Raw genomic sequence first — 49,131 nt, 5'->3', positions numbered from 1 at the left:
TCAAACTTTTTGCGATGCTGAAAATTTTTCTCATGAGGTTGTTAATCTGAGTAAAGGTGGCAGAGTTAAAGGAGCTTTCCACCTCCAAAATGTCAATGCCTATCACAGCCGATTTAAAGGCTGGCTGCACCGATTCCACGGAGTTGCTACGAAATATTTACAAAATTATCTTGGATGGCGGCGTTCACTTGAGCAGCGCCCAGGTATATTGCCAGAATCTTTGCTGAGTATCTCATTGGAGCAATTTCAACTATTAAAGGGAACATAGCCTTTAAAAAAAATAAGGAAACAACCTAATGAAAAAAATTAAATTATCACTGACAGCGGCCATAGCCGCCGTATCCATTGCAATTTTTGCAATTTCCGCCCCCAGCGCATTTGCAACTACCACTTCGTGGGCTTTTTCGAGTTTTGATTATGACTCTTTTGACATTTCATTTAATGGCGGGGCCGTCTCTTCAAACCTTACCCTTACTGCCAATGCTGAAGCGAATGGGCTGACAAATGCGGGCACAGAAGCTCTCGTTGAAACGGGTGTTGCATACGCCTATGGCGAGGTTGACCGTGTTGAGGATTCAGAACTTTATAGTGAAGCAGCCATTGACGCAGTTGCCAATGATGAATACGCATATGCTGCCACCATGGTCAGTGGGACATATACAGCGACCGCTGCAGGCACCTTGACATTTTCCGTTGATTATCAGCTCGGTATAGGCGGTGATGCAGACGGAACCGATATCACCGATGTCTGGGCGGGCGTATCTTTGTTGATTGATGATGAAGTGACGTTAATGGATGACCTTGAGTTTTCCTGGTATGGCGATCTTGCAGACCTCTACAATGGAGAAATAACACCCTGGAGAGAACTGACCATGAGCCTTGAGCTTGATGCAAATGAGACCATCTCTTTTGCCCTGGTCGGCGAAAGCTATGCTGACGTCAATCCCGTGCCGGTTCCAGGTGCCGGCCTTCTGATGACCACCGGACTGATTGGCCTGGCCGCAATCAGAAGAAAAAAATAACCTGCTGAAAATCAAGTTCAAATAAAGCCGGAGGGTGCAAGCAAAGGCACTCTCCGGCTTTTTGCAGGGTGATCAATTAATGTTTGAGAAAAATTTTGCTTGACGCAGCTTTGGTTGTTCTGTTAACCACTATCTATTATGAAGGTTAACAAGACGTTGCCGGATAAGAGGCAAATAATTCTTAAAGCTTTATACCGGTCGGAGGGTGAACCTGTTTCCGGGGTCAAAATCAGTGAAGATGCCGGAATCTCCCGGGTGGCGGTCTGGAAACACATCAAGGCCTTGAAGCAGGCCGGCGTGGAGATTAAGTCTTTGCCTAAGGGGTATAAACTTCAGAACGCCGATAACCTGCTGTATCCTTTTTGCTTCCCACCACATCTTCAGGACAAAATTTTTTATTTTCCAGAACTTGACTCAACCATGGACCAGGCCCGAAAGATAGCCCGGCAAGGCGTCCCGCATGCCAGCTGCGTCATTGCCGAAATCCAGACAGCCTCCAGGGGCCGGCTAAACAGGCCATGGGCCTCTGACCGGGGCGGACTCTGGTTTACCCTGATCCTTAAACCGGATTTGCCGCCTCCCCTGGGGTGGACCATGAATTTTGCCGCGTCTGCCTGCATGTCCGAAGTGCTGGCCGGTTTATTTGACCTGGATGTCCGGGTTAAATGGCCCAATGACCTGCTGCTCAATGGCCGTAAACTGTCCGGGATGCTGGCGGAAATAGAAACCCGGGCGGATATGGTTAATTTCCTGTTTCTGGGCATTGGTCTTAATGTGAACAATGAACCGGAATCGGATCAATATCAGGCCATTTCCCTGAAAACAGCCCTGGGAAAATCTGTTTCCAGAAAACAGATCCTGATCCGGTTTTTGGATCTGTTTGAATCCCGTATTAAGTCTGTTGATCCGGCCCGGATCATCAACCAGTGGAAAGACAGAACCGCCACTATCGGCACCGAAGTCCGGGTTCAGACCCATAACCAGGTGTATGAGGGCAAGGCTTTAGATGTGGATGACACCGGTGCCCTTATTGTCAAAAGCCGGGACGGCATCACCCGAAAAATTATTTATGGTGATTGTTTTCACTCCTGAACCCCTCCTTGGAAAGAATGCTAAAACTATGGATACTTCTGTAAAACCAATTGTGTATTCAGCCCTTTTTATCGCCCTGATCAGCGTTGGCGCAATGATTGCCATACCTGTGGGCCCTGTTCCCATTGTACTTCAAAACATGTTTGTGCTTCTGGCGGGTTTGATTCTGCCGCCGGCCTGGGCTGCCGGGTGCGTCGCCGTTTATCTGCTCATGGGATTTGCCGGACTGCCGGTATTTGCCGGCGGCACCTCGGGTATTGGAAAGGTGTTCGGGCCCACCGGCGGTTATCTGCTGTCTTATCTGCCTGCCGTGTTCCTTACCTCAGTAATATCCGGCCACGCTGAAAAGAGACTGGTGCGAGATTGTGCAGCCACCATTGCGGGAATGGCGATAATTTATATGTTCGGGGTGCCCTGGTTGAAATGTGTGTTGGCTGTATCCTGGGGCAAGGCCATGGCTGTGGGCATGTATCCCTTTCTTGTCGGCGCGGTACTGAAAATGGCTGCAGCGGTTATCATCGCCCGAAAGCTTCGTCCCCTGATCCGATTTTAGGTTTTAGGCGTTTTATGGATACAGAGTTGCTGAAAATAGAGCATCTGACCCATGCCTTTGGTTCCGGGGAGGCAGGCATCTTTGACATCTGTCTGACCGTGTCCCGAAATGATTTCATCTTACTTGCCGGAAAAAACGGATGCGGAAAAACCACCCTGATCCGTCATTTTAACGGCTTATTGATGCCGGACACCGGCCGGATTCTGCTTAACGGGCAAGATATAAAAAAAAACCTGGTGTTTGCCCGCAAAAAAATCGGCATGGTGTTCCAGGACCCGGATACCCAGATCATCGCAGATACCGTGTTTGATGAAACCGCCTTTGGCCCGGAAAATTTAAACATGGGCCGGGAAGAGATTAATGAAAGCGTTTTAAGTACCCTTAACCTGCTCGACCTGGGGCATTTACGGGACAGAAACCCTGCCACGCTTTCCGGCGGGGAGAAGCGGCGTCTGGCCATTGCCGGTATCCTAGTCATGGAACCGGACCTTATTATTTTTGACGAGCCCTTTGCCAATCTGGATTATCCATCTATGGTATCCTTGGTCAAACTATGCCGAAAGCTGCACCAGTCCGGACATGCCATTGTCATGACCACCCATGATGTGGCACCGGTGATCACGCTTGCCACCAAAATGGTCGTCATGGACAAAGGACGGATTGCGGAAGAAGGCGATCCTGTTTCCCTTGCCCCTTGCCTTGAATCATATGGCGTGAAAAATCCGTTTACCCCCATGGCACAGGTCTGGGCATTGTGACTCTTTTTTCCTATCACCCCGGCAACACCGTATGGCATACTCTGGATGTCCGGTGCAAATGCCTTCTGGTCTGTCTGTTGAGCCTGACCGTACTGAAGACGGGATTGCCGGGGAATATTATCTGCTTGTGCTTTTTAATGGCGATACTGAAAACATTGGGGTTGGGTCCGGTAAGGCTTGTGACGCAGTTGAAAGCTTTTCTTTTATTTTTGATATTGATATTTTTCTGCCGGTGGGCGGCCACACCCGGCGATCCCATGGTGACCCTGTACGGATTCAGCCTGACCCGCCAGGGGTTTACTTCAGGTAGTTTGGTATCGATACGGTTTCTGGTCGTTATGCTGTTGGGGCTTATATTGACTGCCACCACAAGATCCATGGAAATCAAGGCGGCAGTCCAGTGGTTTTTCAAACCTGTTCCTTTTATTCCTGAAAACCGAGTGGCCGTGATGGCGGGTTTAGCCTTGAAATTCATGCCTTTGATCCTTGATAACGCCGGGGAAGTGACCCATGCGGTCAATGCCCGGTGCGGCAATTTGAGGAAAAATCCTGTGCGCCGACTTGTCAACCTGTCCTGGCCCCTGCTGAAAAAAACGTTTCAATCCGCAGATGACCTGAGCCTTGCCATGCAGGCCCGGTGTTACAGTGAACATCGGACGGATCCACGATTTATCCCCAATAGAAAAGAAAGTTGGATCGTGGGTCTGACACTTATTTTTTCCGCCGGGATGCTATTGATGGACTATTGGATCACTCAAATCTTAAACTGATTAACAGCCGCAGTCAGTTTTTCAGTAACCGTAAACAGGTCTTTCACTTCTTCCAGTATTGTGTTGCTGTGGTGACCGGTAGCCTCGGCGGCCAGGTTGACATGGATAATATCCTGGGTAATGCCTGCGGTCCAGGCAGAAATCCGGCCGGCTTTTTCAACCGCCTGGTTCGTCGTTTCGCGTCCCTTTTTTAAACGGGGATATACCATAAAATGGCGAATTTCATCTAAACCGGCCCACAACCCCGCATCCCAAGGCTTTACAACATTTTTACTTCTTGATAAAATCAATTTCATCTTTTAATCTAACGTTAAACGACCCGATACTCCAAAGCATATTTTATTTATGTACAAGCGGGAAAAAGGCGACTTATGAATTTTTGGGCTAACAGCCATGGGCCGACCTGGTCTATCTACACCCAGGCTCAATCCACAACAAAACATGAAAGGAATTGTTCTGAAAGATGAGCGGAAAGCCTGGGTGGGATGTGGATTCTGGAAGAAACAATAAAAAAGGATCTATCGTGTGACCATTAAAAATAAAATTTTGATCTCAGGTACACTCTTTTTTTTAATTTTTGCTACGCTTGCGTTGATGAGTGTCCGGCTCCACCGCGAGGTCTCCTTTAATTTGGACGCCCGGGACAAAGTTAATCGGAATTTGATCGATATTCAATCGTCTATAAAATGGAAGAATCATATAATCGGCCTGATAGAGAATATCGTTGCCCAGGAACATGTTCCGCCGCCGGCAAAAGAGCAGTTCCGGTTACCTGCCGACCGGTATCTTTCCAAGCATAAGATTCTGGCGGAATCAGGATTGCGGCTGGTTGACCTGATCTCCCTCAAAGAACAGGCGTCGGCAGATACGGATCAGGCTTTCAGGCAAATAAGAGATAAAATAAACCGGCTTTATCACCAACTGGATAAAAAAATGACAACCATGTTGGCCGTTCTCCAGTCGGATTATGTTCCCGGCGATAAGGTTTCTGAAAAGAGCACATTGGCACCGTATGTATTAAAAAGCATTAATCAACTCACAGTAGTTGCCCTCAATGCGCTTATATCCAAACAATTTTCAAACGATGCCAAAAGCATAGTTAAAAAAAATCAGCAGTTTATTTCATCACAGATTCAATGGATTGATTCGGACGGCAGCATTTCCGGGCTGTTTTCAGAATTGTTTATCCAACTAACTTCCCTTGAGCGGTTGATAGTTGAATCGAACAAGACGCTTTGTCATATTGACCAACAAATATTAGAGGCAAAATCTAATTTTGACCTGACAGCGCGGGAAATCGAAGTTGAGACCGGTGTTGCAACAGTCACGTTACAGCGTTCTTCTGCCAATAAAAACCTTAAAGATGCGAGCCGATTCAACCTGATAGCCACGATTTTATTTCTTTTTATTGTTCCTTTGTTGGTCATTGCTTTAGGTATTTCCGGCCTGAATACGGTTATTTTAGCGCCCATTAACCACCTCATAAATGCAATGAAAGGTATTGAAGACGGTAACTTTGATGTCATCGTCCCTATCCGCGCCGATGATGAGATAGGCAAACTTGCCTGGGCCTTTAATGCCATGGCGGCAAAAATTAAAACAAAAGTTGTGGAAATGTCACGGCAGGTGGAGATGGAGGCCTCAATGCGGCTGTCCCAGTTTATCATTGACAAAGCACCCATCGGCATCTGGCGGACAGGGAATAATGGCGAAATTATTGATGTGAATGAACAGGGTTGCCAAAGCCTTGGGTATTCCCGGGATGAGCTGTGCCACATGACAGTATATGATTTTGATCCCCATGCAAAAACCGACAGTTTAAAAGAAGCCCTTGATATGTTACGTGAAACCGGGACCACTTTCCATGAAAGCCAGCATCAGCGAAAGGACGGCCGGATATTCCCCATCCAAGTAACCAGCCGCATGATGACCTTTGAAGACCAGGAGTTCTCTGTGGCCTTTGTACAGGATGTTACCCGTCAGAAGGAAGATGAAAAAGAGCTGACCAGGCTGCGGAATTTTTTAATCAATATTATCAATTCAATGCCGTCCATACTTGTGGCCGTGGACCGGGACGGGAAAATTACCCAGTGGAACAACCGGACAGAGCAGATAACCGGGGTGGCGTTTGAAGATGCATATGCCAGGCCGCTGGGCAAAGTGTTCCCCGAATTGGCCGGCGAAATGAATCGCATCATGACCGCTATCAGGGAGCGCCGGGTGATAAGTACGCCAAAAGTATCATCTAACACCGGGCGGGAAGGCCGTTTTGAAGACCTTACCATCTACCCCCTGGTTGCCGCCAATGGCGTTGTAGACGGTGCGGTCATCCGAATCGATGACGTGACTGATCAGGTACGGCTTGAAGAGATGATGGTCCAAAGTGAAAAAATGTTGTCTGTTGGCGGGCTGGCAGCCGGCATGGCCCATGAAATCAACAATCCCTTGGCCGGCATCATACAAACGGCGAATGTGATGAAATCAAGACTGGGAAATCTGGAGATGCAGGCAAATCTTAAAATCGCCGATGAAACCGGCATATCTGTCGATCAGATCAGGTCCTTTATGCAAAAGAGGGGTATTTTAAGGATGTTGGACGCCATCAATGAATCCGGTCTACGCGTGGCCGAAATCGTAAATAATATGCTTAGTTTTTCCAGGAAATCAAATGCGGATTTTTCAAGTCATCATCCGGCTCAGCTTATGGACAGAACGCTTGAACTTGCCGGTACGGACTATGACATGAAAAAACAGTACGATTTCAAAACCATTAAAATTATAAAAGAGTATGAAAATAACCTGCCCATGATCGACTGTGAGGGGGTAAAAATTCAGCAGGTCCTGTTGAATATCCTGCGCAATGGTTCCCAGGCAATGCAGTCCCAGGGCATGGGCAGCGGTTACACACCCTGCTTTATCTTACGCATTGCTAAAGAAGAAAAGATGCTACGCATAGAAATCGAGGATAACGGTCCTGGTATGGACAAAGATACCCAGTCAAAAATTTTTGAACCGTTTTTCACCACAAAACCCATAGGTAGCGGAACCGGACTTGGGTTATCCGTTTCGTATTTCATCATTACGCAGAATCATGGCGGGACCATGGATGTGGCTTCCTCGTTAGGGAAAGGATCAAGGTTCATTATACGATTGCCATTGGAACAGATTGAGCAATAGAAGGGGGCTGCCGTTGAAAGTACTAGTCATTGATGATGAAAAAAATATCCGACAAAGCCTTGCCGCTTATCTGGAAGATAATGATTATGATGTTATAACAGCAGAAAACGGCAGGCAGGGCCTTGCATTTATCTCTTCTGAGAAACCTGATCTTGTACTGCTGGATTTGAGGATGCCGGGAATGGATGGTATTGACGTTTTGCGGCACGGAAAAAAGATAATCCCGGATCTGCCCGTGATCGTTATTTCAGGCGCAAATCATATTGGGGGTGTGGTAAAGGCATTACGCCACGGTGCATGGGATTATTTGGAAAAGCCCATTAAAAATTTTACCGTATTAGATCATTCAATAAATCGGGCTCTGGAAAAGAATAGATTAATTCAGGAAAATAAAGCGTACCAGGAAAATCTGGAAAGTATGGTAAAGGAAAGAACCTGTGAGCTTAAAAATGCCAACACACATTTATTCAACATCAATGCGCGGTTGCATAAAATTGTTGAAACCACACAACGATTGCATGGTTGCGTTGAAATGGAACATTTCGGCAAAAAGGTGCTTGAAGAATTTGCAGCCCATATGGCGGCCGGCGGCGGCAGTTTATATTTGCTTGGAGAGGATGGGCTGCGGCTTGTGCATTCAATTATTCCCGGGCATACGCCTGAATTCATCCCTTTTCCGTTACCTGATGACTCTGTATTCAAAACAATTTTGGAGAAGGGTCAGGCACTTCTTGTCGACAATATTAAGGAAGAAAATATTTATCTGCCCAGTGGATGGCCCGGGTATTCAAATGGTTCATTTCTTGCGTTCCCCATAAGAGAAGATTCCGGCAATCCCATTGGTGTCATCACGCTTCACAATAAACAAAGCCCCCCCTTTGTTGCCCAGGATAAAGAGATTGGCGCCATCCTTTCGTCCTATTGTTGCGAGACCATACGGGCCATCAAGGCATTTCAAGAGTCCAAAAGAAAGGAAATTCAGCTTCAACAAGCCCAGAAAATGGAAGCAATCGGCACACTGGCCGGAGGGATTGCCCATGATTTTAATAATATCCTTTCCGGTATCATCGGTTATGCAGAATTAGCCAAAATGGACATTGGTAACAATCAAAAGGCCCAAAAAAATATAGGCCAGGTGATGAACGGAGCAAGGCGTGCCAGTGAAATTGTCTCCCAGATCCTGACCTTCAGCAGGCAGGCCGAATCTGAAATGCAACCTTTAAAAATTTATCTGATCGTTAAAGAAGCTGTGAAATTCCTTCGATCGTCCATCCCTTCCACCATCCAAATTATAGAAAAAATTGACGCCAAAGGCAGGGTTGTGGCTGACGCAACCCAGATTCATCAGGTAGTGATGAATTTATGCACCAATGCATATCACGCCATGAGGGAGACCGGGGGAACCCTGTCCATATATTTAAGAAATGCTGAACTCTCCAGGGAAGAGCTGGAAGAGGGGTGCCCTTTCGGTGAGTATATTGCACTGCAGATAAAGGATACAGGATGCGGTATTGATAAAAAAATTATGGGCCGAATTTTTGATCCCTATTTCACAACCAAAGAAGTCTCCCAGGGAACAGGTCTGGGCTTGGCTGTTGTCAGCAGCATTGTAAAAAAACATAACGGCATGATAAAAGTTTACAGTCGGATCGGTAAGGGCACGGTTGTCGACATTTTTTTCCCGGTATTCAATAACCCACTGGATAAATGTACAAAACCGGAATACAGTATAAAAAATTCGGAAGGGACGGAACGTATTCTACTTGTTGATGATGAACACAGTATTCTGGATTGCACCCAGCAAATGCTTGCCAATATGGGATATACCGTATCCGGTTTTACTGATGGCATATCCGCATTCAAGGCCTTTGAGGAAAAACCGGATGCCTTTGACCTGGTGATTACCGATATGAGCATGCCCAATATGGACGGCAGGTTATTGTCGGAAAAAATTTTATCTCTGGCAAAGGATACCCCAATAATTCTTTGCACGGGATTTCATGAAACGTTTACTGAAAAGGACGCCGCTAAAATGGGTATTCGCCGGTATTTGCACAAACCTGTTCCCATACAAACCTTAACATTGGCCATTCGCGACGAATTAGGCAAACTTGGGGAGAACCATGGAACAAATTAAAGAAAGCATATTGATCGTTGATGATGAAATCTATATCAGACAGAGTTTTATTGACTATTTTGAAGACCGGGATTGGCTGGTCTTTGATGCGGAAAGTGGTGAATCCGCGCTGGAACTGCTCAAAAACCAGGCCTGTTCTGCGGCCATCGTAGATATTCGTATGACCGGGATGGATGGAGAAACATTTATCAGAAACGCATCAAAAAAATACCCCGCTATGGTTTTCATCATCTGTACAGGCTCACCTGAATATGAAACATCGGAAGATATTCGTCAATGCCCCAATGTTGCAGATCAAGTTTTTGGAAAGCCGGTAACAAATATTGATAAACTGGAAATAACAATCAAAAGCATGTTAGAACCTCCGATGAAATAACGTGCATAAAAATATTCGCCCACGGATTCTGGTCATAAAGGGGAAATGACTGCTGAATCCAACCCGGTAGCATGATCGGGCTTTTTTATGACGAATTCGACAGGCGCCAGGGTAAAATCATTTTTGACCTGTGCGGGGATGTGAAAAGAGCAGTCTTTATGCGCAGCATCCGTAACCGAAAAACTTGCCGAACCGGAGTGACTCCATGGTGGCATCTCATATCTCCTTAAAACCGGGTCAAGCGCTTTTTATATGAAACACCCAAAATGGTCTTGCCGGCGGTCCGCAAAAAACCAAGGATATTTTATGAAAAGAACAACCCCGTCCAATATCATATTCGCAAAAGGCCAGGCGCTGAAACAAATTATCCTTTCACTGTTTTTTGCCGTTTCCCTGCAGGGCTGCGGTCCGGGAGAACCGGTTCGCATCGGCTTTATCACCGGCACGTTCGGACACATGGCAGAGATGGGGATATCGGCGCGTTATGCGCTACAACTAGCTGTGGACCAATGCAATGAAAAGGGCGGCATCCACGGGCGCCGTGTGGAACTGGTGATCAGAGACAACCAGCATGATGTTGATGCGGCGGTAAGAGATGTACAGGAATTAATTGAACTGGGGGTTGATGCCATGATCGGTCCCATGTCCAGCACCATTGCCATGGCCATTGTACCTTACCTGAACCAATCTCAGATAGTCACTGTCTCCCCTACGGCGACCACGACACGGCTTTCCGGTCAGGACGACTATTTTTTCCGCGTCTGCCCCACTGCCGATGTCCAGGCACGGGTAAACGCCGATTACCAGATCCAGTCAGGAAATATGCAGCGCATTACTGTTGCCTTTCACAGGGGGAATCCTTCATTTTGTAAGTCCTTCATAAAAAATTTTAGAAAAACATTCCAGGCCGGCGGAGGGGAAATTCTTTCTGTTATAAGCTTTACATCCGAAGACGGACGTTCTTTTTTTCAAATCGCAGATGCGTTGCTAAAAAACAAACCGGATGGTGTCTTGATCGTCGCCAATGCCATGGATTCGGCCATGCTATGTCAGCAAATTCGTAAAATCAGTCTATCAGTCAAAATCACCTTGTCAAGCTGGAGTGCATCCCACAGGTTTATTGAGCTGGGCAGCTGGGCTGTTGAAGGTTCAACCCTGCCCATTTCCGTAGACTGGAACAGCTCTCATCCCCGGTATAAACAATTTCAAAAGATTTTTTATACCCGTTACCGGCTTGAGCCCGGAATCGGCAGCTTGAATGGCTATAATGCGGCCCAGGTGGTTCTGGCTGCATTAGAGACCCGTAAATCCGGGCAAAGTTTAAAAGATGCCATACTTTCTTTGGGCGAATTCAACGGGCTTCAAAGAAAAATCAAATTTGATGCATACGGGGATATGAACGGCGGAGTCTTTATGTACACAATCCGCAACCATCAATTTGAGCCGTTGGAATGAAGCCATGGGATCTAACATTTCTTTAAAAAATTATCTGTCCCGGCATTTTGCTGTAGTCGCAGTTTTGCCGGTGGTCACCATTGCCTGTCTGACCTACGGTTTCATGTTGCCGACCATTAAAGCCCGCACAGGTCTCCAGCACCAGGCCATGGCCCGCTCCATTGCCGGCCAGATATCCTCCCACCTGGCTGGCGGAGAACGCCAAATTCTCGCCCTGGCCGAATACCTAAGCAACCGGCAATTCAAAAATAACATGGACCTGGCTGATTTACTGGATGCCCATTGCGGTAACGGGGAATTTTTCGAAGCCCTGTTTGTGGTTGACAATAAAAACGGTTTGATTCAAGCGGCCGGCCTGGGCAAGTTCCATCGGCTCAAACGTTCCGATTTCATTGGACTGGATTTTCCCGGCCGCAGGTTTATCCTTTCCCAGAAAGGCTCTGAAAAACCGGCATGGTCACAAATATTTCTATCCACGCTCAATAGCCGGCCGGCGGTAGCGGCAACGTTTCCATTGGCAAATGGCGTTATTATCGGGGAAATGGCCTTGGATAACCTGTCTGCATTTATTGGCCATCTGCCCGTGAAGTCTGAATTGCTGACATTAGTGGTCGACGAGCGGGGAAAGGTATTGGCAGATTCCCTGGGGCAGTTTTGGGGGCAAATTTTGAAAGACGATTTTATTGCCGGAACAGGATCGAAAAATACACCCCGGCCGGTTTCAAAGACATTTGAACTCAATGGTCGAAAAATGTTGGGTACAGTGGTGGATATGGATGAAACCGGTTGGAAAATACTGATCGCCCAGCCGGTCGGCAAAGCGTTTCAGTCACTGTGGAATATCCTTACCTTAATTGGCCTGGGACTATTTCTTGCCCTGACCTTTTCCCTGTTCATCGGCCAAGTTCTGGCCGGCAAATTCTCCTTTGTTGTTGAATCCTATATCGAACGAACTGCATCCGTTGCCGACGGAGCCTACGATCTTCAATGGCCGCAACACAAAACAAAAGAATTCTCCCTTCTAAGCCAACGCCTTGAACGTATGGCACAAAAGATCAACCAGCGGGAAGATGAACTCAAAGCCGGCGAGGAGCGGATCAAGGATATTCTGGTCAATATCCCCGGCGTGGTGTTCCAGCACATTGCCGACCCTAAATCAGATACATCCCGGGCAGTTAACACTGTCGCCCGGGAACGGGGCATGGAAACTTTCGGCCTGGACTTCAATCATAAGAATTTGATTGAAAATTTTGTGGCCTGCCTTCCCGAAAATGATCAACCCCGTTTTGTCCAATCTGTGGAGGAAGCGATCGAATTACTCAAACCCTGGCATTATGAGGGACGATTTACTAAACCATCCGGAAAAAAAATTTGGTTTGAAGGCCATTCCACCCCCAGGAAAATCAATGATGTCATTTTTCATTATGGTGTATTAACGGATATCTCCCAGCGTAAAAACATGGAAACTTCTCTTCGTCTTGCAAAGTCCTCTTTAGACAAGGCCCCCATCGGCATCTGGCGGATGGGATATAACGGCAGGGTTCTGGACGTGAATGAACAAGGCTGCAGAAGCTTAGGCTATTCCCGGGAGGAACTTTGCCGCATGTCTGTGTTTGATTTTGATCCGGACCAGAGCGTTAACGTCTGGAAAAACATGGTAAAACAGCTGCGCAAGGCCGGGAGCGTAACCCTTGAAATGCATCACCGGCGCAAAAATGGAGATATCTTTCCCATCCAGGTCATAACAGCGATCATGTATTTTGAGGACCAGGAGTACTATCTCGCCTTTGTCCAGGACATTAGCGAACGCAAACAGATGGAGGAGATAATAATTCAAAGCGAAAAAATGTTGTCCGTGGGAGGGCTGGCCGCGGGCATGGCCCATGAGATCAACAACCCCCTGGCCGGTATGGTGCAGACCGCCCAGGTAATGGCACAGCGACTCACTGCAGACCTTGATATCTCCGCCAGCCGAAAAGCGGCAGAAGCAGCTGACACCAGTCTTGAGGCCATTGAGCAGTTCATGGCAGCCAGGGGCATACCACGGATGATCCGAACCATTATCGAGTCAGGGCAGCGGGTGTCTGAAATTGTGAACAATATACTCAATTTTTCCCGGAAAGACGAAGCAACCGTATCCACCCATTACCTGGACAAAATCCTGGACAAAACCGTTGAGCTTGCAGCAACGGATTACAATTTGAAAAAGGCGTATGACTTTAAACAAATTAAAATCACCAGGGAATATGACGGCAACTTGCCTGCCGTTCCCTGCCAGGCCGGGAAAATCCAACAGGTGATACTCAATATCCTGGCCAACGGGGCCATGGCTATGCAGGAGGCCGGAACTTCCAATCCCGAGTTCATTCTCAGGACCTTTGGCGCCCCGGCCCGGGACATGGTTTGTATGGAGATAGAGGACAACGGGCCCGGTATGAATGAAAAGACCCGCAAACAGATTTTTGATCCCTTTTTCACCACCAAGCCTGTGGGGGTAGGAACGGGATTGGGTCTAAGTGTCTCTTATTTTATCATCACCGAACACCATAAAGGCGAAATGGCGGTGGAATCAAGTCCCGGCGCAGGTGCTAAATTTGTTATCCGGATTCCTTTGACAGCACCTTAATTTTATCAAGGATCATTTCGCCATTTTTTTTTGCCCATAAGTCTTGAATTTTTCAAGTACGGTATCCATCTCTTCATCCGGCAGGATGACGGGATTTCCGATGCTTTTGGTCTGATAATAAATCCGGGCGACAAATTCAATTTCTTCGGCAACGGCAAAGGCTGTATCCATACCGCTGCCCACAGCCACAAGTCCGTGATTGGCAAGCAGCAGGGCGTTATAATCTCCAATATATTCGGCTACGATTTCAGCCAGCTCCAGGGTACCGAATGTAGCATAGGGTGCCAGGGGCACTTTTTTTCCGGCAAACCCCACAAGATAATGAACTGCCGGGATTTCCCACCCCAGACAGGCCATGGTAACCGCATAGGGGGAGTGGGTATGAACAACTGCCTGTATATCCTTACGCCGGTGATACAAAGAGAGGTGAAACCCAAGCTCGCTCGAAGGTTTGGCCTTTCCATCCATGATATTTCCCTGCATATCTGTGAGGACAACATCCTGGGGCTGTAATGCCGCGTACTCGATCCCGCTGGGACTGACGGCCACCGTTCCCGAATTCCTGTCAATAATGCTCAGATTTCCACCGGTACCCGTGGTCAGACCGGACTCCACCATTTTAAGACCAAAACGCACAACAGCTTCTCTCTCATCTTTCAATTTCATAAACGCCTCCGTAAGAAAATGGCCCACCTTTTTATGACAATTTGAAAACTCCGAATCTTGTCTATCACCTATTTTTTAAGGCTGCAAACACGCTCCAACAGGAATGATTAAACTCATACTGCGATCAAGACCGGTTCAATCCGCCCTCACCCTTAAAAAAAAGGCAAATTTCGGGACTCCGCTTTTGCTGAACCCATGATATTTAAAGGTCACTGTTGTTCCGACGGCAGGCGGATTGTTTCGAACCTTGTCTGTGAACCCGGTCCCTAATTTGAAAACAACGCCGTTTTCCAATTTTAACGTAAGCGAACCCATGGCATTGTGATATTTGCCTTTCCCCTTGTTAATACCAATAACAAGGCCTTCCATATCCCTGGCTTTTTTAACCTTGAGGAGATGGGCGCTTCTGCCGGTTTGATAGGGTATGTTGGGATTCTTTACAATCACGCCTTCACCGCCCCTTGATTCCACTTCAATAAAAAAACGGTCCAGGTCCGATCTATCTTGAATGAGAATCTGCGGGATCACCCTGACATGGGGAGCAGGATGGGTTTTAAACCACTCTTTCGCCCTGTCAAGGCGCTGTAAAAAGGTCCCTGGCTGATTAGGCACCTCAAAAATATGGTAACTTATTTTTTCCCACCCCGGACCAGGCTCGACATCAAGCACCACAGACTGAATAAACTCAAAATCCCCTTGTTTGCTCCACAACTCGCCATCCAATTCAAAGACGGGAAAGTTTTTGAGAAACCATGGGGGCGGGCACAGGGGCAGACCTTTACGGCTCAACAAACGACTGCCGTCCCAGTATCCCCTTATCCCATCAAGTTTTTCGCTCATTACCCACCCCTTGATGTCTTCTTTTCCGGTATACGACCGGGCCTTTTGCAAATGCAATGCTTCTGCCTGGCAAAACGTACAAAAAAAGAAGCTCACCATTGTCCCCAATGACCATATCCTGATAATTTTACAATCAATCCGGTTGGCGAAATCAGACATGAAACCTCACTTGGTTTGATTTGGAAATATTGGTGATCTGACAATCACGATAAATCCACCTTTTCATCTTTGATGAGCTTCAGGCAGGCGTCCACACAAGGGGGATGATACCGAATTCCTCGGCCATTCTGTATTTCCTCCAGTGCGGCGTCCATGCCAAGAGACGGCCTGTAGGGGCGGTGGGATGATATGGCCTCCACCACATCGGCAACCGTCAGTATTTTCGATTCAAGAAGAATTTCCTTATCGGTCAGATTCCTGGGATACCCCGAACCGTCAAGATATTCGTGGTGCTGATATACGATTTCCGCAACCGGCCATGGGAAATGAATGTTTTTCAAAATATCGTACCCGACCTGGGAATGGCATTTGATGATTTCATGCTCCTGGTGGGACAAAAGGGTCGGTTTGGACAAAAATTCGGACGGCAGGGCAATTTTGCCGATATCATGCAGGAGTGCGGCAAAATGCAGTCCTTCAATCCGCTGATCTGAAAGTCCGAGTTCTCGTGCAATGGCACAGGCCAATCGGTCAACCCGTGTCTGATGGCCAGCAGTGTAAGGATCACGTTTTTCCTCTGCGGAGACTAATGACTTTACGGTCTCCTCAAGATTTGCATGCAGGACGTCTCGACTCTTTTTAAGCGCTTCCATGGCCATTTTCCGATCCGTGATGTCCCGCGTCACCCCTCTATATCCCAAAAGCCCACCTTTTTCTGAAAAAACCGGAACCGCATTATTTTCGACAACCACATGCTGGCCGTTTTTTCCCTGGCATGTAGTTTCAAACCCTTTAAATGCCTTTTGACCGCCAAGTAGATTTTTGAAGGTGTCCTGATACAGGCTCTTTAAATTGACGGGAACGAAATCCATGATGGTTTTGTGCATGGTTTCGTTCGATGAAAAACCCAGCAAGTCTTCCACTCTGGGGCTTGAATAGGTATACCGTCCCTTTTCATCGCTTTCCCATATCCAGTCACTGGTATTTTCCAGAAGGTTCCGAAAGCGCTCTTTGCTTTCTTTCAGCGATTCATTCAATTCGTTACGTTCAATTAAGGTAAGCATCAGTTCATTGTCGGCCTTCATGGTCTGGCGAATGGAATACAGGGAGAGAATCAGAACGATGCCCAGAATAATGGTGGAAATGGCGATAAACTTATTGCGTATGGCGTCGATTTCCGCATAAATGTCATCGAGATACATACCGGTACCCACAATCCAGCCCCATGGTTGAAAGCCCTTGATATAAGACAATTTGTCAGACATTCTGTTGGGGTCGTCTTTCCACTGCCACTGATAATCAACGTACCCGGCGCCTTTCTCCGCAACCACCTCGTTAAACCTTAAATAAAGCCTTTTGAGATCTGAATCCTGGATATCGTTGATGTCCTTGTTCACAATAGTCGAGCGATACGGATGCATAATCATCCGTGGCGTCATGTCGGTAATCCAGAAATAATCTTTTTTTTCAGGACCGTACCGGAGTGTGCCGATCCGGAGGAGTGCCCGGTTCTGAGCATCGGGCCGGGTCAGTTCACCGGACAGCTCTCGTTCGTGGTAGTTGTCAACCAGGCTCCAGACCGTTTCAGACAACTCGCGGATCATTTCTTTCTTCCTGCTGATAAAGCTTTGTTCAATATGAGGAAGAAAAATAATAAACATGGCGATGACATAAAGAACGACCGTCAAAAGTGCCGGCACAGCAATTCGCCGCGAGGTGGTCTTAAACATCTTCTGCATCACATTTTCGAGCATATGGCACGGCCCTCCCTAAAAAAGATAGAATTAAAATAACTACTTAAATTTATTATTAATATATTCACATAAATCAAAAAAAATGTCAATCTTTCTCAAAGTATGCCCGAGCACCTCTGAATATCTTAAAGAACTTGGACCAGGGGACTGTCCAGTTTACGGTTGGCATCGGTTTGTCAATGTTTGGATCAAAATCAGATCCGGATACTCTCGAAAATATCATGAGGCGGGCAGATTCTGCGCTATATACAGCAAAAAACAAGGGGATATTTAATCTTGATTATTTACAACGGACATTCAAATTGATAAATTTATTTAGTTATGCTTCAATGAATCAAAAAAAAGAGGGGAAAATGACTTCCCAAAAAGTATATCAAAATTCATCTGACTGGCGTAATTCTAAAAGGTTGGATTGCGAGGTGCCGGTTGATATCTTTTTTAAGGGAAAACTTTATAGAGGAACTAGTGTCAACATAAGTGAGACTGGGATTTTTATTAAATCTATCCCATTAGATGATTTCAAAATTTTTGATAAACTCACGATAACTTTTCAGAGACCTGATTTAAAACCCGTCAAGGAGGTTGGCAGGGTGGCAAGAAAAACCAATGAAGGTATTGGAATTCTTTACTTAGGTGAAAATCATCCAAAGGCAAGCTGGCTCAGACCAAATATTGAAGACCTTTTTATCTCTTAAAAATACTATAGTTCCGGTCAAATGGCTTGATACTTTAGTCCAAATCGTGTGGTATAATCGCACTCGAAGTTTACCCAAGAGACAGAGTAGCTATTCCGGTTACCTCGATTCTCAATTTTGTTCATCAAGAGCAGCATCGTCCCGCCAAAAGGCATCTTCAATATCACAAGTTTCCTTATCAACCCAGCGCAGGTCTTGGCGGTAACCTTGCCAAACGCACTTTCAAGCTGCTGAATTAAATTATTCATTGTAAAATCACAATTGCGGCCAATTTCATTTTTAACAATGCCCCAACATGTCTCTCTTGTGGATTTTGGGTGGGCCGTCCGAAAAAAGATTGGGCCCAGGTATCGTTCACTCTTACCGGGACGCCTTTCGCCTCCGGGACCCGGGCCCTCAAGCCGCCGCATATCCGCTTGACATAAGCCTTCCCATGGGAAATCTCTAAGACATTGCCAAATGCTTGGAAATCTATTACATTTGATTTAGCTTTTAAGCGCATGTGCTGTATCCGGCACACACAAGGCCCTCGACCCAATAGCGCACGCGGACGCAGTCTGCTTGGTCCGCGCATGGCGCGGAGCAGCACCACCATTGCATCTAATAACGGCCATGGGCCGACCTGACATATCAATTGCCAGGCATAGCCCACAACAAAACATGAAAGTAACTTGGCGGTACTTTCATATACACCAGCAGGACTATGTGATGATCATCTCGTTGACTTGAAAATAACATTTATCAGGAGGATGAAATGCTATTTATTACCAATCGGTTTCCAAGACAGAGCATTAGATCACGTAAAGGACGAAAGTTTGATTTTGACCTGGATAACAATGCGCCCAGCAATTCGGTCTTTTTTTGCGAAACAACAGGTGATGACTCCTGCCGGGAATTGGGGAGCATAGACTTTCTTTCTCAGCTTAAAAAATCGCCCTATCGGCAAATTCTCATCTACCTTCATGGTTTCTCCAATCTACCCCAAAGTGTATTTAAAGCAGCAGAGGAATTTCAAAGGTTATGCGATCATAAAAAGAAGGAAGAGATCCTGGTTGTTCCCTTGATATGGCCCTGTGACAATGACTTTGGGATTGTTAAAGACTATTGGGATGATCAAAAATCAGCTGATTCAAGCGCCTATTCGTTTGCCCGGGTTTTAGAAAAGTTTTTAGCCTGGCGAAGTTCGGAAAAGTACAATCCTCAATCTGACCCTTGCTTCAAGAGGATTAATATTCTGGCGCATTCAATGGGAAATAGAGTTTTAAGAGAGACTTTAGCCGTTTGGAATAAATACGACCTTTCTGATGGCGTTCCGCAAGTTTTTCGCAGTACATTCCTCGTCGCTGCTGATATAGTAAATGAGTCACTGCACAAGAATGAACGGGGTGAATTGATATGCCATTCATCGCGAAATGTTATCGTGTACCATGCATCTGATGATTTAGCACTCCGCGCCAGCAAGGCTTCAAATCTTAAAAATAAAATAGCCTCTCGCCGTCTTGGACATACCGGTCCTGAAGATATGCACAAGACACCTGCAAATGTTTATTCCGTCGACTGTGATGATGTCAATAATGCTTATGACAACCCAACCGGGCATTCCTACTTTAGATCAGGAAGAGTGAGCGGGCGGCCGGGATTAGTCTTTGAGCACATCTTTGACACCTTGCAGTCAGGAAGAGTGTTCCCTGAAGATGAGTTTCGGCGTACTACAATAATCAGAGAAAAATAGATTCCCGTCCCTTGGAATAGGGGGCCAGGCAATACAGTGTCATTTTGACATTACAACGGATATCGCGGATTGTGTTCCGGTGCTTAAGAACATCCGAAGGCCTTAACATCCCACCGGTATGGGGGATTGAAACGCAATCCCATGGAAATGAAAACCGGTGTTCATAAATTTTTGCTTAACTTACATGGCCGGACAAAGTGATGATAAAAACTGAACATACATACAATATGCTTAAAAGGTGGATTACTGAAACAACAGGTCATACGCAAATAGCCCCTGAACTTGCTCCGGAAGAGCGGGGTGACCATGCTTTTGTTTCTGTCTATCTCAAGGAGATAGCAAGTTCCGTCACAACAGGTGCAAGACCTGTTAATAATACAGTACAGTTGGTTCTAACATATCTTATCACTGTTATTTCAGATGATATTCACCTTATAAACGATACCGTAGCGACACTGACAGTGGCAGCCCTTGGCCATGACACTATTGAAGTTGATCAAAAAGGCCTCTTGCCGTCAGAATGGCAGGCAATGAATCTTACGCCCAAACCGTCCCTGTTAATAAAGATACCACTGAACTGTGAGAAAGAGAAAAAATCACCAGTACTGGTTGAAAAACCACATGTTCTGAAAGGTAACATCATTAAGTAAAATTAAGGAGACCATTATGGCTTTAAGCTACCAGACCCCGGGAATTTATGTTGAAGAAACAGCATCAGGCCCAAGACCCATTGAGGCCGTCGGCACAAGTACCGTAGGTTTTATTGGAACGGCACCAAATGCCAACGCCCATGTTAATGAGCTTGTCCCCGTAACAAACTGGCTTCAGTTTGTAAAAGAATTTGTTTCTCATGGTGATCAGAGCACAGATCTTTCCCAGGCGGTATTCGGTTTTTTTCAAAACTGCAGCGGCCTTTGTTATATCGTAAATGTCGGAAAAAACGGAAATCTTTCCGGAAGTAGCGGGGCCGGACGCGAAGGCCTTGATCTTTTTGAAGAGATTGACGAGATTGCCATTGTTGCTGCACCCGGATGCACGGATCCTGCATCCTATGATGCTGTCCTAACGCATTGTGAAAAAATGAAAGACAGGGTGGCAGTGCTTGACGGCCCGAAAGAGGTAACGTTGTTGAACAACCTTACAAAAGTGGCTGCACCAAAACCAGCAGCCGGTTCAGGTGGCGATTCTGATGCCGGTACAGCCACGCCTAAAGAACAAGGGCTGCGTGCCAGAACATCGGACAGCGGTTTTGGCTCATTTTATTTTCCTTGGCTTGTTGTCAAAGATCCGCTTTCACCAAAAAAAATGGTTACGGTTCCTCCTTCAGGCCACATCGCAGGAATTTATGCAAGGGTTGATTCCACAAGGGGCGTTCATAAAGCACCGGCAAACGAATCTATTCGCGGTGCTTTGGATCTTTCTTACCGTGTCACCCGTGAGGAGCAGGGGGAGCTGAATATTAACGGCGTGAACTGCATTCGATTTTTTCCGGGTCAGGGGATCAGGGTCTGGGGAGCCAGAACTCTTGCTGAAAGTAGCAGCGAATGGAAGTACATTAACGTTAGGCGCCTGTTTAATATGATTGAGGAATCCATTGCCAGAAGCACACAGTGGGTGGTTTTTGAACCCAATGATGCAACCTTATGGAATTCCATTAAACGGGATGTGTCTGCCTTTCTAACCATGCTTTGGAGACAGGGTGCATTGAAAGGAACTACGCCGGAAGAAGCCTTTTTTGTTAAGTGTGATGATGAAATCAATCCTTCTGATGTGATCAATGCCGGGATGGTCGTGACGGTAATAGGCGTCGCCCCTGTTAAGCCCGCTGAGTTTGTTGTCTTTAAAATAGGACAGTCTGAAGGCGGTATAGAAACAAGTGAAGAAGAATAATCGATAAAGGAGATACAAAATATGGCTGAAAGCAACAAACAAGATAAAACCATGGCTGTTCAGGATCCTTACAGATCATATAATTTCAAACTTCTAATCGGCGACATGACCGAAGGTCACTTTATGGAATGCAGCGGCATGGGTGTTAAAATAGAAAGCATTTCATACAGGGAAGCAGGCAACAACCAGGTTGTGAGAAAAATACCCGGTCCGGTTGAATATGGAGATATTGAACTTAAATACGGCCTTACGGATTCCAGGGTTTTATGGGATTGGTTTATGAGCGGTGTTAACGGAAATATTGAAAGAAAGAATGTTTCGATCCAACTGCTGAACAGCTCGGGAAGCCTTCCTGTGATGCAGTGGGACCTGATCAATGCATGGGCCTCGGAATGGAAAGGTGCTGAACTTGATGCGATGGGAAAAGAAATCGCAATAGAAAGCGTAACCCTTGTATATGAAACACTGCAGCGTACAGGTCAAAGTGGTGGTGATGGTGATCAAAAGTAAAGCCGGAATAAAATTGGCTTTATTTACTGCAAGGCTGTTAAAAAAAACATCGGATTTAATTTATACATCCATTGAAACGCCATCAGTAGATAAACAGAGCATGATTTTTCAGAATAAATTCGAACCTTTTTTAACCTCTGATACACCTCCTGCTCAGTGGGCGGAAAAAATAGCTGCCGCAGGAGAGGTTCAATGGTTTGCCTGGAATAGCCACACAGGCCTTGCACCGGATACCGGACCCATTAATACAATAGATGACTCTGTCAGCAAAAAACAAACAGATGTTCATTATACTGTAAGTCCCGTTGAAAATATAAAAAATGATACCAAGGCCGGTTTTTCAGTAAAAAAAGATAATCGTATATTCAATAAAACAACAAAAACATGGATAGATCCGGGAACAAAAAAAAATATAGGTTATGAATTTCATAAAGCCCCAAAGATACAGAGTGAACCGGGTTATAATTTAAAAGAAGTACCGTCGGCATTGACCGAAAAACGTGCTTATTTTACAAAGGAATCCATCAAAACAGCATCCCCCGAAAGCGATATTTTGCCTAAAGAGATTGATGACCCCTTTGTCAGCATAAAGGAGCCTGTTTTAGTTAAGATAAAAAAAACCATCTTTGGCAATCAAACTAAACCCAAAGCTATTTTTTCCAACCGCAATAGGCAGCCCCTGACTGTCAACACCCAGATTCAACCCATAGTAAAACATGATAGTAATTCAACAAGTGATTTTGATTTTCATAGAAAATTTAAAAAAAAGAGAAAATCCAGTATTCAAACCAAAACAAAAATGCCCTTAAACAGGGATAAAACAATGGATGCTGATATTCGTTTCAGGCCTATTGAAAAACAGACTCCAGACATCAATAACAACAAAACAATAGTAAAATCAAATAATTATACTCAAAGCAGGCACACCATGGACGCTGAAAGAAAAACGAAAGCAGGGATTCACATGTCTGTCTCAAAGGGTGTCTGGCCAAAACTGCCTGAAATTACTCCCCCTATCCGGAAATACACTCCGGCAGTAAACGTTTTAGAACGCATTACAATCCTTGAAACAGAACAGAAAGGGGGCTTATGGAGCGTATAGCTTTTTTAACTGAACCGGATGACTTAAGAATCAGCTGTATGCTGAACCCTGAAACGATTACCATTAAAAGAAGTGCGGGTGTGAAAGAAAAAGAATCCATCGGCGGGCTTATTTCAGGCTATAACCAGAGTGATATGCCGTTACTGTATACCGGCGGAGGCGTAACTTATATTGAGATGGAACTGCTTTTTGACGTTACTATCAGGGGATCAGGGATAATATCCGGCGACGTAAGGGACTATACTGCGCCCTTTTTTGAAATGGCGGAAAACAAATACGGGGGGTTCGGTTCCAAAGGTCCGAAAACGGTACGGATGATCTGGGGTAAAAACTGGAATATCCCCGGAGTAATAACGGATATTGCAGAAAGGCTTGATTACTTTACAAAGAGCGGTGTACCAAGACGTTCCTGGGTCACGTTAAGATTACGAAGAACGGAAGATGAATTTACCATCTCTGATCTGATTGAAAAATTAATCCGGTTAATCAACAATTCTGCTGATCTTATAGACGCACTGGACATAACGTCTCCCTATCAGCAGGCTGAAATCCTTGAAGAACTGGAAAACCTATCAAATATCTCTGTCTTGAATGATAGGCTGGATGCCATTGCTGCCCGCTATTACAATACACCTTCTTTGTGGCGTGTACTTGCAGCATTTAACGGCATTATGGACATTGCGGAAAACTATGGCAACAAACTGATAAAAATTCCATCCATGGAGGCATTGACAAAACTATTATGAGACCGTTAACGACACTGCCTGATATAGATATTGAAGTAAACGGTGAGCCACTGCTCCCAGGTATTGTAAAAAAAATAACCGGGATTACCGTTATTCAGAAACTTTGTGTTCCATCTGTCTGTGAGATAGAATTTTCAGATGATGAAGGGACGATCGTTGCCTCTGACAACATGGTTCCCGGTACGGAATTTACAGTTAATATCAGGGGTGAGGCAGACCCTCTTTTTAAAGGCGTTTTTACGGCAACTGAGTATCATTACGGGCCCCAAGGCAATATTACAACATCAGTACGGGGGTATGACCCTCTTATTTCTATCTGTAAAACACAGCAGACAACAACGTATACTCAAGTGACGGCCTCGGACATCTTTAAAGAGATGTGTGATTTTAAGGTTTTGGAGAAAAAAGCCCTTACCGAATGGGAACGCTTGGTTCAGTTTAATGAAAGCGATATTGATTTTGTTACTAGAATTTGCCGTGATTCAGGGTGTTTTTTCTTTTTTCATCAAAACTGCATTAACATTTTTGATCTTTGTGTTTCTGAGCCTGATATTCATCTTACTGCCGGTGAGAACCTTCATGAGTGCCGTTTTGAAGTAAATAGTTCACGTTCATTAAAATCTGTTTATACAAATGGATGGAACCCTTTTCTTGCAGAGCTTAACGACAGTAAAGTTTCTGAGTCCGGAACCGGCTCCAATATTGATTTTCAGTTAAGTAAAAATGCTGAGAATCTTGCATCTGAAAAACAGCTGGTGGATATGCCTGTCTGCAACACAAGGGAGGCGGAATCACTGTCCAGGGCGGCGCTTGATATCAGCAAGGCAAGTGAAATTTCCTTTAGCGGCACTGCTGAGGGAACCCCACAATTGTTTCCGGGTATAACAGCCTTTGTTGATAAGGTTGCAGGTGAATTTAAAGGAAACTATAAACTTACGGAAGTCACCCACATCCTGAATACGCAATACGGATATATTTCAAGGTTCACAACAATGCCCCCTGAAAACAGGTCTGGCAAACCTGAAGCAGTAACAACCTTTGGAACAGTAACAGACATCAATGACCCTGAAAATACCGGCAGAATAAAAGTCAACCTTGAAGCTTACAATGACACTGAAACAGGATGGCTGAATGTGGTTCTTCCCGCTTCAGGAAAAGAAAAAGGCCTGGTAATGCTTCCCTGTGTCGGGGACAGGGTTCTCGTTCTTTTTATGAACAGCAACCCTGGCAGGGGCCTGGTTTTAGGCGGTGTTTCCCCCGATGCAAACAACTCACACAAATGGGGAATTGATTCCGGCAGTGTCAGCAGTTTCTCATTGATCTCCCCGCTAGGCCAAAAACTAGTTTTAAATGATAACGAGCAGACCATTGTGCTTGAAAACAAGCCCGGCAGTTCTATAAAACTTGGGCCCCAGCGTCTTGAAATCAATTCAAAAACCGATGTGATCATTGAGGCGAGCGGAAAAACCATAACCCTTAAAGGGGCTAATATAGATTTTACCAAAGGATGATTATTTGAATTTTATACTTACTGAAAATGCAAAACTTGTGTGCAAACATGAACTCGGTACTGTAGGAATAGTCCCATCGCAGGATTTTGTTACGATTAACAAAAACAAAATTCTCGTTGAACCTGATACCGTTGGCAAACCCGTTGCAGGCTGCCCTAATGTGGGTGCTTCCATAAAACCCTGCATGCTGACGTTAACAGTTTCTCAGGGATATTCAGACTTGATCAGGATAAACGGCAGGCGCGTTTGCCTTGCTTCACTGAAGGGCATTACAGACGGAACACCACCGGGGGGTGTGGAATATCTGGTCAGAAATCCCGGCCAGACACTTGCCGGGGTTACATAGGAGTCAATTCAATGAAACGTTTTAATGCGTTTAAGTTTAACTTCTCATCTGAAAAAAATATAGCCCTTAAACAAGGTTTTGATAAAGGCCTTAATATTTCAGAGATGGGAACGCTTCAAATGGTTGATGAAAGCAATTCCATCAGGCAGTCGATATTAATGATTCTTTCAACAATCCCAGGTGAACGTATCATGCGTCCGGATTATGGATGTGAACTATACAAACTGACCTTTTCACCCAATGATGAAACAACGGCAGGCATTGCTATCCATTACATAAAAAAGGCAATTACAAAATGGGAACAAAGAATACAGATCATTGATATTGATGCCGTTCCCAATGCCGTATACGGCGAAATTCTCGATATTACAATGTCATATACAATTAAAAAGAACCTTAACAAAGATTTTTTAACATATTCTTTTAATTTGGAAGGTTCTGAGGCCCATGATTAAGTATAAGCTAATGTAAAACAGAAAACACAGGATCAGATATGTCACTAATATCTCCAAACCTTGACGACAGACGTTTTGATGACCTTATGGAAGAAGCGTTGAAAACGATAAGGAACACCTGCCCTGCATGGACTGATCTTACGCCTTCCGACCCCGGCATTGTTCTGCTGGAATCATTTGCCCACCTTACGGAAACAATGATATACAGGTTAAACAGGCTCCCTGATAAAGCTTATATTGAGTTTTTAAAACTTCTCGGAGTTAAACTTTTTCCACCTTCTTCTGCTGCTGCCGTTCTGACATTTTCCTTAACTGCGCCCCAAAACAGCCCTGTGGTTATTCCTTTGCGAACAAGGGTAACAACAAAATCAGCAGGGTCTGATTCGGCGTCACCGGTTTTTTACACCCATGAAAAAGCCATTATAAAAAAAGGGGAGCTGTCTGTTAATGTAACAGCTTCTCACTGCAACTTTCACGATGGAGAACTGATCGGCACAGGGACAGGCAGGCCGGGGTTAACACTTACTATGAAAAACGCCCCGGTTGCCGTTGCATCTGTGGGGAAGCACGATTTTATTGTGGGTGTGGAAACACCGGACGACGAACTTGAAGAGCGTGCCCCTGCGATAGAATTTCAGGGAAAAACATATAGAATATGGAATGAGACCGAGAACTTTACCGGCAACTCGGAAACGCCGTATATTTATACTGTTGACAGAACAAGAGGTATTGTTTCCTTTGCCCCTGAAATTAAATCCGGCAAAGGAGACTCAACCCAAATTTTAGGAAATGTTATTCAAGACGGACGTGGGGTAAGAGTATGGTATACTTCAGGGGGCGGTCCCGGGGGTAATATCGGCCCTGCAACGCTTACAAAACTCAAAGATCCTATTCAGGGCATAAGTGTAACCAACACGTTTGCCGCCACTGGCGGGCGGGAACAAGAATCTGTGAAGAATGCAATCTTAAGGGGCCCAAGAGAACTGCACTCCCTGGAAAGAGCTGTTACTGCTGAAGATTTCGAATTGATAGCCATGAAAAGTTCTGGGGGGGTCATAAGGGCAAAAGCCTTTACAAAAGCAGCGCGTTGGGCACATGCACAACCGGGAACCGTTGAAATACTCATTGTACCCAATATTTCCGAAAACAGAGACAATGTTTCCCTTGAAATACTGAAAATAAAAGAAAACAATGAGACACTAAACCAGATACAAAATGCCCTTTTAAACAGAATGCCCCTTGGAACCACCTGTCTTGTAAATTGGGTCCGGTATAAAACCGTAAATGTTAAGGCCAAAGTAGCTGTCCACAGGGGGCAGGACCCCAATGCGGTAAAACAGCGTGTGGAAGAAAGGCTCTATAAAACAATCAACCCCTTGCCGGATAATTCAGAAGGAAGGGGCTGGCCGTTTGGAAAGCCACTTAGGATTTCCGATGTTTATGACATTATTCTAAAAGAGCCGGGAGTAAGCTATGCAGATAATGTCTTTTTTACTGTGGATGATGTACCCAACGGAGAAATCACCTCTGTGGTGGAGGACCATTTTCAAAAAGACACCTGGTATGCGTCAGATACGACAGCTCTTTACAGAACGATGAATAACGGTGAAGGCTGGGAAGCTGTCCTGCAACTTACAAATGATGTGAGTACAATAAAGTCTGTATGCCTGAGCAAAAATAATCCCGGTGCCATTGCTTTAAATACAAAAAATACAGGGGACATCAAATCAACGGTTTATTTTTCATCAGATTGCGGTGAATCCTGGTCATCCATAGCTGGTACAGCCTTTGAAATTGAAGATATCGCCCTAAGCGAGCGTGACGGTGTCCCTCTTTTACTTATGGCAACGGATGTGGGCCTGTATGAACTGTGGGCAAAACCCGGAGCAGTGCCGGTCCAGCTGCTTGTGGATACTGAGAATCAGGGCTCAGGTTTTTATAAAGTAACCACTGCATTTGATAACAGGGGAACCCAGTATGTGATAACCTCTTCCCAGAAAGAAAAAGGGATATATATGTCTGCCGCCGGGGGAAAAACAGGAACATTTAGAAATATCGGCCTAAAAGGGAAAGACATAAGGACCCTTGCTATCCAGATAGACGGCCCGAGAACATTTTTATGGGCCGGCCCAACTGTAATGGGAAATGACGATGGTGACGGATGCTGCTATACGGAACTAACAGGTTCCGACATTTCAAAAGACGGCTGGTCAACGATTAATGAAAGCTGGGTTGGAGGCAGTGTAAGGGCCATCGCATTTATGGAGTCAACTGTTTTTGCCGCAACTCATCGGGGCGGCGTTCTGTCGGTAAACATGGCTTCAAGAAATAGAATATGGCGCAGACCAAACATCAGATGCGGACTTCCTTCAAGGGATGCTGAAAGACTTTTTCAACCTGTCTCAACCCTATCCGTAAATATGGAGCAGTCCATTCTTCTTACGGGTACACCAGAGGGTGTTTTTACAAGTAAAGATGGAGAACATTTTACCAACTGTTCGGAAAACAGCTTTACGGAAAAAGTTACACTTCCTGAAACATGGCTGTTCTGCTCCGGTACTCATGAAATCCATGTTGAAACAGACGGAGAAACCTGAGATGGAAAAACATAAAATTATACCATTGCTGCCGGGGATTTTTCAGCAAAGTGCCAAACCGGGAAACCCTCTTTTTGCTTTTCTCTCGGTTATGGAAGTGATGCATGCAGATTCTCAAACAATATTAAAGAACCTGGACTCTTTTTTTGATCCTGTCAGAACAGATGAAAATTTTATCCGTTTTCTTTTAAAATGGGTGGACATGGACTGGCTGATTGATGACGAAGATGCATCCGGCAAAATGATAAAGAAGGATAATTTAAGGCTTCTCATTGCCAATGCCTGGTATCTTTCAAAATGGAGGGGAACCGCCAAAGGTCTTATCATGTTTCTCGAAACTGCCACCGGCGTAAAAGGTTTTTTAATCAATGAGAACGCCAAAGATGAAAAAGGAATGCCTTTACCCTTTCATATAATAATAAATGTACCTGAAAATGCAGTACCGATGCTGCATATTATTGAACGGATTATTGAAAAAGAAAAACCTGCTTATGTAACCCATGAAACAAAAATTTTGATAGAGTCGTAAGCGCCTGTTTAAAAAGTTCCATATACGTCACTAATTTCTAAACGGAGGTAATATTATGGCCAGAGATTTTGCGATAACGACAGTGAACAGCCAGATAGAGCTGAAAAAAGGAAAAAAAAGTTCTGTTTCTTATACTGTAACCAACAGTAGGGGAACTCAGCTGACAGCCCGTGCGAGAATATCACCCTTAGAAGGTGCGGATGAGTCATGGTTTACAATAGAAGGTGAAAGTGAAAGGGTCTTTGCAGAAAACGACACCCATCAATATTCAGTATCTGTAAATATTCCGGCTGAAATAGAACGCGGCTCCTATAAATTTAAACTGGATGTTTTCTCTGTTGAAAACCCCGATGAAATTTTTTCTGAAGGGCCTGTAATTGAGATTCTCATATCGGAAGCCCCGATTGACGATAACAATAACGACAAACCGTTTCCATGGTGGATTATAGCTGTTATTGCGGCTGTAATTCTTATCGGTGGTGGCATTATCTGGTATGTTATTTCAAATAAACCCCAACCCAAACCTGAACCTGAACCTGAATCTGTAAAAATTGAAATTCCGTGCAGCATTAAAGGGAAAAAATATGAACAGGCATTTGAACTTTTAAACAACAAAGGAATTAAATATCAGGTTTTTACAACCGAAAAAACAAAAAAAAGTATTGAAAATACCATCTCCGCCAGAACCGTAGCTCCGGCCGCACCTAGCAATCTTACCGTAACTTCAAGACCTGCAATAAGACCTATAACCGTTTTCCCTGTGGTTGTTGATACGGACCCCAAGTGTAAAACCAAAATTGATCCGGATCAGATTGTTAAAGTATACTTTGGTGAAAAAACCAGTGCGCCATATGTTCGTCTGGAAAAAACGTTTCTTGAATTTAAAGCAGGGATGAATAAAGAGCTGCTGAAAAATCTCGATACTGTCCACAGGGTACGGCAATGAGCTGAATAAATACAAAATCGGTTATGCACTTCGTTCAAGTCGACAATCAGTTGTTAAGATAACAGTATTGCGAAGTGCATAACCCGAATAACGGCCATGGGCCGACCTGGTCTATCAGCTGCCAGGCATAACCCACAACAAAGCTTGAAAGATCTGAGTAACTTACCCAGACTTTCTTATAAAAAAAAGGAAAAAAATTTGAGCCCCCAAAAAAAATTTTTCATTCTGTTAGCTGTTTTAGGTGTTGTCACCGTATGCGCCATGGGAGCAGGCATATATAATGACAGGGAAGACAGACCGGCTGCAACGGAACAAGAAGCGAAAAAACAAAGCAGTCAGTATGAATGGCCGGGGATGTTCAGCACGGTCATTGGAGGGTTAAGTCCCGGCATTAAAATTTCAGATATATCCTTCGAACAGCTTCATTCTTCTGAATATCGTTTTTTAATAAAAGAAAAGAAAGATACCCCATTCAGGGCGTTAAAGATAAAAGTCACCAGAAGTAAAGATAATCAAAATGGGACTGCATCCGGAAAAGTCATCTATCGGGCTAAAGAGAGTCCCATTGAAGAATTGTCAAATCAGGAAGAACCTTTGCGGTTTCCGCCCTCGAACGCAGACCAGGAATCAGTTTCCCTTGCTATTGTTGAAAAAGGTGGAAACCTAATACTATTGCCCAATCCCGGATCAAGGTTTGTTATGGTAGAGGATAAAGAACAATTATTCTTATGTGAGAAATCAAAAAACGGTAAATTGAGTTATAACACAAAAAAAATAAAATAATTTTGGAAACTGCCCATGAATAAACTAAACAAACCTCTTTTTTTTCTTTCTGTAGTATTACTTGTCATTATTGTTTTCAGTGAAGCGGGCTCAGCTTTTTTTATCGGTATCAGCGGGCAGGCAATATCCTCCCCGGGGTACGGAATCCCCTGTCTTGCATTCTTTGATGGGCTTGTTATGTTCAGCATTTTTTTAATCAGCGCTTCGCTTTTCATTCCTGAACGTATCCAGGGAAAAATCCAAGGCATTATCACACTTATTTTTTCTTTAATCATGATATTCACTGCAATTGGCCTCGTTTTTTACATCCTTTTAAAACTTGCAATAATGGTGGCCCTCTTTGTAGCACCGATATTCGGTACCCTTGCTTACCTTGCGGTATTCGGGCATTTTGAAACAGGTGGCGCAAGACTTATGCTCAGCTATATTATGATGCTAAAATTTGTCTTTGCCGTTCTTCTGATCCTGTCACACAGGCGATTTATTGAAAACAAGGGACTTGTTCTGGTTATAGTGACATCAGTTGTTTCGGGTGTGATTGTCTCGCTTTGCCATAATATTGTTCCATCGTTTCTTGCGAGCATTACAGACGCAATTGCAGGGATTGTTGTTTTGATCATCACCCTTATCTGGTCGATTTTTTTTCTTATCGGCTCTATAAAATCAGTATTAAAAGCAGTGGGGTAATAATTAAGGAGTTTTTAGATATTTTATGATCACCCGTAAATTGTTTTCTTTGTTGCTGATGTCTGCCTTGTTGCCCGGCTTGATTCTATTGGGTGGCGAATCGTTGGCCGATACTAAGCAGGCACATGCACTGCAACAACAAGCGGTCGCACGCCTGGATCACTTCATCAGCCATTTCCGCCGTACATTCGACCGGACATTGCTGATTTCCGAACTTGCGACCGCGGAAACAGAACTCGGCCAAAGCGTGCAACTGTTTCAAGTTGCGGATGATTTGGCCGGTAGCGCCTTATCGTTGATCAAAATCGGAGATGTACGCCGCTATCGTGATCAATGGCAGGAAGCGGTCAACGCATACCAAACTGCGGCCTCAGCAGCAAAGCGGGCCAACTCCCCGGCTCTGCTCTGTCAGGCATTGTTGGGCCATGCGCGGGCGCTGCTGTATGGGTACAGTGAAGCGGATGCCGCCAAAGCGCTGATCCGGGAAGCGATACCTTTGGCACATCAACTGGAAGATTCCAAGTGCACCTTCGACAGCCTTGACCTGCTGGCGCAGGTGCAGATTGCCCAGGGTGACATTGCCGGTGCAGCAGACTCCCTGAATCGCGCCTTTGCCGGCCGCAATGGTGTTGATGACGACAGCCTGCTTTTTTACGGCTATCTTGACCGGGCCGAATTGTATCAGAAGGTTGCAGAGAAGTGCGATTACCAAAGAGATTTTGAACCCTGCCTGCAGGCAGTCGTGCTATCGGCACGGGACTATGGTTCGGCACAAGGCATTGCAAAGAAGCTCGGCTGGGATGCCCTCGCCGATCAAACGCGTGGCTTTCTGCGTCGTCTCAAGATTCGGAAACAAATGATCGAGAGTCAACGCCGCATGCATACGCTGGTCAGGCAAACCGATCTGTTTTCACCCCGCACAGCAGAAGATGTGTTCCTGAGCCCCAATTTCGTTGCGGGCCCCAACGTCTGGGCGAAGGGTCTACTGACCTGGATAGAAAGTCAAGGCGGCCTGCCCGTGCCCAACGATGCGCGGGGAGCCTACATTCGCGGCCTGTTCAGTGAGATGAATGGCGATACAGACCGGGCGCTGGAATCCTACCTGCGTGCAACGGATCTTCTCGAGCAGGATCGCGGCACCCTCAAGGAAGAGCGATCGCGCGGCGCGTTTATTGAGGACAAAGTCGACTTTTACTACACGGCACTACTGCACCTGCTGCAACGCGGCCGCACCGCTGAGGCATTCGAACTGATGGAGCGATCACGGTCACGCGTCATGCTGGACCTTATCAAGACCAAAGAGATCTCTTTAGCCTCAACTCGGGAGCGCGAACTCTATGGACGCCAACTCGCGCTGGGCGCCAAGATTAGTCAATACCAGAATTGTCTGTTTGCCGCACGTAGTGACATGGCACCCGTATCACCACTTTGCGCCTCTCTTGAAACGGGGGGATCCGGAACGGCCAACGACGAACGAGGGGTAAAGCCGATCAAATCCGGGGTAAACCAGATAAAGCTCGACATATCTGGCCTGCAGCAGGCGCTCAAACGGCTTCAAAACCAGTACCGGCAACTGGAAGCAGAGGTCGCCAAACGCGCGCCCCGTTTGAACCACCTGACACGTTCCGAACCGGTCTCTCTAAGCGCTTTGCAAAAAACCTTGGCTGCCGACGGCAGTGAACTCGTTGCCTATCTCACACTCCATAGCCAGTTGCTCATCTGGCATATCACCCGGGCAAAGGTGATCGTACATTCGGTGTTTCTGCCCCGTTCGGAGTTGAAGAGGAAGATTGCCGCGCTCCGGAAAAGTCTCATCGACCCGATGCAACCCTATGACGAGAACCTGGCGCACCAACTCTATTTGTATCTGCTGTCACCTATCATGGACCAGGTTAAATCAAACCATTTGGTGATCGTCCCCCATGAAGATCTGTACTACCTGCCGTTTCAAGCATTGTACCAAAGCGCGGGCAAGGGATATGTGGGCGCAGGTTATGAAATCACCTACGCACCCAGCGCAAGCATTCTGAGCCTGATGCCTGCGCCCCAGCCGCTTGGGAATCCGAGCATTCTTGCTGCCGCCGACCCGTCACTTGGCTTCGCACCCGGAGAGGTGCAGGCCCTGGGGACTCATTTCAGGGGTATGATCGTCGCCGACAGACTCATGACCGAATCGGCACTGAAGGCGTCGGTTTCAGGCAAACAGCTCGTGCATCTTGCAGTGCATGGCAGTTTCGTTGCTGACGAGCCCCTGCTGTCTTATCTGCACTTGAAAAAAGACAGCGTCGACGACGGACGCTTAACTGCTGCCGAGATGTACGGTTTGTCACTCGATTCTGCCCGGCTGGTTGCGCTGAGCGCCTGCGAGACCGGCAGTGTCAAAGCCACTCACGCCAATGAAGTATTGGGAATGATGCGGGGACTGCTGTTTGCAGGGGGCGATGCGTTGTTGCTGTCATCCTGGAAAATCGATGACTCCGCCACCGCAAGCTGGATGCAGACCTTCTACAACGCCGCCGATAGATACACACCGGCACAGGCATCGGTAACTGCAATCAAAGCGCTGCTAAACAACCCAGCCTATCAACATCCTTATTACTGGAGTCCTTTTCTGTTGGTAAGCCGCTAAAAAGATTCCATTTTCATGTTTATTGTTATTGCAACCGAATGTACCAAAAAATTTACGATTCACCCTGTTGAACGTCAATCGGTGTCAGGATTTCATCCGGAGCGGGTATTGCCCGGGGGATGCCGATATCTTCAAAGAAGAGTTCAATCTCTCTCTCGCGTCGCTTCTTCAGGCCGGCCAGTTCTCTGCCGCCTGCTTTTACCCAGCGGCGCAACTGCAAGGGTACCCGTTCAAATTCGTCTTTATTAATAACCTTGAGAAGTGTCGAGCTTCGAAAATTCCCCCCCCCGACATTGTACACAAAATCACACAGGGCGGCATATTGACCATCCGTCAGCGGCACTTTTACCGCTGTCAACACTGCCAGTTCAGCCCGCTCCATGTCCTTTCGAAGCATTTGGGCGCCTTTGGATTCACTGACGCCCTGAAGGAACTCTTCGGGCTCACTACCGTCACAGGGCGCTAATTTGACCAGATGACCATATGCGATGGTGCAGTACCGGGCCGCATCGTTATAAAGATGACTTCGAAATCCTTCCGAGTCTTTGGTCAGCTGCAGCCCTTTGTCATATACGCCCGGCAGAGTGCTCCCCGGAGGCAGGGCCGTCCGTTCTTCGGGTTCAAGAAAAATGCCCGCGGTAAGCTTATCCATTGTTATGTAGGAGGGAATTTCAACATTCTTATTACAGCCTCCAACAAATCCACTTGCCATTACGATAATGATGAATCCTGCCAAACGTATATATTGCATCGTCCTACCTCCCATTATGAGTTAGTCCAAAAAAGCATTCGCGCTGTATTCTTCGCACCGGTTCAAGGCATCTTTGATCCTGTTGCATAAGTGGGTCAAGCCGGTGAACATCTGTTGGAACCACAGCCTCTGGTGGGGCAAAACCTCATCCCGGCTGCGTTTCAAGTGTTCGTTCGACTTCAGTAATGATGTCTGCAGCCAGTCGGTTGAGCCGGGTGATATCACCTGAAACCGCAATCGATGCTTTCTGTATATTTTTTTTAAACAGCATGACCACAACTTTCACAAGATTACCGTTTACCCAGTAACGCCCGGCCAGAGAATAGGCGTCGGGAAAGTCGGCTGCATCCACATAGACAAACCCGGTGTTTTGACCGCGCATCGACACGTCACGAAGGGCATCATTAACACGACGGCCCAATTCCAGGTGATCTATAACCCGCTGTTCATCCTGAAAGTTTGACTGCAATATCAAGGGCCTGACGGCGGCAAGCCGGATTTTTTGCCGATCCTCTTCAAGAAGCTGTCCCAAATCGAAGCTTGCACCTCCCCTTGGCATTGCGACCACCGGACGTTGAATGCCGCCAATGTCTTTGGCAAGTTGCGGCACATGATCCGCAGCATGATGAAGCAGACGTTCGGCATCGACAAACTGGGATTCACGCAGGGCTGCACCGCGCATACCGAACAACAGGCTCCATGTGAGCAGCCCCTGGCCGTATCGGCTGGTCTCATAGCTCACGGCATCAGCCGCTGCGCCGGCCAGGACATACAGTCCCGTGCGATCCTTCATACGTTCCAGCGCCCGCACCTGACTGGAAGCAATATCCCGCTTTTCGGTCAGCCGTTCCACGACTCTGCCCGCAGCACAGGTGTCAAGGATGAGAATCTGTTTCAACGCAGGCACTTTTTTGATCATATCGGTCAGTTCCCTGCTCGATATGGCGGTGGAAGCGCGTATGGCTGGGTCATCAAGGTTGCCGCTTCCGGCATCAGGGGTCAGATAATAGAAATCTCCGTCCTGACCCCCGTAGTTTACACCGTGGCCGGCCAGATAGACAATCAGCAGGTCGGTTGCACGGGCTTGGGCTGCAGCTTCAAATGCAGCCTGGAGCCGTTCCCGCGTGGGGGCGGCCTGTCCCGGTTTGTCTGAGGTGGTCAGCAGCGTAAGTCGCACATGATCGGCCCCGAACAGCCGTGTCCCGCCGATTTCAAGCGCATGAGCCATATCTTCGGCATCTTTTGCTGCATACCGCAGATCAATGGCATTGCCGGCATAATCCGAAACACCGGCAACGATTGCCCACAATACCGGTTTTTCCTCTTGGGCTGTTCCCGGTTCCTGATAGGCGATCGTAACCCCCCGGCTGGAAAGAAAGCCTTCGGCGTTGTACGCACGAACTTCGATGATATTTTTCTGACCGGTAAGAAGATAGGGATGGCCGGCCAGGGGAATGGGGGGCAAGACGGCCTGTGCGGCAGACGGATCAACCGTGCCGCCCCGGGCATCGCTGACTATTTCTTTGCCGTTGAGCAAAATGATGGCCCGGCCTATACCCCCGCCCTGGTTAACCAGCGTAATTTGAAGCTTTGGGTCCCTGGGGTCAAGCGGTTTCGTGATAACATCCGGAAATAATCCGGGGGCAACAAAAGAGACGACGTTCCTGAGAGGTTCACGGTTATACCCCATCTTTTTTGCGAGCAGCCCGGGTTCATAGTAGCGTTCCTTAAGTTGGCTCAAGGCGATTGCTTCCAGGCCGACGACCCAGTGCAGCCCTTCGACATCACCCCCGTTGGAAGCATCAAACCGTCCCTTTTTATCGACTACTGCCCAGCCTCCGTCCCTAAAACTAATTAACTGGCACAGTTCCTCACCCGTGGCCGTGTCCCAGAGCCTGGCTGTCTGATCGGCACTGGCCGACAATAAAAAACGGTTGTCCGGAGAGAATGCCACCTGAATGACGGCGCTGGTATGACCGGTAAAACGGCGTAATTCCTTACCGCTGTCCGGATCCCACAGGCGGATTGTTTTGTCTTCGCTTCCCGTTGCCACATAGCGGCCGTCCCTGGAAAAAACGGCGCTGTGTATGCCATTGGTGTGACCTTTAAAGTTCAGGATTTCCGTTCCGGTCCGGGGATCCCACAATCGGATGATCTGATCCCAGCCGGCGCTGAGTATCCGGCGTCCGTCGGGAGAGAATGTCACTGTGTTGACCAGCCGTGTGTGGCCTTTAAAGCTTCTGATGATACGTTGCGTGGCAACGTCCCAAAGACGCACCATGTTTTTGCTGGCCGTCACAACCCGGCGCCCGTCGGGAGAAAACGCGACGGAAGAAACACGGTCTTCATGAGGCCCAAGAAGACTGACCTGTGAAAAGCCGGTCTGTGTGTCCCACACTCTGGCTGTTCCATCATCTCCTCCGGTTACAATCCATCGCCCGTCTGCTGAAAACACAACCGGACGAATGCCGCCTTTGTGCCCTGTCAGGCGTTTAAATTCACGGCCGTTGACGGTTTTCCAGATGCGGGCGGTACCATCCCGCGCCGCGGTTACAATCCATTGTCCATCAGGAGAAAACGTCACGCCGCGTACATCACCGGTATGGCCCTGCAGACGCTGAAGCTGTGCGCCGCTGTCCGCATCCCACAGTCCAGCCGTATCGTCCCAGGTGCCGATCAGTAAGCGCTTTCCGTCAGGAGAAAAGTCCACTGCGCTGACCCAGTCAGAATTGCCTTCAAAATTCAGAAGGTGCCGGACAGTTCCTGACGAAAGATCCAGGGACCAGGCTTGGGGAATTTCACCTGCAGCTGTGAAAAAGACTGTTTCTTCAGCAGAGGTATCGACGGCGGTAACCCCATTGGTATGCGAAATGGCATTCCCGTATTGCGTGCCCTGAAGCGTATTCCAGATACGAGCCGTTGCATCCTGGCTTCCGGTGACAACCGCATGTCCGCCATGGCAGAACGCCACCGAGGTTACCGCTTTTTCATGTCCGAGGTATCGCCGGATTTCATGCCCGGCTTTGATATTCCACAGGCGTGCGGTTTTATCGAGACTGCCTGTCAGGGCATACCGTCCGTCAGGTGAAATGGCCACCGCACTGATACCTCCCTGATGACCTTTGAAACGGCGTACTTCCCGCCCGGTTTTCAGGTTCCACAACTGAGCCGTAGTGCCGCCGCCGGTAAGCATGCGCTGCCCGTCCGGCGAGATCGCAAGGGATGTAACTTCGGCGTTGAGACCTTTTAATTGTCGAATCTCTCGGCCGTCGTCAGCATTCCACAGACGCACCGTCATATCTTCGCTGCCGGTGGCAAGCCAGGCGCCGTCCGGAGAAAAGGCCGCTGCCGTCACCGGTTGGGTATGTCCTTTCAACTGCAGTAGTTCTCTGCCACTGAACGTATCCCACAGCCGTGCCGTTTTATCCGCACTGCCGGTTAACAACAGGGCACCGTCAGGCGACAGCGCAACCGAACGAACCACCTCGGCATGGCCTTTGAAACGGCGAATCTCCTGCCCTGTACGGGCATTCCACAGGCGAACGGTTTTGTCCCAACCTGCACTGACGATAAAGTGCCCATCGGCCGATACATCCATGGCCGATACATGATTGGCGTGGGTTAACTGTACCACCATCCGGGCATTTGCCGCTGTTCGGTTTTTTTCCGGAAGGGCTGTTACTGACGGTCTTTTTGGGGCTACACACGAGGCGGTAAAGAGCATCGAAACAATTAAGGCAATCCGCAACAAGGTAAACGTATAATTGCCAGGCATAAATACTTTCTTCAGCCGACTCGGTTCGCAACGATTAAGGGGATAGTTGTACATACCGGATTCAATCCCTTTTTCAGCGTGTATAGCTGAAGGTCCACCATGCGCTTTTTTCCCCTGATTTACCGTTTTGATCCACAGCCCAGACCCGCCATCGGCCTGGCTGAGCACCTACAAAATTGAAAGTGTAGGTCGTAGACCGGATTGATTTGACCATTTTGTGTGTGCGTCCTATATCCTTGCACCATCTGTTTGCCCGGCAGCAGCCATAGCAGTCGATTTCGACGGTGTAGGCGGCTGCCCCCTGTACGGTTGACCATCGGAGTGTTGTGCGGCGCGGATAGTGGCTGAAACGCTTGCCGCTGGTCGGTGATTGTAACATCGGTGCCGGTAGTGCCCGTATGGGAATCACCCTGATCGGTCTGTTCGGCCTCACGATTTCACCAGGGATTATGACCGGTTTATCATCTCTCAACCGCAGCGGCGGATTGGGGCTTTCACCGACAACCTGCGGTTGATAGACGGTAGTCCCCCTTTCCGCGGTGATGCTTTGTCCGCCATAACCGGTAACTGTCAGCACATACGTCATACCGGGCGCCACTGCTCGTTCACCGTTGAGAGGGACGTTTCCGATGCCCGAAATTGCGGCAGAAACAGCATTACGGGTACGCCACCGCAACGTAATGGTATCACCTGCCATCGCACCGGGGGGATGCGCTTCGAACTTTTCGATTATCGGTGGTTTGGGAAGATTGCCGGCGATCGTATACATTCCGATATTTTTTTCATGACTTACGGTGCGGCCGTCGCGGCCGGCAGCGGTCAGCACATAGGTTCCTTCTTTCCCGATCGTAACCTCCCGTGATCCGCTGGCCGGGACTTCACCGATCCCCGAAATCGTGACTGAAATCGCATTGCGTGTGCGCCAATGCAACGTACTTGTTCCCCCTTCGGTAACCTTGGGCGGATATGCCTCGAATTTTTCGATCACGGGGTATGCAGAGCCACCGCTCAATCCCCCGCCTGTCGGTCTTTGCCCCTGTGGAATACAGGCGCAAAACAGCAGCATCAGCATTGATACCACCGCGGGGAGCGCGATTTGCCGATTTCTTTTTGTAACATTAATCATCGTGCCTTCCTCCCAGTATCAATCAGTGAGAATTGTATGTCTAAACATGGCCTAGTTATCGAAACCAATCCTGAAAAAACTTCTGCTGCTTCGCCGGCGAATGATTTTCCTCTATGACATGCGGTGCTACGCTCCTCTCGGTGCTTTTGTTAATCACCATGCCGGCTGTATTGATGCCGATGGCCACGGCAAAAATGGTCATTGAATTTATAATGTAAAAAATAATCCGTTGATAAACGGGAACAGACTTATCTGCCCAGACGCTGAGCCCAAACAGCAGGCTGAGAACAAGGCCTGTCCAGTTGCCCGGCAGGCCGAACTGACTGGTCAGCGTTGCGGTAATCATTGTCGTGGTCGCTCCAACAGCGCCCGGTGTCATCATGGCTTTAGAGTGAAAAAATTCTTCCATCCAAATTCCTCCAATGTGCTGATGATGGTGACGGCCAAATCCGGATTATCTGCCACAGTTGAGTTTATCGTTGCAGATATTCTTTAATGCTTTCAGACCCGGTTGGCCGCGGTAAGTAACGATTTCTTCGGCAAACCTGCGGTATCGCCAGCAAGCCTTCCGCGTCATGGTTTTCCTGTCCCAGCGTTCCCAGTCCTGCTTGTATTTAATCTTCTGGTATTCAACCCCTGTATCCGGTTCAACCGGAAGAATACGCGGGTTACCGTCCCATCCATGGGATCCCCAGGCAATACGCTTTTCCGGATCAATGACCATTACGACATGTCCATCACCGCGTATGTCATCCCGGTACACCAGAATATCACCGATTTGTAACGGCGTGTTGTCATCACACAGATCAAACTCATCCTGCATGAGCGTGTCGTCTGAAACCATCATGGCCGTGGTAAGGTATTGGTCATCTCTGTTGTACGGTAACCCCGAACGGGTAAATGCAAACCATATGGATCGTGAACAGTCGATGCCGCGTTGCAGATTATCTTCATCGGATGGTCCGTCCCAGGCATGTTGCCGGTAGCCGTACCCGTCCCCGGCTGAGGCCCGGGCCAGCCTGTCTGCCCGCTCAAGAACCTTGTACAGAGCCGTGGTTTCGTCATCGGGAAGGTATGGCCGAATATCGAAACGGGTAAGGGTGTATTCACGCAGGTCAACGGGTTGACCGGGGGCACTTGCAGTATTCAAAAATCGCTGATTTGCTTCAACTCTTAGGGAAATTGAGCTCAGCGTCCAGGTACTGTTTTCAGCTATTCCTTCGTCCGCGGTTTGAATACCGCGTCTTCTTTTCTGAAAGTAGCGATGCAAGGCCTGTTGCAGACCTGAAGTGCCTGGAGAGCGGCTGGCGGCAGGTTGCGCAAACTGCCCCCACTCGACGGGATTGGTTTCCTGAGTTCCAAAAACGATAATTCGGTCTTGTACATTTAAGGGCGGCGTCCCCATGAAGGTTTCGCCGGAAGCATTGAACCGGTATCTTTCACCCGGCATTAGCCTCACTTTACGGCCATCGCGGGGCAATGCAAACATGCCTCCATCCGTTGAAAGGATCAACACGCCGATCAGTAGAGGCGTAGGAGAATCACTCGACAAGGCGACCTGTACATTCCATGCGTGGCAAAGGGGAATGATCTGCTGCGTGTTAGGTTCGGCCTGTTTCCAGATACCGTCAGCACAGTTGTTCTGTTTTGAGGCCGGAATCAGGCTGACTTTCAGGGTCTCATTATCTGTGAAATCCGATCCGCCGTCACCACGCAGGTGAAGCAGGGCGCGCTGACGGGCATGCTGTCTGAGATTTTCGGCGATGACGGTGTCGGATGCGTAAGTATTGCGGATACGGTTCTCGGGTCCTTTCAGTATCAAACGGTTATCGTTTCCCAAACTCAGTTCAAAATCACCCGGACCTTCAACCAGCTTTATGGACAGGCCGGTCTCTTTATCCTTTTCCACTGCCGTTTTGATCTTACGTGCCCGTTCTGCCGGAATTCCTCCGGATTCCCCAAGGGGGCGTATACGCACTTTCATAGCAATATATGAGTTTGCGGGACGAACCAACACTGCGAGATCACCCGGTTTAATTTCCGGATGATCCTGTTCGGCGGCGGAGATGCCGGCAATGGCGTTCAGCCCGGTGACCTGGGTAAGGACCACCGTCGCCTTGGATTTGCCTGGATCACGGGTGTCCGCTCCGGTAACGGCACCGTCATAGATACGCAATTCGGCACCCTCTCCAATTCCCGGCAGTGCCGGACCACCGAGCTCCAGCGGCGGACCTGCTTTGAGGACTTCCCAGGCGATCGGGCGATCGCGGGTTTTGCTGTCAAAAACCGTGCGGGAGAGATCGCCGTGAAAATACGGAACCTGGGGACTTTCCGCAGCAACCAGAAGGGGAACCTGCCGGGCAACCTGGGCATATGTCATGGTTTGATTGCCCGCGTCTGCCAGAATTTGTAACAGTGCATCCGTGAAAATTCCCCTTCCATTTTTTTCCAGCGCCGGATTGCTGTCGGCCGCAGCTGAAAAAATCACCGTGCCTGCCAGCGACTCTGTTACCCATCCGGCACCTTGGTCGCCATCTGCGGTTGTGGTAGAAGGGGCCGCATCGGAGTCCTCCGCCATGGGCTCGAAAAAACGGGCCGCCGCGGGATCCCGGGTCGCAGTGCCGGCGTTACATGAATCCAAAATGACTGTGATATAACGGGTTTTTTGGTACAACCGCCCCAGCATCTGATTGAATTCATCGTCAAGCAGATCCCCAATACCATCGGTGCGGGCATCATGAAGCATTAATGTTTCATCCCATTCATCCGGTTCATCGCCATTTTTGTCGCGAGCCTGAGAGCCGTGACCGGCAAAAAAAATCACCACCACATCATTTTCACGGGCTCGTTCGACCAGAGCCGTGTCAAACAACTGTTTGAACGCTTCGGTAGTTGCCTGTTCATTGAGAAGCAGACAGACATTCTGCTTGGGGAAGGCGTACCCGTTTTTTCCGGTCAGAAGTTCATAAAATCGGCGGGCATCATTGGGCGGTCCTTTGAGATCGGGGATGTTGTCGTTTTTGTATTCACCAACACCGACAATCAGTGCCAGGCGCCTATGTCCATCGGTGTCAACAGCCTCTCCGGGAGTGCATATTTCCGGCGTTTGGGTAACCAGCGACCTTTTATTAATCGTGTCTTCCCGCTGACATCCTGTTGCGTGTATTCCGATCGTACACATTAAAAAAAGCATCATGGCTACACTCGGCCGCCGGGTATCTAAAAAGTGTCGCATTACCGCCTCCAAAGCAATTGATTGTTGGCTTTTCTATGCTATATGATACAAAGTTTGTAAACCACGCTACAAAATATCATATCCTTTCAATCTGCAGGAAAACAGTGCATCTCATTACATCAACCATGAGGAGGTCCTATGATGGATACACTCCATGAGCCTTCTTTCATCGTACATGGTACATAACTTTAGGATAGGAATATGCTCTATGTCAAGAAAAGTATGAGAGCCAAAATCCACCGTCTGTTTTTTACAACACCCCGCCAAGGTCAAATCAGGAGATCTTTTATATCCTTTTCTATTTCGATGCCTGTTTTCGTGATCTGCGACACTTTAGCTGCGGTGATGGTTTCCACATTAAACCGTTTAAGATCCTGCATCATCCCCCATCTGGTTGATTTGCCGATATCTTTTCCAATGTGAGGGGGTCATCTCAATGAGATACACTTTTTTGCTGCCTTTAGTGGCCATGTTAAAAAGTGTTTTCGGAGGTTCTGCCTGGTTCATCAGCAAAAATTTGAGGGTTTGTGCCGATACTGTGCCTTTGGCACTGGGCTCGAACTATTCCAATATGTATTTTTAGTTTTGAGTCCTCAACATTATGGAACCCTATGCAGCTCTTTGCATTGTGAGGATGCTCTCAAGGCTCAAGGCTTCCGACATGATTCCCAAAGCAATTGCCGGAACCTTTCCGGTAGTCCAATGAGGTCGAACATAATTGTGTATGATTTGATGAACATCCAGAGTTCGTTGTAAGCCATGCTCTGTTTTAGCGTATGTGTTTGTTCTTCTCCTTGATGCAGCATTTTTCTTACCACATAGTTGGTATACAATAAACCGGCTGGCTCGCTCCATGATGACTGCGGTCCATCCTTTGGATTCCGGAGGATCGGTGCGCTTTCCCACCACAGTGTATAGCTTATCCCCTTCAAACAAATGTGAGGGAGACAAATTCATGACAAAAGGAATACAACATCAGCGTTGCTTTCTGGTCGCCAAACAGTTGCTCCCAAAGGGCAATGGTGCCTTTATGCGATCCCAATACCCGACCGGTTGCCCGAAGGCCAAGCCCCTCGCTGCGAAGCCGTAGTGCAGATGCAACTTTGCTGATTCCGTTCTCCCATATATTCAGCCCCAAGTTTTTTCAGGTATCCTGCCAGAAGATACCGATGACAGTCCGTCCTGGATGCGCAGAAGCAAACAAGCGTTACCTCATCCCGGCCCAAAAGATCATTCCAGACGTCTGACTTTTCCCGGTAAGATTTCTGCATCAGCTCCCGATACATCTGTTTGTATTCATCCCAGGAAATCTTTCCTTCTTTTGATCCCATGACCATTTTCCAGGTGGGCGCAAAAAAACGGCCTATTGGATCTTTGCCTTTTACGGTAATATCAAGCCGGTCATTACCAGCATATTTGTATTGAGCGGTATAGAGATTCATTTCTGTTTGAACAGATACTCCAGGCCGTTGAGTTTGATTTCATAGACGGTCTGCAGCAGTCTGCCCAATTTACCCTCTGGAAACCCTTTACGCGAGAACCAGACCAGATAGGGTCCAGGCAGATCTACAAGCCGCAAACCTTTATATTTGCCAAAAGGCATCTTTATCGTAGTAAGCGTGATGAATTCATTTTTATCTGGGATGACTGGTTGCATTTGACCTCAAGTCCATTGTCTGAAAGAAACTTCGTTGATTTGCTGCAAACAGGCGCTGTTGTTTCCAGCGTGATTGTGGCTCCTGGGACAGTCTTCCTTATTTTGTTGGCTTTCTCAAGGATGACAGCGGCATCCTTCATAACGATCCGGCTTTTTCTGTCGATAGAAAGGACAAAGCTATCGTGATCATCCTTCAGTAAAACTGTTCGTGCCGTCAGTCCATATAAATTTAGGGTCAATTTTATCCATTGATTTTGTCCCTCAATTTTCCGGCGCATTTAAATGTAACCACCCGTCTCTTGTCCAGCATCATTGAATTCCCGGTGGCTGGATTCCGTGCCTTTCTCGTTTTTTTTTCATTGACCTTAAACTTCCCGAAACCGCTAATCATAAGATCTTCACCTGACGCAAGGGTAAATTTTATGATTTCAAGAAGCTCTTCTAACACGTTTTTTGCTTCGGCTGGCCTAAAATCATTTTTCTCTGCAATCCGCTCAACAATATCAGTTTTTGTCAGTGCCACAATGAGATCCTTCCATTATTAAAACGCCCTTCATACCTTTTGAGCTTGGTTGGGTCAATCGACATTTTAAGAAAAAGCGTTTCGTCGATGAAACACATTTTTGTACCCCTACATTATTTCCATGAAAAAGCGAACACGTTATTGGTGGCTGAATAGGATGGGTGCTGATGGATTTTTCTGGTGAAAGGCAGTACTGATGGTGGAGTACAAAGATTGGTACTGGTCAGAAAAGAACAGATAGAACAGTATGAACACAAACTTTTTAATAAAAAGTCAATCTCCCTGAATAACCAGGGCAATCGCATGAAATATTTCAGCCTGAGCAATTCTTCGAGATAGCCAAGGCTTCAACCAGCTCGCTTCCTGCTTGCCTTAAACCCCATTCTTTCGATTTGGATCATTTCTAATAAGATTCAACGCAGACCGTCTTAGAATAGCAAAATTTCAGGTGCATTATCTTTTCGAACACGGGATTCATCTTCACGGAAAGAGATATCAAAACACCAATGCAAACTGTTTTCAACAGCCCAATGCTGGCGTGCAACCTTTAATCGCTTCTCTGAGGATTTCGTTTGTATTATTTTAAAATTAATAGTATCTTTTTACATGAGATTACACTGGGGACGGATGTCCAGTATTTTTACTCCCGGAAAAATAAATTGATCCGACTCTCTCTTTCCTGAACCCATTCTAAAAAGTAAAAAGCCAATCTCCTTTGTATCAAGGCTATGGGAAATTGGTTCTGTCAGGCACGAAAGGTGCTCTTACAACTATAGATGATACCCGGGGCCTATCCGTTGTTCATAGAAGTTATAATGGTTGAATGAATACGCTAGTGAATGGGAGATAAACATGCATGATAAAGCAAGGATTCTCATTGTGACCCCAGAGGTGACTTATCTGCCTGAAGAAATGGGGTCATGCGCAGGCTATTCAGCTAAAGCCGGTGGCTTGGCGGATGTTTCGGCCGCCCTGATCAGTTCCTTGTTTGACCTGAACTGTGATGTTCATGTAGCCATACCTGATTACCATTCCATCTATCATGACTATTCCACCCAAAGACATGATCTGCAGATAGAAAAAATCAGGCAAAGCCTGAACGAGGAACGGATTCACTTTGCCGTGGACCGGGCATTCCTTTATAAGAAGAAGGTTTATTCCGGCGATTCAACTAAAAATTTAATGGTGTCCCTAGCTTTTCAGCGGGAGGTGATCAACAACATCATTCCCAGGGTAAAACCGGACATTATACACTGTAATGACTGGATGACCGGACTGATCCCGGCCATGGCCAGGCAGTATAACATCCCCTGCCTGTTTTCCATTCACAATATCCATACCATGACCTCAACCCTGGCCGAGATAGAAGACCGGGGGATTGACGCAGCTTCCTTCTGGCAGTGGCTTTACTTTCAGCAACCGCCTGAAAGCTATGAGCAAAGCCGGATATCCAACCGGGTGGACTTCCTTTGCTCAGGGGTATTTTCAGCCCACTATGTTAATACAGTTAGTCCGTCGTTTTTACAGGAAATTGTTGAAAACCGGCACGCTTTTGTAGCGCCCGAACTTCAGGCCGAGCTGGCCCACAAATGGGAAGCCGAATGTGCTACAGGTATTTTGAATGCACCGGAACCCGAATTCAACCCGGCAGTGGATAACAGGATCGAATTTAATTACGGGCCAAAGAATCACCGCAGCATGAAACAGAAAAACAAAATTTCTTTTCAGGATACTGTGGGCCTTGAACAAAACCCGAATGTGCCCTTGTTTTTCTGGCCTTCCCGCCTGGACCCGGTCCAGAAAGGATGTCAATTGCTGTCTCAAATCATGTACCATACCATATCCCGCTACTGGGAAACCGGAATCCAGATCGTATCCGTGGCGGACGGACCATATTATAAGACCTTTCGTGATATTGCCGGGTTTCACGGTTTAAGGCACCGAATAGCTATTTTAAGATTTGATGAAGAAATCTCCCATCAGGCATTTGCGGCCAGCGATTTTGTTTTCATGCCCTCTTCCTTTGAACCCTGCGGTCTGCCCCAAATTATCGGGGCCATTTACGGCAGCCTGCCCATTGCGTTTGACACCGGCGGCCTCCATGACACGGTAACCCTCCTTGATCCGGCCAAGGGAAGCGGAAACGGTTTTGTTTTCACCGTTCACGATACCCAGGGATTGAATTGGGCCATAGACCGGGCCATGGATTTCTTTGCCCTTGATCCCAATGAAAAAGAGACTCAGATCCGTCGGATTATGATTGACTCCGTCACGGAATTCAATCACAGCCGGTGTGCCCAAAACTATATTAACCTATATGAAAAAATGCTTCAAAGACCATTTCTTGTTTGGCCCGGAAAAGACACAGTGTAAATATTTAAGTCAATGATCAAGGTCTGCCTCCATCGCCTTTGCAATGGTGTGGGCATCCAAATATTTTTCAAAATGGCAGACGGACAGCCCTGAATTCGCCCTTGCCCGGGCAGGCCAAAATGACCATGAGAGGCAGTACTGATGGTGGGGTACAAAGATTTGGTACTGATCAGAAAAGAACACATAGAACACTATGAACACAGACTTTCAGTTCTTTTTCATGAGTACTTATTTTTTAAAATAAACCCCAAATTTGTGTTCTATGCTGTTCACTTGGTCCAATGTGTTCACCCCTACGTAAGGGAGATGAAGAAAGCCACTCCCAATCTCAATCCGTTCCCAGTTGATCATAGCCTCAGTGAGATTGTAGAAGAACAGCTTTACCGCACCAATACCTTCCTGCTTACTCAACCCTGTTCTGTCTTTAAGCACCTGGAACAGTTCCAGTTTGTTCATGAGCTACCCCCGTGATTGATTTTTGAAGGGTACTTGTTTAGCTGGTTCCCAGGGATTTATCAAGGGTATACATCTTAAAATTTGTGGCCTTTTCCCGCCGATGTGTGTTTAAAGGAGGCGAATCCTTGTATATAGTTTTATGTCTATATTTTGTTACGAATACAATATGATATTTGCAGTCCCACTTTACGTTTGATAGTGTTTGCCAATCTTTCATAGGTCCTTCCTTTCCCCCTTGGGGGCTTTCCCAAGAAAGGACATTTATCACACTTATCAATCTCGCTGGGACTGTCCGAACTATTCGGGTCGCTCAGGCAGAGCCTGAGGTTTAATTAAAAGCAATTAAATTGCACGGCGAAGATTCACTCCCCAAATTTGGGGTGAGTATTATTGCGGAGAAATACCACAATAATTGATCAAAATTATATACTTGAGTTTTCGGATTTTTTATCTTGATAATTTGAAAAAAACTCCAGTTTTTGTTTGTCAAGCTGCAGTTTGTAGTCCGGCATCGTCCAAATTCACTAACTCATAACGCTTCTTCCTTGTTCTGTTCATACGCGTTTTTTCAACCCAAAGCCAACGTTCCACAAAATGTTTATCAGTCTCAAGCTTCTCCAAAAGAGCCTTAAGATTCTCATACTGCGCACGACGGACTATCGAAGGAACCGTTAATGGTGCCTTTGTCAATT

43 protein-coding genes and 1 pseudogene are annotated in these 49,131 nt (G+C 46.9%); 28 read left to right on the top strand and 16 right to left on the bottom strand.

The window, feature by feature from the left end:
• From B147_RS31510 to B147_RS31245, 6 genes and pseudogenes are all read left to right on the top strand, one after another.
• A pseudogene (locus B147_RS31510) lies at positions 1–268 on the top strand (IS1595 family transposase); the annotation flags it as partial.
• A 28-nt stretch (positions 269–296) separates the two neighbouring features.
• Positions 297–1,022: a VPLPA-CTERM sorting domain-containing protein gene (locus tag B147_RS0114885; protein WP_020587996.1), complete on the top strand. Its 726-nt coding sequence runs from the start codon at positions 297–299 to the stop codon at positions 1,020–1,022.
• A 156-nt stretch (positions 1,023–1,178) separates the two neighbouring features.
• Positions 1,179–2,114 carry a biotin--[acetyl-CoA-carboxylase] ligase gene (locus tag B147_RS0114880; RefSeq protein WP_020587995.1) on the top strand — a complete coding sequence of 312 codons (936 nt, stop codon included), beginning with the start codon at positions 1,179–1,181 and terminating at the stop codon, positions 2,112–2,114.
• A gap of 28 nt (positions 2,115–2,142) precedes the next feature.
• The gene (locus B147_RS0114875; RefSeq protein WP_020587994.1) at positions 2,143–2,667 is read left to right on the top strand and encodes a biotin transporter BioY; all 525 of its coding nucleotides are present in this window, start codon (positions 2,143–2,145) and stop codon (positions 2,665–2,667) included.
• A 14-nt stretch (positions 2,668–2,681) separates the two neighbouring features.
• Positions 2,682–3,425, top strand: coding sequence for an energy-coupling factor ABC transporter ATP-binding protein (locus B147_RS0114870; RefSeq protein WP_020587993.1), 744 nt, complete (start codon positions 2,682–2,684; stop codon positions 3,423–3,425).
• Positions 3,422–4,195, top strand: a complete 774-nt coding sequence (locus B147_RS31245) for an energy-coupling factor transporter transmembrane component T family protein (protein WP_157237897.1) — start codon at positions 3,422–3,424, stop codon at positions 4,193–4,195. Before B147_RS0114870 ends, B147_RS31245 begins: the two co-directional genes overlap by 4 nt.
• Here the strand turns inward: B147_RS31245 and B147_RS0114855 are convergent.
• Positions 4,180–4,491 (bottom strand): hypothetical protein, encoded by a 312-nt coding sequence (locus B147_RS0114855; RefSeq protein WP_020587990.1) that lies wholly within the window; start codon positions 4,489–4,491, stop codon positions 4,180–4,182. The two genes, B147_RS31245 and B147_RS0114855, sit on opposite strands and share 16 nt — an antisense overlap.
• Positions 4,492–4,720: 229 nt before the next feature.
• Between B147_RS0114855 and B147_RS30375 the strand changes: the two genes are divergently transcribed.
• Genes B147_RS30375 through B147_RS0114840 form a run of 3 tightly spaced genes read left to right on the top strand, consistent with a single transcriptional unit; the run spans position 4,721 to position 9,885 of the window.
• A complete protein-coding gene (locus B147_RS30375) occupies positions 4,721–7,372 on the top strand; it encodes a PAS domain S-box protein (RefSeq protein WP_020587989.1) in 2,652 nt (883 codons plus the stop codon).
• 13 nt (positions 7,373–7,385) lie between these two features.
• Positions 7,386–9,509: a response regulator gene (locus B147_RS0114845; RefSeq protein WP_020587988.1), complete on the top strand. Its 2,124-nt coding sequence runs from the start codon at positions 7,386–7,388 to the stop codon at positions 9,507–9,509.
• Positions 9,496–9,885, top strand: coding sequence for a response regulator (locus B147_RS0114840; RefSeq protein WP_020587987.1), 390 nt, complete (start codon positions 9,496–9,498; stop codon positions 9,883–9,885). The genes B147_RS0114845 and B147_RS0114840 overlap by 14 nt, the downstream gene beginning before the upstream one ends.
• Positions 9,886–9,917: 32 nt before the next feature.
• Here the strand turns inward: B147_RS0114840 and B147_RS0114835 are convergent, their stop codons facing one another.
• On the bottom strand, positions 9,918–10,100 hold the full coding sequence (locus B147_RS0114835) for a hypothetical protein (protein ID WP_020587986.1): 183 nt from the start codon (positions 10,098–10,100) through the stop codon (positions 9,918–9,920).
• A gap of 91 nt (positions 10,101–10,191) precedes the next feature.
• Here B147_RS0114835 and B147_RS0114830 point away from each other — a divergent pair, with 91 nt between their 5' ends.
• Positions 10,192–11,340: an ABC transporter substrate-binding protein gene (locus B147_RS0114830; RefSeq protein ID WP_020587985.1), complete on the top strand. Its 1,149-nt coding sequence runs from the start codon at positions 10,192–10,194 to the stop codon at positions 11,338–11,340.
• A 4-nt stretch (positions 11,341–11,344) separates the two neighbouring features.
• Entirely contained in the window at positions 11,345–13,966 is a 2,622-nt protein-coding gene (locus B147_RS30370) for a PAS domain S-box protein (RefSeq protein WP_020587984.1), read from the top strand.
• 12 nt (positions 13,967–13,978) lie between these two features.
• On the opposite strand, the gene B147_RS0114820 is transcribed toward B147_RS30370, so the two are convergent.
• From B147_RS0114820 to B147_RS0114810, 3 genes are all read right to left on the bottom strand, one after another.
• Positions 13,979–14,632, bottom strand: a complete 654-nt coding sequence (locus B147_RS0114820; protein WP_020587983.1) for an L-fuculose-phosphate aldolase — start codon at positions 14,630–14,632, stop codon at positions 13,979–13,981.
• A gap of 135 nt (positions 14,633–14,767) precedes the next feature.
• A complete protein-coding gene (locus B147_RS0114815) occupies positions 14,768–15,571 on the bottom strand; it encodes a DNA ligase (RefSeq protein WP_051085672.1) in 804 nt (267 codons plus the stop codon).
• Between the two features lie 104 nt (positions 15,572–15,675).
• A complete protein-coding gene (locus B147_RS0114810; protein ID WP_020587981.1) occupies positions 15,676–17,385 on the bottom strand; it encodes a cache domain-containing protein in 1,710 nt (569 codons plus the stop codon).
• Between the two features lie 179 nt (positions 17,386–17,564).
• On the opposite strand from B147_RS0114810, the gene B147_RS0114805 reads away from it, so the two are divergent.
• The 16 genes from B147_RS0114805 (at position 17,565) to B147_RS0114720 (ending at position 34,543) form a co-directional block, all read left to right on the top strand.
• Positions 17,565–18,080, top strand: coding sequence for a PilZ domain-containing protein (locus tag B147_RS0114805; RefSeq protein WP_020587980.1), 516 nt, complete (start codon positions 17,565–17,567; stop codon positions 18,078–18,080).
• A 754-nt stretch (positions 18,081–18,834) separates the two neighbouring features.
• Positions 18,835–19,812, top strand: a complete 978-nt coding sequence (locus B147_RS0114790; RefSeq protein ID WP_020587977.1) for an alpha/beta hydrolase — start codon at positions 18,835–18,837, stop codon at positions 19,810–19,812.
• Between the two features lie 200 nt (positions 19,813–20,012).
• Complete coding sequence (locus tag B147_RS0114785) at positions 20,013–20,462, top strand: hypothetical protein (protein WP_020587976.1); 450 nt, start codon at positions 20,013–20,015, stop codon at positions 20,460–20,462.
• 16 nt (positions 20,463–20,478) lie between these two features.
• Positions 20,479–21,702: a phage tail sheath family protein gene (locus tag B147_RS0114780; RefSeq protein ID WP_020587975.1), complete on the top strand. Its 1,224-nt coding sequence runs from the start codon at positions 20,479–20,481 to the stop codon at positions 21,700–21,702.
• A 21-nt stretch (positions 21,703–21,723) separates the two neighbouring features.
• Positions 21,724–22,212, top strand: a complete 489-nt coding sequence (locus B147_RS0114775; protein WP_020587974.1) for a phage tail protein — start codon at positions 21,724–21,726, stop codon at positions 22,210–22,212.
• Positions 22,196–23,314: a hypothetical protein gene (locus B147_RS0114770; protein WP_020587973.1), complete on the top strand. Its 1,119-nt coding sequence runs from the start codon at positions 22,196–22,198 to the stop codon at positions 23,312–23,314. Before B147_RS0114775 ends, B147_RS0114770 begins: the two co-directional genes overlap by 17 nt.
• Positions 23,302–24,060, top strand: coding sequence for a CIS tube protein (locus B147_RS30365; RefSeq protein WP_020587972.1), 759 nt, complete (start codon positions 23,302–23,304; stop codon positions 24,058–24,060). Before B147_RS0114770 ends, B147_RS30365 begins: the two co-directional genes overlap by 13 nt.
• Positions 24,057–25,571, top strand: coding sequence for a phage baseplate assembly protein V (locus tag B147_RS0114760; RefSeq protein ID WP_020587971.1), 1,515 nt, complete (start codon positions 24,057–24,059; stop codon positions 25,569–25,571). Before B147_RS30365 ends, B147_RS0114760 begins: the two co-directional genes overlap by 4 nt.
• Before the next feature lie 4 nt (positions 25,572–25,575).
• Positions 25,576–25,917, top strand: coding sequence for a hypothetical protein (locus B147_RS0114755; RefSeq protein ID WP_020587970.1), 342 nt, complete (start codon positions 25,576–25,578; stop codon positions 25,915–25,917).
• A gap of 11 nt (positions 25,918–25,928) precedes the next feature.
• Positions 25,929–26,372 (top strand): GPW/gp25 family protein, encoded by a 444-nt coding sequence (locus B147_RS0114750; RefSeq protein ID WP_020587969.1) that lies wholly within the window; start codon positions 25,929–25,931, stop codon positions 26,370–26,372.
• Positions 26,373–26,410: 38 nt separating this feature from the next.
• Positions 26,411–28,969, top strand: coding sequence for a baseplate J/gp47 family protein (locus tag B147_RS0114745; RefSeq protein WP_020587968.1), 2,559 nt, complete (start codon positions 26,411–26,413; stop codon positions 28,967–28,969).
• Between the two features lies 1 nt (position 28,970).
• On the top strand, positions 28,971–29,498 hold the full coding sequence (locus B147_RS0114740; RefSeq protein ID WP_020587967.1) for a phage tail protein: 528 nt from the start codon (positions 28,971–28,973) through the stop codon (positions 29,496–29,498).
• A gap of 55 nt (positions 29,499–29,553) precedes the next feature.
• Positions 29,554–30,444 (top strand): COG1361 family protein, encoded by an 891-nt coding sequence (locus B147_RS0114735; RefSeq protein WP_020587966.1) that lies wholly within the window; start codon positions 29,554–29,556, stop codon positions 30,442–30,444.
• A 198-nt stretch (positions 30,445–30,642) separates the two neighbouring features.
• Positions 30,643–31,227, top strand: a complete 585-nt coding sequence (locus B147_RS0114730) for a hypothetical protein (RefSeq protein ID WP_157237896.1) — start codon at positions 30,643–30,645, stop codon at positions 31,225–31,227.
• 15 nt (positions 31,228–31,242) lie between these two features.
• A complete protein-coding gene (locus tag B147_RS0114725) occupies positions 31,243–31,914 on the top strand; it encodes a hypothetical protein (RefSeq protein ID WP_020587964.1) in 672 nt (223 codons plus the stop codon).
• A 25-nt stretch (positions 31,915–31,939) separates the two neighbouring features.
• On the top strand, positions 31,940–34,543 hold the full coding sequence (locus B147_RS0114720; protein WP_020587963.1) for a CHAT domain-containing protein: 2,604 nt from the start codon (positions 31,940–31,942) through the stop codon (positions 34,541–34,543).
• A gap of 52 nt (positions 34,544–34,595) precedes the next feature.
• Here the strand turns inward: B147_RS0114720 and B147_RS30360 are convergent, their stop codons facing one another.
• The 8 genes from B147_RS30360 to B147_RS0114665 form a co-directional block, all read right to left on the bottom strand.
• The gene (locus tag B147_RS30360; RefSeq protein ID WP_020587962.1) at positions 34,596–35,294 is read right to left on the bottom strand and encodes a lysozyme; all 699 of its coding nucleotides are present in this window, start codon (positions 35,292–35,294) and stop codon (positions 34,596–34,598) included.
• 145 nt (positions 35,295–35,439) lie between these two features.
• A complete protein-coding gene (locus B147_RS30355; RefSeq protein ID WP_020587961.1) occupies positions 35,440–39,069 on the bottom strand; it encodes a caspase family protein in 3,630 nt (1,209 codons plus the stop codon).
• A gap of 73 nt (positions 39,070–39,142) precedes the next feature.
• Positions 39,143–40,195 carry a fibronectin type III domain-containing protein gene (locus B147_RS0114705; RefSeq protein ID WP_020587960.1) on the bottom strand — a complete coding sequence of 351 codons (1,053 nt, stop codon included), beginning with the start codon at positions 40,193–40,195 and terminating at the stop codon, positions 39,143–39,145.
• Positions 40,196–40,250: 55 nt separating this feature from the next.
• A complete protein-coding gene (locus tag B147_RS0114700; RefSeq protein WP_020587959.1) occupies positions 40,251–40,604 on the bottom strand; it encodes a hypothetical protein in 354 nt (117 codons plus the stop codon).
• 45 nt (positions 40,605–40,649) lie between these two features.
• Entirely contained in the window at positions 40,650–43,430 is a 2,781-nt protein-coding gene (locus B147_RS0114695) for a caspase family protein (RefSeq protein WP_020587958.1), read from the bottom strand.
• A 1,028-nt stretch (positions 43,431–44,458) separates the two neighbouring features.
• A complete protein-coding gene (locus B147_RS0114675) occupies positions 44,459–44,872 on the bottom strand; it encodes a DUF488 family protein, N3 subclade (RefSeq protein ID WP_020587954.1) in 414 nt (137 codons plus the stop codon).
• Positions 44,869–45,087: a DUF3820 family protein gene (locus tag B147_RS0114670; protein ID WP_020587953.1), complete on the bottom strand. Its 219-nt coding sequence runs from the start codon at positions 45,085–45,087 to the stop codon at positions 44,869–44,871. The genes B147_RS0114675 and B147_RS0114670 overlap by 4 nt, the downstream gene beginning before the upstream one ends.
• 241 nt (positions 45,088–45,328) lie before the next feature.
• Positions 45,329–45,610 (bottom strand): integration host factor subunit alpha, encoded by a 282-nt coding sequence (locus B147_RS0114665; RefSeq protein ID WP_020587952.1) that lies wholly within the window; start codon positions 45,608–45,610, stop codon positions 45,329–45,331.
• 852 nt (positions 45,611–46,462) lie between these two features.
• Between B147_RS0114665 and B147_RS0114660 the strand changes: the two genes are divergently transcribed.
• Positions 46,463–47,983: a glycogen synthase gene (locus tag B147_RS0114660; protein WP_020587951.1), complete on the top strand. Its 1,521-nt coding sequence runs from the start codon at positions 46,463–46,465 to the stop codon at positions 47,981–47,983.
• A gap of 228 nt (positions 47,984–48,211) precedes the next feature.
• On the opposite strand, the gene B147_RS30350 is transcribed toward B147_RS0114660, so the two are convergent.
• The 3 genes from B147_RS30350 to B147_RS32465 form a co-directional block, all read right to left on the bottom strand.
• Positions 48,212–48,439: an HU family DNA-binding protein gene (locus B147_RS30350; protein WP_020587949.1), complete on the bottom strand. Its 228-nt coding sequence runs from the start codon at positions 48,437–48,439 to the stop codon at positions 48,212–48,214.
• A 37-nt stretch (positions 48,440–48,476) separates the two neighbouring features.
• Positions 48,477–48,656: a transposase gene (locus B147_RS33535; protein WP_020587948.1), complete on the bottom strand. Its 180-nt coding sequence runs from the start codon at positions 48,654–48,656 to the stop codon at positions 48,477–48,479.
• A 269-nt stretch (positions 48,657–48,925) separates the two neighbouring features.
• Positions 48,926–49,131: hypothetical protein (locus tag B147_RS32465; protein ID WP_033397444.1), on the bottom strand; the 206-nt coding region annotated here is incomplete at its 5' end.

Origin of the sequence: Desulfobacter curvatus DSM 3379, assembly GCF_000373985.1 — a bacterium.
Classification (GTDB): Bacteria; Desulfobacterota; Desulfobacteria; order Desulfobacterales; family Desulfobacteraceae; genus Desulfobacter; species Desulfobacter curvatus.
The sequence above is the reverse complement of the archived record's forward strand: the minus strand, read 5'-3'. Positions and strand labels throughout refer to the sequence as shown.

Excerpts from the sequence above, each read along its gene's own strand:
- B147_RS0114735 (WP_020587966.1), top strand. The coding sequence starts at position 29,554 with ATGGCCAGAGATTTTGCGATAACGACAGTGAACAGCCAGATAGAGCTG.
- B147_RS0114760 (WP_020587971.1), top strand. The coding sequence starts at position 24,057 with ATGAGACCGTTAACGACACTGCCTGATATAGATATTGAAGTAAACGGT.
- B147_RS0114885 (WP_020587996.1), top strand. The coding sequence starts at position 297 with ATGAAAAAAATTAAATTATCACTGACAGCGGCCATAGCCGCCGTATCC.
- B147_RS0114780 (WP_020587975.1), top strand. The coding sequence starts at position 20,479 with ATGGCTTTAAGCTACCAGACCCCGGGAATTTATGTTGAAGAAACAGCA.
- B147_RS0114875 (WP_020587994.1), top strand. The coding sequence starts at position 2,143 with ATGGATACTTCTGTAAAACCAATTGTGTATTCAGCCCTTTTTATCGCC.
- B147_RS0114700 (WP_020587959.1), bottom strand. The coding sequence starts at position 40,604 with ATGGAAGAATTTTTTCACTCTAAAGCCATGATGACACCGGGCGCTGTT.
- B147_RS0114670 (WP_020587953.1), bottom strand. The coding sequence starts at position 45,087 with ATGCAACCAGTCATCCCAGATAAAAATGAATTCATCACGCTTACTACG.
- B147_RS0114830 (WP_020587985.1), top strand. The coding sequence starts at position 10,192 with ATGAAAAGAACAACCCCGTCCAATATCATATTCGCAAAAGGCCAGGCG.
- B147_RS30350 (WP_020587949.1), bottom strand. The coding sequence starts at position 48,439 with ATGAACAAACTGGAACTGTTCCAGGTGCTTAAAGACAGAACAGGGTTG.
- B147_RS0114805 (WP_020587980.1), top strand. The coding sequence starts at position 17,565 with ATGTTTGGATCAAAATCAGATCCGGATACTCTCGAAAATATCATGAGG.
- B147_RS0114820 (WP_020587983.1), bottom strand. The coding sequence starts at position 14,632 with ATGAAATTGAAAGATGAGAGAGAAGCTGTTGTGCGTTTTGGTCTTAAA.
- B147_RS0114720 (WP_020587963.1), top strand. The coding sequence starts at position 31,940 with ATGATCACCCGTAAATTGTTTTCTTTGTTGCTGATGTCTGCCTTGTTG.
- B147_RS0114870 (WP_020587993.1), top strand. The coding sequence starts at position 2,682 with ATGGATACAGAGTTGCTGAAAATAGAGCATCTGACCCATGCCTTTGGT.
- B147_RS0114705 (WP_020587960.1), bottom strand. The coding sequence starts at position 40,195 with ATGATTAATGTTACAAAAAGAAATCGGCAAATCGCGCTCCCCGCGGTG.
- B147_RS0114695 (WP_020587958.1), bottom strand. The coding sequence starts at position 43,430 with ATGCGACACTTTTTAGATACCCGGCGGCCGAGTGTAGCCATGATGCTT.
- B147_RS0114810 (WP_020587981.1), bottom strand. The coding sequence starts at position 17,385 with ATGCTCGAAAATGTGATGCAGAAGATGTTTAAGACCACCTCGCGGCGA.
- B147_RS30365 (WP_020587972.1), top strand. The coding sequence starts at position 23,302 with ATGGAGCGTATAGCTTTTTTAACTGAACCGGATGACTTAAGAATCAGC.
- B147_RS33535 (WP_020587948.1), bottom strand. The coding sequence starts at position 48,656 with ATGAAAGATTGGCAAACACTATCAAACGTAAAGTGGGACTGCAAATAT.
- B147_RS0114785 (WP_020587976.1), top strand. The coding sequence starts at position 20,013 with ATGATAAAAACTGAACATACATACAATATGCTTAAAAGGTGGATTACT.
- B147_RS0114725 (WP_020587964.1), top strand. The coding sequence starts at position 31,243 with ATGAATAAACTAAACAAACCTCTTTTTTTTCTTTCTGTAGTATTACTT.
- B147_RS0114775 (WP_020587974.1), top strand. The coding sequence starts at position 21,724 with ATGGCTGAAAGCAACAAACAAGATAAAACCATGGCTGTTCAGGATCCT.
- B147_RS0114745 (WP_020587968.1), top strand. The coding sequence starts at position 26,411 with ATGTCACTAATATCTCCAAACCTTGACGACAGACGTTTTGATGACCTT.
- B147_RS30370 (WP_020587984.1), top strand. The coding sequence starts at position 11,345 with ATGGGATCTAACATTTCTTTAAAAAATTATCTGTCCCGGCATTTTGCT.
- B147_RS0114750 (WP_020587969.1), top strand. The coding sequence starts at position 25,929 with ATGAAACGTTTTAATGCGTTTAAGTTTAACTTCTCATCTGAAAAAAAT.
- B147_RS0114790 (WP_020587977.1), top strand. The coding sequence starts at position 18,835 with ATGCTATTTATTACCAATCGGTTTCCAAGACAGAGCATTAGATCACGT.
- B147_RS0114675 (WP_020587954.1), bottom strand. The coding sequence starts at position 44,872 with ATGAATCTCTATACCGCTCAATACAAATATGCTGGTAATGACCGGCTT.
- B147_RS0114740 (WP_020587967.1), top strand. The coding sequence starts at position 28,971 with ATGGAAAAACATAAAATTATACCATTGCTGCCGGGGATTTTTCAGCAA.
- B147_RS0114835 (WP_020587986.1), bottom strand. The coding sequence starts at position 10,100 with ATGCCACCATGGAGTCACTCCGGTTCGGCAAGTTTTTCGGTTACGGAT.
- B147_RS0114815 (WP_051085672.1), bottom strand. The coding sequence starts at position 15,571 with ATGGTGAGCTTCTTTTTTTGTACGTTTTGCCAGGCAGAAGCATTGCAT.
- B147_RS0114770 (WP_020587973.1), top strand. The coding sequence starts at position 22,196 with ATGGTGATCAAAAGTAAAGCCGGAATAAAATTGGCTTTATTTACTGCA.
- B147_RS0114855 (WP_020587990.1), bottom strand. The coding sequence starts at position 4,491 with ATGAAATTGATTTTATCAAGAAGTAAAAATGTTGTAAAGCCTTGGGAT.
- B147_RS0114660 (WP_020587951.1), top strand. The coding sequence starts at position 46,463 with ATGCATGATAAAGCAAGGATTCTCATTGTGACCCCAGAGGTGACTTAT.
- B147_RS0114840 (WP_020587987.1), top strand. The coding sequence starts at position 9,496 with ATGGAACAAATTAAAGAAAGCATATTGATCGTTGATGATGAAATCTAT.
- B147_RS30355 (WP_020587961.1), bottom strand. The coding sequence starts at position 39,069 with ATGCCTGGCAATTATACGTTTACCTTGTTGCGGATTGCCTTAATTGTT.
- B147_RS30360 (WP_020587962.1), bottom strand. The coding sequence starts at position 35,294 with ATGCAATATATACGTTTGGCAGGATTCATCATTATCGTAATGGCAAGT.